The 57,671-nt window shown below is 48.2% G+C and carries 49 protein-coding genes (2 of these 49 cut by a window edge); 13 read left to right on the forward strand and 36 right to left on the reverse strand.

Annotation, left to right across the window (positions count from 1 at the left end; genetic code table 11):
* Positions 1-331, reverse strand: the 5' portion of a protein-coding gene (gene hpt / locus HGT71_RS03235; RefSeq protein ID WP_092672240.1) for a hypoxanthine phosphoribosyltransferase. It extends 200 nt beyond the left edge of the window; 331 of the gene's 531 nt are visible here — the first part of the coding sequence; the start codon lies at positions 329-331; its stop codon lies beyond the left edge, outside the window.
* 164 nt (positions 332-495) lie between these two features.
* Positions 496-2,094 carry a multicopper oxidase CueO gene (cueO, locus tag HGT71_RS03240; RefSeq protein ID WP_214216592.1) on the reverse strand — a complete coding sequence of 533 codons (1,599 nt, stop codon included), beginning with the start codon at positions 2,092-2,094 and terminating at the stop codon, positions 496-498.
* 140 nt (positions 2,095-2,234) lie between these two features.
* On the opposite strand from cueO, the gene HGT71_RS03245 reads away from it, so the two are divergent.
* The gene (locus HGT71_RS03245; protein WP_062811992.1) at positions 2,235-2,594 is read left to right on the forward strand and encodes a YacC family pilotin-like protein; all 360 of its coding nucleotides are present in this window, start codon (positions 2,235-2,237) and stop codon (positions 2,592-2,594) included.
* Here HGT71_RS03245 and HGT71_RS03250 read toward each other — a convergent pair.
* From HGT71_RS03250 to pdhR, 6 genes are all read right to left on the reverse strand, one after another.
* Complete coding sequence (locus HGT71_RS03250; RefSeq protein WP_214216595.1) at positions 2,588-2,947, reverse strand: YacL family protein; 360 nt, start codon at positions 2,945-2,947, stop codon at positions 2,588-2,590. The two genes, HGT71_RS03245 and HGT71_RS03250, sit on opposite strands and share 7 nt — an antisense overlap.
* A gap of 110 nt (positions 2,948-3,057) precedes the next feature.
* Positions 3,058-5,655, reverse strand: coding sequence for a bifunctional aconitate hydratase 2/2-methylisocitrate dehydratase (gene acnB, locus HGT71_RS03255; protein WP_214216597.1), 2,598 nt, complete (start codon positions 5,653-5,655; stop codon positions 3,058-3,060).
* Positions 5,656-6,117: 462 nt separating this feature from the next.
* Positions 6,118-7,542 carry a dihydrolipoyl dehydrogenase gene (gene lpdA, locus HGT71_RS03260; protein WP_048911529.1) on the reverse strand — a complete coding sequence of 475 codons (1,425 nt, stop codon included), beginning with the start codon at positions 7,540-7,542 and terminating at the stop codon, positions 6,118-6,120.
* A 220-nt stretch (positions 7,543-7,762) separates the two neighbouring features.
* Positions 7,763-9,652 (reverse strand): pyruvate dehydrogenase complex dihydrolipoyllysine-residue acetyltransferase, encoded by a 1,890-nt coding sequence (aceF, locus tag HGT71_RS03265; RefSeq protein WP_214216599.1) that lies wholly within the window; start codon positions 9,650-9,652, stop codon positions 7,763-7,765.
* Between the two features lie 13 nt (positions 9,653-9,665).
* Positions 9,666-12,329, reverse strand: a complete 2,664-nt coding sequence (gene aceE, locus HGT71_RS03270) for a pyruvate dehydrogenase (acetyl-transferring), homodimeric type (RefSeq protein ID WP_214216601.1) — start codon at positions 12,327-12,329, stop codon at positions 9,666-9,668.
* A 103-nt stretch (positions 12,330-12,432) separates the two neighbouring features.
* A complete protein-coding gene (gene pdhR / locus HGT71_RS03275) occupies positions 12,433-13,197 on the reverse strand; it encodes a pyruvate dehydrogenase complex transcriptional repressor PdhR (RefSeq protein ID WP_214216914.1) in 765 nt (254 codons plus the stop codon).
* 470 nt (positions 13,198-13,667) lie between these two features.
* Between pdhR and HGT71_RS03280 the strand changes: the two genes are divergently transcribed.
* Positions 13,668-15,020, forward strand: coding sequence for an amino acid permease (locus tag HGT71_RS03280; protein ID WP_214216603.1), 1,353 nt, complete (start codon positions 13,668-13,670; stop codon positions 15,018-15,020).
* A gap of 28 nt (positions 15,021-15,048) precedes the next feature.
* Here HGT71_RS03280 and ampE read toward each other — a convergent pair whose 3' ends face one another.
* Together ampE and ampD are read right to left on the reverse strand one after the other, a co-directional pair.
* Entirely contained in the window at positions 15,049-15,900 is an 852-nt protein-coding gene (gene ampE / locus HGT71_RS03285; RefSeq protein ID WP_214216605.1) for a beta-lactamase regulator AmpE, read from the reverse strand.
* 24 nt (positions 15,901-15,924) lie between these two features.
* Positions 15,925-16,470, reverse strand: coding sequence for a 1,6-anhydro-N-acetylmuramyl-L-alanine amidase AmpD (gene ampD / locus HGT71_RS03290; RefSeq protein ID WP_214216915.1), 546 nt, complete (start codon positions 16,468-16,470; stop codon positions 15,925-15,927).
* A 238-nt stretch (positions 16,471-16,708) separates the two neighbouring features.
* On the opposite strand from ampD, the gene ppdD reads away from it, so the two are divergent.
* The 6 genes from ppdD (at position 16,709) to yacG (ending at position 21,406) form a co-directional block, all read left to right on the forward strand.
* Positions 16,709-17,149 carry a prepilin peptidase-dependent pilin gene (gene ppdD / locus HGT71_RS03295; RefSeq protein WP_214216607.1) on the forward strand — a complete coding sequence of 147 codons (441 nt, stop codon included), beginning with the start codon at positions 16,709-16,711 and terminating at the stop codon, positions 17,147-17,149.
* A complete protein-coding gene (locus HGT71_RS03300; RefSeq protein WP_214216609.1) occupies positions 17,146-18,543 on the forward strand; it encodes an ATPase, T2SS/T4P/T4SS family in 1,398 nt (465 codons plus the stop codon). Before ppdD ends, HGT71_RS03300 begins: the two co-directional genes overlap by 4 nt.
* Positions 18,530-19,729, forward strand: a complete 1,200-nt coding sequence (locus HGT71_RS03305) for a type II secretion system F family protein (RefSeq protein WP_214216611.1) — start codon at positions 18,530-18,532, stop codon at positions 19,727-19,729. The genes HGT71_RS03300 and HGT71_RS03305 overlap by 14 nt, the downstream gene beginning before the upstream one ends.
* A 110-nt stretch (positions 19,730-19,839) precedes the next feature.
* Positions 19,840-20,457 (forward strand): dephospho-CoA kinase, encoded by a 618-nt coding sequence (gene coaE / locus HGT71_RS03310; protein WP_214216613.1) that lies wholly within the window; start codon positions 19,840-19,842, stop codon positions 20,455-20,457.
* A complete protein-coding gene (gene zapD, locus HGT71_RS03315) occupies positions 20,454-21,197 on the forward strand; it encodes a cell division protein ZapD (RefSeq protein ID WP_214216614.1) in 744 nt (247 codons plus the stop codon). Before coaE ends, zapD begins: the two co-directional genes overlap by 4 nt.
* An 8-nt stretch (positions 21,198-21,205) precedes the next feature.
* Positions 21,206-21,406, forward strand: coding sequence for a DNA gyrase inhibitor YacG (yacG, locus tag HGT71_RS03320; RefSeq protein ID WP_099822570.1), 201 nt, complete (start codon positions 21,206-21,208; stop codon positions 21,404-21,406).
* Positions 21,407-21,423: 17 nt separating this feature from the next.
* On the opposite strand, the gene mutT is transcribed toward yacG, so the two are convergent.
* The 22 genes from mutT to ilvI form a co-directional block, all read right to left on the reverse strand.
* Entirely contained in the window at positions 21,424-21,819 is a 396-nt protein-coding gene (mutT, locus tag HGT71_RS03325) for an 8-oxo-dGTP diphosphatase MutT (RefSeq protein ID WP_214216615.1), read from the reverse strand.
* 78 nt (positions 21,820-21,897) lie between these two features.
* Positions 21,898-24,603, reverse strand: a complete 2,706-nt coding sequence (secA, locus tag HGT71_RS03330; protein WP_214216616.1) for a preprotein translocase subunit SecA — start codon at positions 24,601-24,603, stop codon at positions 21,898-21,900.
* A gap of 60 nt (positions 24,604-24,663) precedes the next feature.
* A complete protein-coding gene (secM, locus tag HGT71_RS03335) occupies positions 24,664-25,161 on the reverse strand; it encodes a secA translation cis-regulator SecM (RefSeq protein ID WP_214216617.1) in 498 nt (165 codons plus the stop codon).
* Between the two features lie 252 nt (positions 25,162-25,413).
* A complete protein-coding gene (lpxC, locus tag HGT71_RS03340) occupies positions 25,414-26,331 on the reverse strand; it encodes a UDP-3-O-acyl-N-acetylglucosamine deacetylase (RefSeq protein ID WP_099822573.1) in 918 nt (305 codons plus the stop codon).
* Positions 26,332-26,434: 103 nt separating this feature from the next.
* The gene (ftsZ, locus tag HGT71_RS03345) at positions 26,435-27,589 is read right to left on the reverse strand and encodes a cell division protein FtsZ (protein WP_048911515.1); all 1,155 of its coding nucleotides are present in this window, start codon (positions 27,587-27,589) and stop codon (positions 26,435-26,437) included.
* Positions 27,590-27,661: 72 nt separating this feature from the next.
* Positions 27,662-28,918: a cell division protein FtsA gene (ftsA, locus tag HGT71_RS03350; RefSeq protein ID WP_048911514.1), complete on the reverse strand. Its 1,257-nt coding sequence runs from the start codon at positions 28,916-28,918 to the stop codon at positions 27,662-27,664.
* Positions 28,915-29,757 carry a cell division protein FtsQ gene (ftsQ, locus tag HGT71_RS03355; protein WP_048911513.1) on the reverse strand — a complete coding sequence of 281 codons (843 nt, stop codon included), beginning with the start codon at positions 29,755-29,757 and terminating at the stop codon, positions 28,915-28,917. The genes ftsA and ftsQ overlap by 4 nt, the downstream gene beginning before the upstream one ends.
* A 10-nt stretch (positions 29,758-29,767) precedes the next feature.
* Positions 29,768-29,914, reverse strand: coding sequence for a hypothetical protein (locus tag HGT71_RS03360; RefSeq protein ID WP_214216618.1), 147 nt, complete (start codon positions 29,912-29,914; stop codon positions 29,768-29,770).
* A 478-nt stretch (positions 29,915-30,392) separates the two neighbouring features.
* A complete protein-coding gene (gene murC / locus HGT71_RS03365) occupies positions 30,393-31,847 on the reverse strand; it encodes a UDP-N-acetylmuramate--L-alanine ligase (RefSeq protein ID WP_214216619.1) in 1,455 nt (484 codons plus the stop codon).
* A gap of 50 nt (positions 31,848-31,897) precedes the next feature.
* Entirely contained in the window at positions 31,898-32,959 is a 1,062-nt protein-coding gene (gene murG / locus HGT71_RS03370; RefSeq protein ID WP_214216620.1) for an undecaprenyldiphospho-muramoylpentapeptide beta-N-acetylglucosaminyltransferase, read from the reverse strand.
* Positions 32,956-34,182, reverse strand: coding sequence for a cell division protein FtsW (ftsW, locus tag HGT71_RS03375; protein ID WP_099822576.1), 1,227 nt, complete (start codon positions 34,180-34,182; stop codon positions 32,956-32,958). Before ftsW ends, murG begins: the two co-directional genes overlap by 4 nt.
* Positions 34,182-35,498: a UDP-N-acetylmuramoyl-L-alanine--D-glutamate ligase gene (gene murD, locus HGT71_RS03380; RefSeq protein ID WP_214216621.1), complete on the reverse strand. Its 1,317-nt coding sequence runs from the start codon at positions 35,496-35,498 to the stop codon at positions 34,182-34,184. Before murD ends, ftsW begins: the two co-directional genes overlap by 1 nt.
* 2 nt (positions 35,499-35,500) lie before the next feature.
* Entirely contained in the window at positions 35,501-36,583 is a 1,083-nt protein-coding gene (gene mraY / locus HGT71_RS03385) for a phospho-N-acetylmuramoyl-pentapeptide-transferase (protein ID WP_048911508.1), read from the reverse strand.
* Entirely contained in the window at positions 36,577-37,938 is a 1,362-nt protein-coding gene (gene murF / locus HGT71_RS03390) for a UDP-N-acetylmuramoyl-tripeptide--D-alanyl-D-alanine ligase (RefSeq protein WP_214216622.1), read from the reverse strand. Before murF ends, mraY begins: the two co-directional genes overlap by 7 nt.
* Positions 37,935-39,422, reverse strand: a complete 1,488-nt coding sequence (gene murE, locus HGT71_RS03395) for a UDP-N-acetylmuramoyl-L-alanyl-D-glutamate--2,6-diaminopimelate ligase (RefSeq protein ID WP_214216623.1) — start codon at positions 39,420-39,422, stop codon at positions 37,935-37,937. Before murE ends, murF begins: the two co-directional genes overlap by 4 nt.
* Positions 39,409-41,163 carry a peptidoglycan glycosyltransferase FtsI gene (ftsI, locus tag HGT71_RS03400; protein ID WP_048911505.1) on the reverse strand — a complete coding sequence of 585 codons (1,755 nt, stop codon included), beginning with the start codon at positions 41,161-41,163 and terminating at the stop codon, positions 39,409-39,411. The genes murE and ftsI overlap by 14 nt, the downstream gene beginning before the upstream one ends.
* Before the next feature lie 13 nt (positions 41,164-41,176).
* Positions 41,177-41,497 (reverse strand): cell division protein FtsL, encoded by a 321-nt coding sequence (gene ftsL / locus HGT71_RS03405; protein ID WP_048911504.1) that lies wholly within the window; start codon positions 41,495-41,497, stop codon positions 41,177-41,179.
* Positions 41,494-42,438 (reverse strand): 16S rRNA (cytosine(1402)-N(4))-methyltransferase RsmH, encoded by a 945-nt coding sequence (gene rsmH / locus HGT71_RS03410; protein ID WP_214216624.1) that lies wholly within the window; start codon positions 42,436-42,438, stop codon positions 41,494-41,496. The genes ftsL and rsmH overlap by 4 nt, the downstream gene beginning before the upstream one ends.
* A complete protein-coding gene (gene mraZ / locus HGT71_RS03415) occupies positions 42,438-42,896 on the reverse strand; it encodes a division/cell wall cluster transcriptional repressor MraZ (protein WP_214216625.1) in 459 nt (152 codons plus the stop codon). Before mraZ ends, rsmH begins: the two co-directional genes overlap by 1 nt.
* Positions 42,897-43,206: 310 nt before the next feature.
* Entirely contained in the window at positions 43,207-44,223 is a 1,017-nt protein-coding gene (gene cra / locus HGT71_RS03420) for a catabolite repressor/activator (protein WP_214216626.1), read from the reverse strand.
* A gap of 130 nt (positions 44,224-44,353) precedes the next feature.
* Complete coding sequence (gene ilvN, locus HGT71_RS03425) at positions 44,354-44,845, reverse strand: acetolactate synthase small subunit (protein ID WP_048911500.1); 492 nt, start codon at positions 44,843-44,845, stop codon at positions 44,354-44,356.
* Positions 44,845-46,569: an acetolactate synthase 3 large subunit gene (gene ilvI, locus HGT71_RS03430; RefSeq protein WP_214216627.1), complete on the reverse strand. Its 1,725-nt coding sequence runs from the start codon at positions 46,567-46,569 to the stop codon at positions 44,845-44,847. Before ilvI ends, ilvN begins: the two co-directional genes overlap by 1 nt.
* 759 nt (positions 46,570-47,328) lie before the next feature.
* Between ilvI and leuA the strand changes: the two genes are divergently transcribed.
* Genes leuA through leuD form a run of 4 tightly spaced genes read left to right on the forward strand, consistent with a single transcriptional unit; the run spans position 47,329 to position 52,010 of the window.
* Positions 47,329-48,894 (forward strand): 2-isopropylmalate synthase, encoded by a 1,566-nt coding sequence (gene leuA / locus HGT71_RS03435; RefSeq protein WP_214216628.1) that lies wholly within the window; start codon positions 47,329-47,331, stop codon positions 48,892-48,894.
* 2 nt (positions 48,895-48,896) lie between these two features.
* Entirely contained in the window at positions 48,897-49,988 is a 1,092-nt protein-coding gene (leuB, locus tag HGT71_RS03440; protein ID WP_214216629.1) for a 3-isopropylmalate dehydrogenase, read from the forward strand.
* Between the two features lie 4 nt (positions 49,989-49,992).
* Entirely contained in the window at positions 49,993-51,393 is a 1,401-nt protein-coding gene (leuC, locus tag HGT71_RS03445; protein WP_214216630.1) for a 3-isopropylmalate dehydratase large subunit, read from the forward strand.
* A gap of 11 nt (positions 51,394-51,404) precedes the next feature.
* Positions 51,405-52,010 carry a 3-isopropylmalate dehydratase small subunit gene (leuD, locus tag HGT71_RS03450; RefSeq protein WP_214216631.1) on the forward strand — a complete coding sequence of 202 codons (606 nt, stop codon included), beginning with the start codon at positions 51,405-51,407 and terminating at the stop codon, positions 52,008-52,010.
* A gap of 63 nt (positions 52,011-52,073) precedes the next feature.
* Here the strand turns inward: leuD and secF are convergent, their stop codons facing one another.
* The 4 genes from secF to tgt are packed head-to-tail and all read right to left on the reverse strand — an operon-like array spanning position 52,074 to position 56,403.
* Entirely contained in the window at positions 52,074-53,039 is a 966-nt protein-coding gene (secF, locus tag HGT71_RS03455) for a protein translocase subunit SecF (protein WP_099822586.1), read from the reverse strand.
* Positions 53,040-53,049: 10 nt separating this feature from the next.
* Positions 53,050-54,897 (reverse strand): protein translocase subunit SecD, encoded by a 1,848-nt coding sequence (gene secD / locus HGT71_RS03460; protein WP_099822587.1) that lies wholly within the window; start codon positions 54,895-54,897, stop codon positions 53,050-53,052.
* A 25-nt stretch (positions 54,898-54,922) separates the two neighbouring features.
* Positions 54,923-55,255, reverse strand: coding sequence for a preprotein translocase subunit YajC (yajC, locus tag HGT71_RS03465; protein WP_062811989.1), 333 nt, complete (start codon positions 55,253-55,255; stop codon positions 54,923-54,925).
* Positions 55,256-55,278: 23 nt separating this feature from the next.
* Positions 55,279-56,403 (reverse strand): tRNA guanosine(34) transglycosylase Tgt, encoded by a 1,125-nt coding sequence (gene tgt, locus HGT71_RS03470; RefSeq protein WP_214216632.1) that lies wholly within the window; start codon positions 56,401-56,403, stop codon positions 55,279-55,281.
* Positions 56,404-57,061: 658 nt separating this feature from the next.
* Between tgt and fhuE the strand changes: the two genes are divergently transcribed.
* Positions 57,062-57,671, forward strand: the 5' end (the start) of a protein-coding gene (gene fhuE, locus HGT71_RS03475; RefSeq protein ID WP_214216916.1) for a ferric-rhodotorulic acid/ferric-coprogen receptor FhuE. 1,565 nt of this gene lie beyond the right edge of the window; 610 of the gene's 2,175 nt are visible here — the first part of the coding sequence; it begins with the start codon at positions 57,062-57,064; its stop codon lies beyond the right edge, outside the window.

Genomic DNA, 57,671 nt, shown 5'->3' on the forward strand with positions numbered 1-57,671 from the left:
CTTTGCTTAAGGTATTACCTGAATCGATAATATCTTCGACGATCAAGACATCTTTTCCGCGGATATCTTCATCTAAATCTTTCAGTATTTTCACATCTCGCGTTGAAGACATGCCATTTCCGTAACTTGAGGCAGTGATAAAATCAACTTCGTGAGAAACGTCAATCGCTCGACAAAGGTCCGCCATAAACATAAATGAACCGCGCAGCAAGCCGACTAACACCATCTCTCTACCACGATCTTGGTAAGCGGTGGTGATCTGTTGCCCTAATTCTGTAACACGGTTCTTTATTTCCTGCTCGGAAATCATCACTTCAACGGTATGTTTCATAATCTCTATCTCACTGAGAGTACTCAGTTTTCATTGTGCGGCCAAGCGTAAATATCCTGTAGGAATGAGGACATCACCCCAGATATTTACAGCTTAAATTCAGGGGGTGCAGTATAACAGGGAATTTAATCGAGATAAAAACCCTGTGTGGGGCTTAATGCAGCTTACTTACCGACAGTGAAACTCATCATCATACCGGTATCTTCGTGTTCTAATAGGTGACAGTGGGCCATGTACGGGGCCTGTTTATCGGCTAGGTGGGGGAATGAGACCAGAACTTGACTCACGCCGCCCTCAACACGAACAGTGTCTTTCAAACCTTGGCGATGCGCCGCGACAGGCTGATCATTTTCACTCAGAATCCGGTACTGCGTACCGTGGATATGGAAAGGATGTAACATCATGTCACCTTCGCCACTAACTTCCCAAATCTCATGCTGACCCTGAGGGCTTTGCCAAGCAATATCGCCAATTTGGTAAGCCTTACCATTGATCTTATTGCCCTGATGGAAATCATAGCCTTTTGCGGTTTTCGACATTCCCGGCCTCGTTGACATCGCGTGGTCATGTTGCTGAGAGGCACTGTGGTTATTATCCGCCATCGCCATAGAAGAATGCATCGGCATTCCCGCCATGGCTTGATGACCGTAGCGCTTCATCAATTGCTGCATCCCTAGGGTATCCAGCTGTTTATCCATCGACAGCCCGATACGACGACGGGTCAGCCCATCGGTACTAGGCAATGAAGGTAACGTGGCGAGATGATCGGGCAATTCTGCCGCACCGCCAATACGTAGAGGGAGAATTTTTAATAGCGGCAAAGGTTGGTCAAAAGGAGGAAGGGTCATTCCCATTTGCGTGACCGGTAGCGTCACCAGGTCAAACGGCTTGGTGTCGGTTAACTCTATCATCACCTCAAAACGCTCGCCGGGTAACATCGCGAGTTGCTCAACCTTAACCGGCTCAGCCAATAACCCCCCATCACTGGCAATCACATAAAAGGGGCGGTTGTGGCTCAGTGCCAAATTCATCGAGCGAGCATTACAGCCATTAAGTAACCGTAAACGCACCCAGCCATTCGGCAACGCAACTTGCGGATATTGACTGCCATTAGTCAACATCATGTCGCCAAACCATCCTACCGCAGCATGCATAATATCAAGCTGGTAATCGATATCCGTGCCCGTATCCGTCAATTTTTTGTCTTGAAATACTAAGGGAATGTCGTCAACGCCCCATTGCGAGGGAATGCGTAATGTTTTGATATGTTCATCTTCTATGACCAACATACCAGCAAGCCCTTTGGCCACCTGAAAACCCGAGGTCATATGCGGATGAGGGTGGTACCAGCAGGTTGCTGCAGGTTGATCTGGGGTGAAGGTGACCTCTCGCTGTGCTCCCGCGCGGATCACCTCTTGTGGCCCGCCATCAACCTCACCGCCTACCACAAGTCCATGCCAGTGTACCGTCGTATCAACCGGAAGATGATTATGAACACGGAGGGAAACGGGCTGATTGCGTCGCAGTTTAATCGCCGGCCCTAAATAGCTTCCATTGTAACCCCAGGTCGATACCGAATGATTATTCCACGTACTAGTACCAGCCATCGCGGTTAAATCGATGCGCTGATGCAAGTCGGCTTCAAGTAACGTCGGGGTGGTAAGAAGTGGTCGCTGTTCTGACAGGGCCTCTCGGCTCCATGCAGGCAGTGCACCTGCACCAAGCAATAAAGAGCTGAGCTTAATAAAATCTCGACGTTGCATACGGATCCCCTCTAATGATTTAACCTCTGACGGTACGCTATCCCCTTATGGGAAGGTCAAGCGTTCTCTGCGTAAACCTGTCGTCTTTCTTCCCTATTCTGTGCTAACGTTGATTGATACTTGCAGTGATGAGAATTTTCATGAAAACCTTAGTCAAAATACTCTTTATTCCACTATTTCTACTGCTATCGAGTAATTGCTATGCCTTAGACGATTCGCAAGCGGACGATATGGCCGACCTTACCGCCGTCTTTATCTATCTTAAAAACGATTGCGGCTATCAAGACTTACCCGATCCACAAATCCGTAATGCACTCATCTATTTTGCGCGCAACAATGGCTGGAATTTGAGTAATTATAATAGCTTCAATATGCAACAGCGTGGTGAAAGTAGCTATGAGGACCTACGCGGTATCCGGGTTGATAGCAAACAAAAATGCCATCTGTTAGCAGAGAAAACCTTAGGGCTATTAGCTTTTGTGAATAAACAATCTCACTGACCACGAAATTGGCGATAGGCGTCAACTAACGCAAAGAAATCCTCGAAACCGCAAAACGCGAGGGATTCTTGGTCGTAGTAACTCATTCCTTCATCCAGTTCGTCGACACTTATCGCCAGTAAGTTTGCTTGGATCATGATTTCATCGTCGCTCAATCCAATCGTGTATTCACGCCCTACATGTTGCCATTGTTGCTCTGTGCCTTTGATCCGCGTTGCGACCGTCATCACCGTATCAAGGAGCGTCGGATCGGCAGTGACTTCTTCGTTAAACCATTGCCCGATAACTTCATGATCCATCGACATCTGCACACGGACGCCGCCCTCTATATCTTTAACAAACTGATAATCCATAATGATTTCTCTCTTCGTCTGGATTGGGGGATGCCATCCCTACAACGATAAAAAGGGGAGCCAATGGCTCCCCTTTTCGGTTGGATTATTATTTCATAGCCGGGAATTAATTACACCGCGCTTTGAAAAATAACTTCATCCGCTTTCGATGTATATTGGTTGAGGCGGTCAAAATTGAGATAACGATAAGTATCATCGGCACTCTTATCCACTTCATTCATATACGCTTGGTACTCATCTGCCGTCGGTAATTTACCCAATAGTGCCGATACCGCTGCAAGCTCAGCCGAAGCTAAGAATACATTAGCCCCTTGACCTAGACGGTTAGGGAAGTTACGGGTCGATGTTGACACGACGGTAGCGCCTTCCGCGACGCGCGCTTGGTTACCCATACAGAGTGAACAACCTGGGATCTCAACTCGCGCTCCGCTCTTACCAAAGATGCTGTAATAACCCTCTTCTGTAAGTTGTGCCGCATCCATTTTAGTAGGAGGCGCGACCCACAGACGCGTTGGCAGTTGTCCTTTAAACTTATCCAGCAGTTTACCTGCCGCACGGAAGTGACCAATGTTAGTCATACAAGAGCCGATAAAGACTTCATCAATCTTCTCCCCCTGAACATCAGAGAGCGAGCGTGCATCATCAGGATCGTTCGGTGCACAAAGAATCGGTTCTTTGATCTCAGACAGGTCAATCTCAATGATTGCCGCATACTCAGCATCAGCATCGCCTTCCATCAATTGTGGATCAGCCAGCCATTTCTCCATGTTCTGGATACGACGCTCGATCGTACGGCGATCACCGTAACCCTCAGCGATCATCCACTTGAGCAGTACGACGTTCGAGTTTAGGTACTCAATGATCGGGGCTTGATCTAACTTGATCGTACAGCCAGCAGCCGAACGCTCAGCTGAAGCATCTGAAAGTTCGAAAGCTTGCTCAACTTTTAAATCAGGTAACCCTTCGATTTCTAAGATACGTCCAGAGAAAACGTTCTTCTTACCCTTCTTCTCAACGGTAAGTAAGCCCTGCTTAATCGCATAAAGCGGAATGGCATGTACCAAATCACGTAGTGTAATACCGGGTTGGCGTTCACCTTTAAAGCGTACCAGAACCGACTCCGGCATATCGAGAGGCATCACACCTGTTGCGGCCGCGAAAGCGACAAGGCCAGATCCCGCAGGGAAAGAAATACCGATAGGGAAACGTGTATGTGAATCCCCCCCCGTTCCGACTGTGTCCGGTAACAGCATACGGTTTAACCAGCTGTGGATAATCCCATCGCCTGGACGTAGTGAGACTCCGCCACGGTTCATAATGAAATCCGGTAGCGTATGGTGGGTCTGTACATCGACGGGCTTAGGATAAGCTGCAGTATGGCAGAAGGATTGCATCACGAGGTCGGCGGAGAAACCTAAACATGCGAGGTCTTTAAGTTCATCACGCGTCATCGGTCCAGTGGTATCTTGAGAACCTACCGAGGTCATTTTCGGTTCGCAATATTCTCCTGGACGAATACCGTCAACGCCGCATGCACGACCGACCATTTTTTGTGCTAGAGAGTAGCCACGAGTACTGGTCTCTACAGGTTTAGCACTACGGAACACGTCGCTAACCGGTAAATCGAGCGACTCGCGAGCTTTGGTTGTCAATCCACGGCCAATGATCAATGGAATACGCCCACCAGCACGGACTTCGTCCAATAATACTTCTGTTTTCAGTTCGAAACGAACGAGGACATCGTCCGTGTCGTGGCGACAAATTTCGCCCTTGTAAGGGTAGATATCAATCACATCGCCCATATTCAGGTCGCTAACATCGACCTCAATCGGCAATGCGCCCGCATCTTCCATAGTATTGAAGAAAATCGGCGCGATTTTACTCCCTAATACTACCCCACCGCCCTTCTTATTCGGTACATGGGGGATGTCGTCACCCATAAACCACAGGACAGAGTTTGTCGCAGATTTACGAGACGAACCGGTTCCCACAACATCCCCAACATAGGCAAGAGGGTAGCCTTGGGTTGCGAGTTGCTCAATTTGTTTTATTGGACCGACATTCCCAGGCTCATCCGGCACTATCCCTTCCCGTTCGTTTTTCAACATCGCCAGAGCGTGTAAAGGAATATCAGGGCGGGACCAAGCATCTGGAGCAGGTGACAGGTCATCCGTATTCGTTTCGCCCGTCACTTTAAAGACGGTTACGGTAATTTTTTCTGCTAATTGAGGGCGCGCTTTAAACCATTCAGCTTCCGCCCACGATTTAAGGATCTGCTCGGCGTACGCGTTACCTGCTTTCGCTTTTTCCTCAACGTCGTAGAAATTATCAAACATTAGCAGGGTATGGGATAAGGCTTTGGCAGCAAGAGGGGCCAGAGAGTCATCGTCCAACAGCTCGATTAACGGATGGATGTTATAGCCACCTTGCATCGTTCCTAACAGTTCCGTCGCTTTTTCACGAGAAACTAATGGCGATGCCGTTTCGCCTTTTGCTACAGCTGCAAGAAAACCAGCTTTAACATAGGCCGCTTCATCAACACCCGGCGGAATTCGATTCACTAATAAGTCGACCAGAAACTCTTCTTCACCTTGAGGTGGATTTTTGAGTAATTCTACTAGGCCAGCCATTTGGGTCGCATCTAAAGGCTTAGGTACGATCCCTTGGGCAGCACGTTCAGCAACGTGCTCACGGTATTCTTCTAGCACGACGTTCTCCTCGCTCACATTGTTATAGCTTTTCAACCCTCTACTACCGATAAATTATCATCTTTTTATAGGTTTTTGATGGTCGGTTTAGCCCACTGAGAATAGCAGTATTTTTATTCTTTGTTAATCTGTTTACAAAAACACAACATAATCACTACTAAATTAAACGCAGTGCCATGATAAAAATAACCTTTTGTACCAAGGTGTTAGCGAATCATGCTACCGAGTTGTTTACGCGAATCCCTCAATGTAGCCCTTAACGATAACAGTAATACTAGGTTTATCTCATGGCGTTAATCACATTTCTAACATCGATGAGCTGACATCTTTATCTTACCTAACGCCTATTTTCGAACGCTGTCGAGCATTTTAATTAAGCTTCGCCCTGCTCGTTCCATCGCTTAAGCAAAAAAAAACCGCGATAGTAATCGCGGTTTGTAGCAAAGCTTCGTTAACTAACGCTTACTTTTTCTTCGCTTTAGGGTTAGGTAAATCGGTAATGCTTCCTTCGAAGATTTCCGCTGCCAGACCGATTGACTCGTGTAACGTTGGGTGAGCATGGATGGTCAACGCAATATCTTCTGCATCACAACCCATCTCAATCGCTAGACCAATTTCGCCTAACAGTTCACCACCGTTGGTGCCAACGATGGCACCACCGATTACACGGTGTGTCTCTTTATCAAAGATCAGCTTCGTCATACCCTCTGCACAATCTGAAGCGATTGCACGGCCTGACGCTGCCCAAGGGAATGTCGCAGTTTCGTAACTGATCCCTTGTTCTTTAGCTTCTTTCTCGGTTAAACCGACCCAAGCGACTTCTGGCTCAGTGTAGGCAATAGATGGGATCACTTTCGGATCGAAGTAATGTTTTTTACCCGCGATAACTTCAGCGGCAACATGGCCTTCATGTACGCCTTTATGGGCCAGCATCGGTTGGCCGACAATATCACCAATGGCGTAGATATTCGGTACGTTGGTACGCAGTTGCTTATCAACACGGATAAAGCCACGTTCATCAACGTTCACCCCTGCTTTCTCAGCATCAAGGTTTTTACCATTTGGCACACGACCAATTGCCACTAACACTGCATCGTAACGTTGCGGTTCAGAAGGCGCTTTTTTACCTTCCATCGTCACATAGATACCGTCTTCCTTCGCTTCAACTGCGGTCACTTTCGTTTCAAGCATTAGGTTAAATTGCTTACTGATACGCTTAGTGAAGACTTTGATGACATCTTTATCCGCGGCAGGAATCACTTGGTCAAACATCTCGACCACATCAATCGATGAGCCTAGGGCATGGTAAACAGTCCCCATCTCTAGACCGATGATCCCGCCTCCCATAACTAATAGGCGCTCAGGTACGGTAGTCAGGGCAAGTGCGTCCGTTGAGTCCCAAACACGCGGATCATCGTGTGGGATAAAAGGTAAAGTAATGGGACGAGAACCCGCCGCAATGATCGCGTTATCAAAGTTAACGGTGGTGGTTCCGTTTTCGCCTTCAACCGCCAGCGTATTCGCACCGGTAAATTTACCCAGTCCATTGACTACGGTAACTTTGCGGCCTTTGGCCATTCCCGCAAGACCGCCGGTTAATTGACCAATAACTTTATCTTTCCACGCGCGAACTTTATCGATATCAGTTTCAGGTTTGCCGAAAACAATTCCGTGTGCTTCCAATGCTTTCGCTTCTTCGATCACTTTTGCGACGTGTAATAATGCTTTAGATGGAATACAACCGACATTCAAACAGACTCCACCTAGAGTGCTGTAACGCTCAACCAGTACGGTTTCTAAGCCTAAATCGGCGCAGCGAAATGCTGCAGAATAACCTGCAGGACCGGCTCCAAGTACCACAACTTGGGCTTTAATCTCTGTACTCATCATGACCTCTTATTCGATTCTCCGGGGTAATAGTGCAATCACCATTTATACACCTATTTTCCCGGAACCTATGTAATGCAAGAGTTTACATAATTGTTAAAATTGTGCAAACGAGATTGCGTAAAGGTGTGTTGTTTTGGGGATTAGCGCATTATTTCTCAATGAAACCCTGTCCGAATCCCAAATAAGATTGAGGCCGGCAAATGCCGACCTCAAGATATTACATAACGAGACGACGAATATCGCCCAGTACCTGACCCAGGTAGGAGATAAAACGTGCACCTTCTGCGCCATCAATCACTCGGTGGTCAAACGAGAGTGACAGTGGCAACATCAGACGTGGCGCAAACTCTTTACCATTCCAAACAGGTTTCATCGTCGACTTAGATACACCTAAAATCGCCACCTCAGGGGCGTTAACGATTGGCGTGAACGAGGTCGTTCCTAAACCGCCTAAGCTTGAAATCGTGAAGCAGCCGCCTTGCATATCGGAGGCTGTCAGTTTACCTGCACGAGCCTTCTTGGAGATTTCCATCAGTTCACGAGAAAGTTCGATAATCCCTTTCTTATTCACATCACGGAATACCGGTACGACTAGCCCGTTTGGCGTATCGACCGCAACACCAATGTTGATGTATTTCTTCAAGGTTAAGCGCTGTGCATCCTCTGATAAAGAACTATTGAAACGAGGGTAAGCTTCCAGCGCCTTCGCCACCGCTTTCATAATAAACACGACTGGCGTAATTTTAACGTCCAGTTTTTGTTTATCGGCTTCAACATTCTGTTGCTTACGGAAGGCTTCCAGTTCAGTAATATCGGACTCATCGAAGTGAGTTACGTGTGGAATGACCATCCAGTTACGGCTGAGGTTAGCACCAGAGATTTTCTGAATGCGACCCAGCTCGACTTCTTCCACTTCACCAAACTTACTGAAATCGACTTTCGGCCAAGGCAGCATTCCTGGAAGGCCACTCGCCGCCGCAGGAGCCGCGTCGGCACGTTTTAATGCCTCTTTAATATACGCTTGGACGTCTTCTTTAACGATACGCCCTTTACGGCCTGTCGCTTTCACTTTAGCTAAGTTCACACCAAATTCGCGAGCAAGACGACGAATAACCGGCGTCGCATGCACATAAGCGCTATTTTCTGCAAACTCATCCTTCGCCGTCGGGGCAGCGGAAGGCGCAGCCGCGGGTGCGGCCTTCGCTGGGGCTGGAGCAGCTGGTTTCTCTGGCGCAGGTGCAGGCGCTTTTTCAGCGGCTGGCGCATCGCTGCTGAAGACCATGATGGCAGAACCAGTACTGATTTTGTCGCCTACAGCAACTTGGATCTCAGTAACCGTACCGGCGAAAGGTGCTGGAACTTCCATTGAGGCTTTATCGCCTTCAACGGTAATCAATGACTGTTCCAGTGAGACCTTGTCACCGACTTTCACGAGAATTTCCGTGACTTCGACTTCGTCACCACCGATATCAGGCACATTAACGACTTGGTTGGCTGAAGCTTTGGACGCCGCCGCTGGCGCTGGCTCTTCTTGCGCAGAAGGGGCATTAGCAGGAGCTGCCGCGTCACCCGCGACCTCAAACGTCATAATCAATGAACCGGTATTTACTTTATCGCCGGTATTCACTTTGATCTCTTTCACTTTTCCAGCAAAAGGCGCAGGCACTTCCATGGACGCTTTATCGCCTTCAACGGTGAGTAGTGACTGTTCAAGTTCAACGGTATCGCCGACCTTAACCAAGATCTCGGTGACCTCCACTTCATCACCACCGATATCTGGCACCATCACGTCTTTTGCCGAAGCAGAAGCCGCCGCCGCAGCGGGAGCTTTTTCTGCGGCAGGTTGAGCAGCCTCTGGGGCTGCTGCTGCGTTTTCTTCCTCTTCGAAGATCATAATCAGTGATCCCGTCTCGACTTTATCGCCGGTCGCAACGCTGATCGCTTTCACCACGCCTGCTTGAGGTGAAGGTACTTCCATTGAGGCTTTATCGCCTTCAACAGTAAGCAGAGACTGTTCGACTTCAACCTTGTCTCCGACCTTAACCAAGATCTCGGTGACTTCAACTTCGTCTGAACCGATATCCGGAACTTTGATCTCAATTGACATCTACATTTACCTCTTACGCCAGACGTGGATTGACTTTGTCTGCGTCAATATTGAATTTCTTAATCGCGTCGACAACCACTTGTTTGTCAACTTCACCACGTTTTGCTAGTTCACCCAGTGCCGCGACGACGACATAGGATGCATCAACTTCGAAGTGATGACGTAAGTTTTCACGGCTATCCGAACGACCAAAGCCATCAGTACCCAATACGCGATAGTCGCTGGCAGGTACATAGGTACGTACTTGTTCAGCAAATAGCTTCATATAATCGGTTGATGCAACCGCTGGCGCATCACTCAGAACTTGAGAGATGTACGGTACGCGAGGCTCTTCCGCTGGGTGTAACATATTCCAACGCTCACAATCTTGACCGTCACGCGCCAACTCGGTAAAGGATGTCACGCTAAACACATCAGAACCGACGCCATAGTCTTCAGACAAGATTTTCGCCGCTTCACGCACATGGCGAAGGATTGCGCCTGAACCCAGTAACTGAACTTTACCTTTATTCCCTTCCAGCGCATCGAGCTTGTAGATACCTTTACGGATACCTTCTTCAGCCCCTTCTGGCATGGCTGGCATATGGTAGTTTTCGTTCAGGGTCGTGATGTAGTAATACACGTTCTCTTGTGATTGGCCATACATACGTTCTAAGCCGTCTTGCATAATGACTGCGACTTCATAAGCATAAGCAGGATCATAAGAGATACAGTTAGGAATTGTCAGCGATTGAATATGGCTATGGCCATCTTCGTGCTGTAAACCTTCACCGTTCAACGTCGTACGACCTGATGTTCCGCCGATTAAGAAACCACGTGCCTGTTGGTCACCTGCCGCCCAGCAAAGGTCGCCGATACGTTGGAAGCCAAACATTGAGTAGTAAATATAGAACGGAATCATCGGTAAGTTGTTGGTGCTATAAGAGGTCGCTGCAGCTAACCACGATGCGCCCGCACCCAACTCGTTGATACCTTCTTGCAGGATCTGTCCTTTTTCGTCTTCTTTGTAATACGCCACTTGCTCACGGTCTTGCGGAGTATATTGTTGACCATTCGGACTGTAGATACCAATCTGACGGAAGAGGCCTTCCATACCAAAAGTACGCGCTTCATCTGCAAGAATCGGCACAAGACGTTCTTTGATCGATTTATTTTTCAACATCACGTTTAACGCACGAACGAAGGCGATAGTGGTTGAAATCTCTTTATTCTGCTCTTCCAACAAGGATTGGAATTCGCTTAAGGCTGGCATCTGCAGCGATTCAGTAAACTCTGCTTGGCGTGTTGGTAGATAACCGCCTAAGTTTTCACGCTGTTTATGCAGGTATTTGTACTCTTCAGAGTCTTCAGAGAACGTCACATAAGGAAGCTTTTCCAAGTTCTCATCGGTGACAGGAACATTGAAGCGGTCACGGATGTAACGCACGCCTTCCATGTTCATTTTCTTCACTTGGTGAGCAATGTTTTTACCTTCAGCTGTTTCACCCATCCCATAACCTTTTACGGTATGAGCAAGGATCACAACAGGCTTGTCTTTGGTATCTTGCGCTTTCTTGAAGGCTGCATAGATTTTCTTCGGATCGTGGCCACCACGGTTTAGAGACCAGATCTCTTCATCCGACATATCTTTTACTAGTGCAGCGGTTTCTGGATAACGACCAAAGAAGTGCTCGCGGACATATGCGCCATCACGAGATTTAAAGGTTTGGTAATCGCCATCGACGGTTTCGTTCATCAGTTGGATCAACTTACCGCTAGTATCTTTACGCAGCAGTTCATCCCAACGACCGCCCCAGATTACCTTGATCACTTCCCAGCCTGCGCCGCCGAAGATCCCTTCTAATTCATTGATGATCTTACCGTTACCTGTAACCGGCCCATCAAGACGCTGTAAGTTACAGTTAATCACAAAGACTAAGTTATCTAACTTTTCGCGAGTCGCGATGGTGATTGCACCTTTAGATTCAGGTTCATCCATCTCGCCATCACCTAAGAAGGCATATACGGTTTGCGCTGAGGTCTCTTTTAAGCCGCGGTGTTCAAGATATTTTAAGAACTTAGCTTGATAGATCGCGCCTAGCGGTCCCAGACCCATTGATACCGTTGGGAACTGCCAGAAATCAGGCATTAATTTAGGGTGCGGGTAGGAAGAAAGACCTTTACCGTCAACTTCTTGACGGAAATTGTTCATTTGCTCTTCGGTCAGACGACCTTCTAGGAAGGCGCGAGCATAGACACCCGGAGAGATGTGTCCTTGGAAGTAAACTAAGTCACCGCCATCTTTTTCGGTACGCGCACGGAAGAAGTGGTTGAAGCAGACTTCATAAATGGTGGCGGAGGATTGGAATGAGGCCATGTGTCCACCCAATTCCAAATCTTTCTTAGACGCGCGTAGTACGGTCATGATCGCATTCCAGCGAATCGCTGAACGGATACGGCGTTCTAAACTCGTATTCCCTGGATAGGTAGGCTCTTCTTCCGTTGGGATAGTGTTAATGTAGTCTTTGATTGCGGAACCAGAAGCTACGTTTACACCACCATTGCGAGCCGCATTCAATACTTGATCAATCAAATATTGCGCGCGTTCAACACCTTCTTCACGGATGACCGATTCAATCGCCTGTAGCCAGTCGCGAGTTTCAATCGGATCCACGTCATTATGTAGACGGTCTGACATGGGGTATTCCTTATCTGTGTCTGTACATTGAAATTGATAACGTTGCTGAGTAAAGGTCATGACGCATCATGATGCCGATCTCCGCTCTTTATAACTAGGTGACTCAATCTTTTCGTTGCTGTAAGCGTCGTAATGAACGCTCACGGCGGGATTGCTCCCGGTTTCTCTCCAATAAAATCTCTTCAAGAAAAGCCAAGTGCGAGTTAGATTCTTCACGGGCTTTTTCTGGCTGTCGTGCAATAATTGCTTCATAAATCCTTGCACGATGCGCACTTACTTTCGCCAGCATATCGCGGCGGGAGTAAAGTAATTCAAAGTTTGAACGCACATTTTGCTTGAGTATTGGCCCCATTGCTCGGACTAAATGCAGCAGAACCACATTATGCGCCGCTTCAGTGACGGTAATTTGATAATCAATTACCGCATCGGCTTCTACGTCTAAATCACCGCTATCTTGCGCCTTTTGGATCGCCAAGTGATAGCGGTTGATTCTTAATAGGTCGTCTTCCGTTCCACGCAGTGCTGCATAATACGCTGCAATACCTTCCAATGCATGGCGCATTTCGAGTAAATCGAACTGGGACTCGCCGTGCTGTGCCAATAAGCCTATTAAGGGATCGCTAACGCTCTGCCAAAGGCAATCTTGAACGTAGGTGCCTCCTCCATGGCGGCGGTGCAATAATCCCTTTGCTTCCAAACGCAAAATAGCCTCTCGCACCGAAGGACGAGAGACATCAAATTGTCGAGCAAGTTCGCGTTCTGGTGGAAGCTTCTCACCAGGCCGGAGTGTCCCTTCCATAATGAGGGACTCTAGCTGTTGCTCTATTACATCAGAAAGCTTGGGCTGCCTGATTTTACTGTAAGCCATCATACTCGTAGTCATTGCTGCTCTTTTAAATTGGTCATACCAATTTCCCACAAGATGGGCTAAGCTAACAAAACATTTACCTACTGTCTATATTGCGTTCACCAAAGTAGGCTTTAGATCAAAAATTTTCTTCGCTATTTTTGCCAGATGCTTCCGTTTATCCATGGGGAAAAAATCATTATTCTTCTCCTCCCGCCCCCTTATCAAATCGCTCCTGATGAAGATTGGATAAAATAACCCACCATAAATTAATCTTCTGGCACGATATTATCCATATTAAGCGGCCAAAATGAAGAATATTGTAACCCTGTAATCTGCTGATTCTCCAAGACTGCCTCACAAATATCTGATATTTCCTCACATTCAGCGTAGTAATTCACTGCCATAACCCCGTAAAATAAATGACACAGTCTGTCACATTCTCCTTACAGCCTGAAATAAGGGTCGAGAACACTACGCGAGAGGAATTTATGAGCGAGCAACAAACAGGTTCGTTGAAACGGGGGCTGAAAAATAGGCATATTCAGTTAATCGCCCTAGGAGGAGCCGTCGGAACTGGACTCTTTTTGGGGTTAGCACAGACCATCAAAATGGCAGGCCCTTCTGTACTGTTGGGATATGCCATCGGCGGTTTTATCGCCTTTATGATTATGCGTCAGTTAGGTGAAATGATTGTTGAAGAGCCGGTAGCGGGTTCTTTTAGCCACTTCGCCTACAAATATTGGGGAAGCTTCGCCGGCTTTGCATCAGGCTGGAACTATTGGGTACTGTATGTCTTAGTCGCAATGGCTGAGCTTTCTGCTGTGGGTCTTTATATTCAATACTGGTGGCCAGAAATCCCTACATGGGTTTCCGCTGCAGTATTTTTTGTGCTGATCAATGCTATCAATCTTGCCAATGTGAAGATTTACGGTGAACTGGAATTCTGGTTCTCGATTATTAAAGTTACAGCAGTCATCGGAATGATTGCTTTCGGCGCTTGGTTACTCTTCAGTGGACACGGCGGTCCTCAAGCCTCAGTCACCAACATTTGGGCACAAGGTGGTTTCTTCCCACACGGTGCTGGCGGCTTAATTACGGCAATGGTCATCATCATGTTCTCATTTGGGGGATTAGAACTGGTCGGTATTACCGCTGCTGAAGCCGCAGACCCGCAACAAAGTATTCCTAAAGCGACCAACCAAGTTATCTATCGTATCTTGATCTTTTATATGGGATCCCTCGCGATACTCCTGTCACTTTATCCTTGGACGAAAGTCATTGAGGGGACTAGCCCCTTCGTACTGATTTTCCATGAGTTGGGGGATAAATTAGTCGCGAATACATTGAATGTCGTCATCCTCACCGCCGCGTTATCCGTCTATAACAGCTGTGTGTATTCAAATAGCCGTATGTTATATGGTTTAGCAAAACAAGGTAATGGCCCTAAAGCGTTACTGAATGTCGATAAGCGTGGTGTACCCTATGTTGCGTTAGGCTTTTCAGCACTGGCGACGGCTTTGGTTGTCTTGCTCAACTATCTTATGCCTGGTGAGGCCTTTGGTTTACTGATGGCATTAGTTGTTTCGGCACTGGTCATCAACTGGGCAATGATCAGTATGGCGCATATGCGTTTTCGTAAAGCCAAGATCAAACAAGGCGTCACGCCACGTTTTCCTGCTCTATTTTATCCACTCGGTAACTGGGTTTGCCTGCTATTTATGATTGCCATTTTGGGCATTATGCTGACCATTCCAGGAATGGCCATTTCTGTATGGCTCATCCCCGTCTGGGTAGCGATTCTAGGGATTGGCTACCTAGTCAAAAATAAAGCAGCACGCTAAAACTAAGGGGGACAATGTCCCCCTTTTTTTACAAAATAACGCCTGCCAGTGTCAGGACTGCGGTGATGAGAACAATAACTAAAGTAATCCTTTTCGCTAGCGCTACCGCAATCCGTGGCATTTCAACCTTATCCTGACAGGGATCACGTTCCAATGAGAATTGCGCTAACACCGATAATACATGATAGGGCTTATGCCTGAAGTCGGTCATAAAACGCCACCACGCAGGTAATGCTTTTTCACCATGCCCCAAGAATGCATAAGCTAAGCCAACAATTCTGACTGGGATCCAATCAATCCAGAATAATAAGATATCGACCCCAGATTGTTCACGATGCTGACGATTCTGCTTAGCCAACCATCCCTGCCACGCGCGAAGAAAAGCATAACCCAATAAGAAGACCGGCCCATAGTGCGCCCCGACGACAAACCAAAACAAAGGGGCTAGATAGAAGCGGTAATTAATCCATAACAGTGCATTTTGTAGCTCACGCAAATAGAGCTTATCGCTAATGTTATTGGACATTGGGTGTATCACACTCAGCTCTTCCGCCATTGCTTGGTGGCCGGTCACATCCTGCTGATTCGCAGAATGTAAGTAGTCACGGTAATGCTGGCGACTTTGACCTGCACCAATACAAAGAACGCCGACGAGGATCCACACCACCAGCGATACAACACCGAAGAGAAGTCCTTCGATAGCATGAAGAATTAAGGTAAAAATCAGCATCACAAGCACCACTAACCCTACTGTACGAGTAAGCGAAAAGTGATGTTGCTTACCAAACAGGGGAACAAGTCGATGTTCAAGCTGCCAATGCTCCCCCCACTTGAATAACCGCTCGCAAATGAGAACGAGTAATAGCGTAAATAACGTCATGACTTAACTCTACTCCCTAGATGATCAGTGTGCTGCAATAAGTGAATGATAATAATCCCAATCGAAAGAGGGTCCTGGATCTGTTTTACGACCTGGCGCGATATCACTGTGCCCAGTAATATCTTCTTCCGCTAAAGCATAAGCCTTTATAAGCGATAGAGTAATGGCGGATAAAGCCTGGTATTGCTGCTCGGTATAAGGGAGTTGGTCAGTCCCTTCAAGCTCTATCCCGATAGAAAAATCATTACAGTTTTCAATACCTTGGTAACTCGATTGGCCAGCATGCCAGGCTCGCTTATCGAAAGGAACGTATTGCACTATCTCACCTTCTCGGCGAATGAGGCAATGCGCCGCGACACGTAAGTCTGCAATCTGAGCAAAATATGGATGTTCTTGGGCGCACAATGTTCCGGTAAAGAGTTGATCAATATAGGGGCCACCGAACTCACCAGGAGGTAAGCTAATATTATGCACCACCAGTAAACGCGGCACCTCCCCTTCAGGACGTTCATTGTAATGCGTCGAAGGGACTCGGCGCGCATCGGCCAACCAATGATCTTTTATCGTCAACATATCAGTGTCATTACCACTTATCTAAGCGGTCCTTGTGATTAAACGAGGGTGCCCGACAATAAGCCAGACTTTATTCAAGATTACCATAGGCATTCCGCGATACCTCACAAGCTTTAAGAAACTGCCTGAGAAAGAATATAAACATTGTGCAGCTAAATCCTAGACTGATCATACATCCTTCCTAACCACGTAATTCCGCTTTAAAAAGGCATTTTTACTGCGAAGGAAGGATATTATGGAACAAGGATTTACATTGATCGAATTAATGATCGTTATCGCGATCATCGCTATTTTAAGCTCCTTAGGTATCCCGGCTTATCAAGGGTATCTGCAAAAAGCCGCGCTGACCGATCTACTCCAAGTCTTACAGCCCTATAAAACCGCAGTAGAGCTCTGCGCACTTGAAAAGGGAGAGCTTAACACTTGCCACAGTGGCCAAGAAGGCATCCCCCTTCCCCGGACGACTCGCTACACCACCGAATTAACTGTCAATAACGGCGTTATACGTGCGCAGGGAGCTAACACCTTAACTGGGCTTACGGCAGAACTTATCCCTACGCTACAACCAGAAATTGGAGCGTTAAGTTGGCAACGCCGGTGTACTGCGGCTAATCAGACCTTAAAGGATAACTGCGAACGTCAACTTCGCTATGACGATGTGGGGAATAAACCATGAGTGCAGGAACCACACAGCTTAAAGTATTTTGCGAAAACCATCCGGCACTTATTCTGTATGAAGATAAAGAGTCGCTGTGCTTAGTCGTCATGTCTCCTCCCTCGCCGGAGGATATAAATCAACTCACCTTTACCTGCCAAAAAAAAATCGCCATCAAATCGGTGTCCAGAGAAGAATTCCTGACCTCTCAGCAAGCTGCCACAATACCACACCCTTTACAGACCGAATATAAAGGGGAGGATAACCCGACGACGATAGACTACTGCCAAACTATTCTCCGCCATGCGGTACAACAAAAGGCCTCTGATATTCATATTGACCCTCATGCCCAAGGCGCAAAAATTCGTCTAAGAGTGGACGGCGTATTATATATTTACGGTGAACTCACGTCCGTCGAAACCACTGCCATCAGTAGCCGATTTAAATTACTCGCCGGTGTCGATATTGCCGAAAATCGCCGCCCGCAAGATGGTCAACTCAGCCTCCTAGACCAGGAGATAAACTATTCTTTCCGCCTCGCGACCCTCCCCACCAAATTTGGTGAAAAAGTCGTTTTACGACTGCTCGAAACATTTAGGGGGGATCTACAACTGGAAAATCTTGGTATGCCTCCGGCGCAGTTAGCTATTTTTAAGACAGCATTAGCGGCTCCCCAAGGATTGATTATTGTTACAGGCCCGACTGGCAGTGGTAAAACCGCTACGCTGTATAGCGCCCTCAACTCGCTGAATAGGGAGGAACGTAACCTCTGCAGTGTAGAAGATCCGATTGAATTGGTGATTCCGGGGATTAATCAAACCCAAATTAACCTTAAAGCCGGTCTCGATTTTCCAACGATCCTACGCGCATTACTCCGTCAAGATCCCGATATCTTGATGATTGGTGAAATTAGAGATAACCAAACAGCGGATATTGCGATTAAAGCAGCGCAAACCGGCCATTTAGTCCTCAGTACATTACACACTAACTCTCCTCTCGACACGCTGAGCCGCTTAACACAAATGGGCGTTGCCGAATACCTCACTGCCAGCGCAGTAAAACTTATTGTTGCTCAACGCCTCGTAAGACGTTTATGCCAGCAGTGTCGACTCTCGTCCCCCGATCCCTTACCTGCACACTTAGCGTTACCCTCACATCAACATTGGCTGGCGGTAGGCTGCCAATATTGCCTTTATGGCTATACTGGCCGTCATGCCCTCTTTGAATTACTCCCTGTCGATGCAGCGATCAAAGAGGCCATCATCAAAAAGACCTCTACGCAAAATATTCGTGCACGGTTACAAGAAAACAACCTAGACACGCTCTTTAAGGCGGGTCTGTACGCGGTGATAAAAGGGATCACCACTTATCAAGAACTGCTCCGTGTAGTAGGAACGGATAATGAAGCCGCTTAGACTCTATTCTTGGCAGGGTGTCTCGTTTAAGGGGGACAATTGTTCCGGTTATCAACTCTGTACTCATCGAGAGCAAGGCGAGCAACAATTGATGGCCGAGGGAATTATTGCTTACCATTTTACGCTGAAACACCGTCGCTTAATGCAGAGCTGGCAACTCAACACGCTCATCGTCTTCTTTCAACAATTGGAATCTATGCTCAATGCGGGGCTCACCTTATCGGTAAGCCTCAATTTATTGAAGAGTAACCAGCCTTCGCTACCTTGGCGAATCGTTATTGAGTTATTACTGAAAAAAATTTCCGCTGGGGAAAAGCTCTCGGCAGCGCTCAGCCAATGGCCGCAAATTTTTCCCCCTACGCTTTCCGCACTCATCAGCGCTGGAGAACTTACCGGCCATTTGCCCAATAGTTGCTTACAGGTGGTGAAGCTATTAGAGCAGCGAAAGGCCATGCGAGAGGAACTCGTTGCTGCATTACGCTACCCTTGCATCACCCTATTTTTTTTAGTGTTCACTACTGCTGGGCTGCTCGCTTTTGTGCTGCCAGAGTTTGCATTGATGTATCAATCGTTAAATGCACCCTTGCCCTACCTTACGCAATTATTGATTAGCGCCTCACAGTCTATCAATGCCATATTGCCCTTACTCTGCGTACTCACCGCACTGATACTGCCCATTCTCCACTATGGCGATCGGCGTTATCCAAGGTGGAAACTGATACGCCACCGACTGTTACTGACTACACCACTCGTGGGAGAAGTCTGGCGGAGTAGGCAGCTCTCATTACTCTTCTCAACCCTTGCCAGCACGCAACAATCAGGGCTCACTCTGCTGAATGGACTACAACTTGTCGCCAGTATTTTCACCTCACCGTTGTGGAAACAAAGTATCGAAACGGTTTATCAACGGCTCCATACTGGAGAAAAACTGTCGCAAGCGCTGGCCTATGAGGATCACTATCCTTCATTACCCTTACTCCTTATTCGATCAGCAGAAGAAACCGGACAGCTTGATAATGCCTTTTCTCAATTAGCCACTTGGTATTCCGACCAAGCCTCAACCCTTAGTCGACGTCTTGCCCAACGCATTGAACCGTTGATGCTTGCAGTCAGCGGAGGGTTGGTGGGTGGTGTGGTCATCGCCCTGTACTTACCCATATTCTATTTAGGAGAGGCATTAGGTTAGCGATTCCGTAATTGACAAGGTTTACAGCCCAGCCTATCCGCTTCATACTGACTCCATGACTGAGAATAGTACGCAAAAGCGATACTAAAGAGTGAGGTTGGGTTAACACTATGGCTTATATCGTGGCGCTTACTGGTGGCATTGCGAGTGGTAAATCAACCGTTGCCGAACTCTTTGCGGCGAGTCACATAGAGATTATCGACGCAGACCTGATCGCTCGGGAGGTCGTTGAACCTGGCCAGCCCGCCTTAGCGACGATGGTAGACTACTTTGGTCAGCACATTCTGTTGGATAACGGGCAACTCGACCGAAAAAAATTACGCGAGATTATTTTTTCTACCCCTGAGCACAAACAATGGCTGAATAACTTATTACACCCATTGATCCAACAAAGAACCCAGCAAAAAATCGTGCAATGTTCCGGACAATGGTGCCTCTGGGTTGTGCCGCTTTTAGTTGAAAACCAGTTACAGCATCTTGCCCAGCGAGTGATTGTGGTGGACAGCGATGAAGAGAAACAAATTAAGCGAGTCTGTGAACGAGACAGTATTCCGCGCTCCCAGGCTTTGGCTATCATTCACGCTCAGGCCACACGGCAACAGCGGCTAGCCATCGCCGATGATGTCATCGATAATAACTTGTCGAAAAGCGCTTTAGCCGAGAAAGTCTCTCAGCTTATTTTGACCTACAATCAATTAGCATCAGAATATAAGGGGCGCGATCAATGACCCAGTCACCCATCATCTTCGAATACCCACTTAACGAAAAAATGCGGAGCTGGTTGCGCGTTGAATATTTACTGCAGCAACTGACAGCCTCGAACAATGCCGACTCACCTGAGGCTTGCTTACTTTATTTACGTACTCTGACAGAGCTTCTTGATATCTTCGAGCGTAGTGAGTTACGCGCCGACTTGCTAAAAGAGTTAGAAAAGCAGCAAGGGAAGCTACATCAATGGCTAGCAGTGCCGGATATCGACGTACAAGCCGTCAATCAATTGATAAGTGAACTTAGCGCTCATAGCCATGCTATCAATACAGCGCCCAAGTTTGGTACGACGTTTAAAGAAGATCGTTTTATCGGACAATTGCGTCAACGCCTGTCGATCCCTGGCGGCTATTGTAACTTTGACACGCCGACCTTACATCTCTGGCTACATCTACCTTTGGAAAAGCGTCAAGCTCAGCTCGATCAATGGTATTCAGGTTTGGCCGCACTACACCTCAGTTTACAGGCCATTCTCCATTTAATCAGACAGAGTGGACGGTTTATCGAGGCTGAAACTCACCAAGGTTTTTACCAAAATTCGGCGGAAGATAAAGATCTTATTCGGATCCAATTAGCGAGCGAAGATGAAATTTACCCACAAGTTTCGGGTCACAAAGCGCGATTTTCAATTCGCTTTTTTCCATTGGAAAACGATGGTAGAGTCCCAGAAAATTTATTGTTCCAACTCGCTTGCTGCTAAGAGGCCTTATGCAACCCGAACCTACTACTGTTAACTGCCCACAATGCCAAAAAGAGGTCATTTGGGATGAGTTGAGCGCTTGGCGCCCCTTCTGCTCTAAGCGTTGCCAAATGATTGACCTTGGCGAATGGGCAGCAGAGGAGAAATCTATTCCAGGTCAACCCACGCACTTTGACCATGAGGCATGGAGCGAGAAAGACCCGGAATAACGCAACAAGATTGGCGACTACAGTTCGCCTTTCACTAAGCGTTCAACCATCTCACTATTCGCTGGCGGGAACTCATCAGCCTGTAAGTCAGCTTGCGCGACCCAACGTTGCGGTTGCCCTTCTTTCCCCCAAGGTTGGCCCAGCCACTGTTCCACCAAGAAGAAATGCAGTGTAACGCTCACCTCCTGATAGGTATGGCTTGCAGTACCAATAGGCTGAGCTTCGGTAACAGTGATCCCCGTTTCTTCCATCAGTTCGCGAGTTAAGCCTTCCAACGCTGTCTCGTCCGTTTCGATTTTCCCCCCTGGGAACTCCCACTTATTTGCCATATGAGAGGTCGATGCGCGTTGAGTCAGAAAGATTTCTTTCTCAGCGTTACGAATAATACCGACTGCAACCTGTAAATTTTTCATTATTGATGCCCCACTAGACAGTAAAAAGGCCCATGTTTCCATGGACCTTTCCTGATATCAGCTACTTACCAGAACGAGTTATGCTAAACGTCCATGGCAATGTTTATATTTTTTACCGGAACCGCATGGGCATAAATCGTTACGACCGACTTTACGCTCCGCTGCTTGGTTAGCCATTTCATTCCCTGCCGCAGTGTCGTCATCGACATGGCTAAGCTGTTGCTGTTCCGCTAAACGCTCAGCTTCGTCACGGAACTGCTGCTCCATGGCCTCAACCTCTTCAGGCATACGAACTTGGACTTTACTTAAGGTGCTGACAACTTCATATTTCAGCCCTTCAAGCATACTGGCGAACATTGAGAAGGATTCACGCTTATACTCTTGCTTTGGATCTTTCTGAGCGTAACCACGTAAATGGATACCCTGACGTAAGTAATCCATCGCAGCAAGGTGCTCTTTCCATAGTGTATCCAGCGTCTGCAGCATGATCCCTTTTTCAAAGCTGCGCATGGTGTCTACACCCACCGCGGCTTCTTTATCGGCATACTGTTGCAGCGAGTGCTGCAGAATACGTTCACGTAAAACTTCTTCGTGTAATTCTGGCTCTTTATCCAACCACTCGGTAAGCGGAAGATGAAGCTCGAAATCTGTACGTAAGCGCTCTTCTAAACCGGCCACATCCCACATCTCTTCAAGAGATTGCGGTGGAATAAATTGACTGATGGTCGAGGTCAAGACATCTTCACGAATACTGTTAATAGTTTCGCTCACGTCCGACACGTCCAGTAACTCATTACGCTGCGAGTAGATGGCTTTCCGTTGATCGTTTGCCACGTCATCGTATTCGAGCAATTGCTTACGGATATCGAAGTTACGGCTCTCAACTTTACGCTGCGCATTGGCAATGGCTTTGGTCACCCATGGGTGCTCGATCGCTTCACCAGGTTTCATCCCCAGTTTACGCATCATGCCTGACACGCGGTCTGAGGCGAAAATACGCATCAAGGCATCTTCCATTGAAAGATAGAAGCGTGATGACCCTTTGTCGCCCTGACGGCCGGCACGACCACGAAGCTGGTTATCAATACGACGTGATTCATGGCGCTCTGTACCGATAATATGTAGACCACCGGCTTCAAGTACCGCATCGTGGCGCACTTGCCATGCTTCTTTAATCGCTGCAATCTCTGCCTCAGTCGGCTCGGTCAAGGCTTCAACTTCGGCGTGCCAGCTTCCGCCTAACATAATGTCCGTACCACGTCCGGCCATGTTAGTCGCAATGGTGACGGCACCAGGCTGTCCTGCCTGCGCAATAATATCCGCTTCACTGGCGTGGAACTTAGCATTCAGTACGCTATGCTTGATACCCGCGCGAGCTAACGCATCCGCAACGACTTCGGATTTTTCAATCGAGATAGTACCGACCAACACGGGTTGTCCGCGAGAAGTACAGTCTTTAATATCTTCAATGATTGCATCAATTTTTTCTTTCTCGGTCATATAGACCAAGTCAGCATTATCTTTACGTACCATCGGACGGTTAGTCGGTACGACAATGGTATCTAACTTATAGATACTGCTGAATTCGAAGGCTTCGGTATCGGCAGTACCGGTCATCCCCGCAAGCTTTTCGTAGATACGGAAGTAGTTTTGGAAAGTGATGGAAGCCAGCGTTTGGTTCTCATTCTGAATTTCAACGCCTTCTTTTGCTTCAACCGCTTGGTGCAGACCCTCGGACCAGCGACGGCCTTGCATGGTACGGCCTGTATGTTCATCGACGATGATCACTTCACCGTCTTTAACGATGTAATCAACATCGCGCGTGAACAGTGCATGCGCACGTAAGGCTGCCGTGACATGGTGCATCAGCATAATATTAGTCGGTGAGTAAAGTGACTCACCTTCTTCCATAATATTCTGTGCCACCAGTAACTGCTCAATTTTTACTAAGCCGCGTTCGGTTAAATGTACCTGACGCGCTTTTTCATCCACCGAGAAGTCACCTTCACCTTGGAAAGTGTCGGAGTCTTCTTTATCTTGGCGAACCAAATGCGGGATGATTTTATTGACTTGAATATAGAGCTCAGAACTGTCTTCTGCAGGCCCTGAAATAATTAACGGCGTACGCGCTTCATCGATCAGAATGGAGTCAACTTCATCGACTAACGCATAATGCAGTTTACGCTGAACACGCTCTTCAGGGCTGAACGCCATGTTATCGCGTAAGTAGTCAAATCCATATTCGTTATTGGTGCCGTAGGTGATATCTGCTGCATAAGCTTCACGCTTAGCAGGGGCTTGCATACCAGGTAAGTTGATACCGATGGTTAAGCCTAAAAACTCAAATAATGGGCGGTTATTTTCAGCATCACGTTGCGCAAGATAATCGTTTACGGTTACGACGTGAACGCCTTTACCACTTAACGCATTAAGGTAGGCGGGAAGTGTTGCCGTTAAGGTTTTACCTTCACCAGTACGCATTTCTGCGATGCAGCGCTCGTTGAGCACCATACCACCTAATAATTGCACATCAAAATGGCGCATATTAAACACACGTTTACTGGCTTCGCGCACGGTAGCAAAAGCTTCTGGAATAAGGCTTTCTAGACTTTCACCTTTTTCCAAACGCTGACGAAACTCACCGGTTTTCGCCTTTAATTGCTCATCACTGAGCGCGACGTAGTCCGGTTCCATGTTATTGATGACATCAACCACTTTACGCATACGGCGCAACGTACGGTCATTACTGCTACCAAAAATCTTTGTTAATAACTTCATTACCATGATTATAAATTCTCTTTATTGACAACAAATTCACGAGTTGTGACGACATAATAGTTATAGTTAATCGTGAAGCGGCCCGGCCCGTATCCCTTGAACTTGAGCAACCCAGCGGCCGGTTGAAAACACCATAGGTGTTCGACTCACTGGTCGCTGACGAATAAGACGGCGAGCTTTTAATGCCGCAGCCGACGTCAAAAGGGTAATTAATGAATAGAGGGCAACGAGGCTTTTAACCGTCAACTGTGAATAAGCAGGCTCTCGACTCTGAGTTCTGGGTAACGAAAAAGAGAGGTGACGAATAACCGTGCGTAGCGTTTGTTGATGCCAAAAATTTTGTACGTAGGTAGGACGTAATACGCGTTCGTGCAAACGTATAAGGTGGTAGATACGTGCTTGGGGAGAAGTAGAAAGCTTATTGGATAACGCTGTATCGTTAGTATTGGTTAACAGACCGTTGGTGAAAGGCAACCCTAGACCTGCCGCGACTATCCCTAATAAGAGATGCGGCCATAGATAGCGTCTACCTAGTTGTCCCCAGCGCGAAATCAAACCAATCACAATTCATCCATTAATATTGAAAAATAGCATCTATTATCGTTATAGAGGATAGGTGAAGTCTTTCCTGATTGTCCTGCCTACCGAATAACGTTGATAGTAGCATCAATCGCCCCATGCCACACTAATGATTACGCTGTGTCACTGAAAAAGCCATCAACCGCATAGATTTCATACAAAAAAAAACGAGCCAGCTGAACGGAGAGTAATCAGCATGGCCCGTCTGTTATTACGGCGTTAGCCGTAATAATAATATTACGCGAGAACGAAGTTTTTCAGTCTAAATGCCTGAGGGATCTCAGCTTCATTTTCAAAGGTCGCCCATTCGTAAGCTTCCTGATTAGCTAAGACCGCTTGCAGCAGTTGATTGTTTAAGCCGTGACCCGATTTGTATGCAGAGAATGCACCAATCATATTGTGACCACACATAAACAAGTCGCCGATTGCGTCTAACATTTTATGACGAACGAACTCGTCATCAAAACGTAAACCTTCTTCGTTCAAGACACGGAAGTCGTCTAATCCAATCGCACAGTCAAGACTTCCACCCAGGCACAGGCCACGAGACTGTAATTGTTCGATATCACGCATAAACCCAAAGGTCCGCGCGCGACTAATCTGACGGATAAACGCTTCTGTCGAGAAATTTAAGCGATAGTTCTGAGAACTTGCGTCAATCGCTGGATGCTTAAAGTCGATAGTAAAGTCCAGAGAGAAACCATTATAAGGCTTCACTTCGGCCCACTTGTCGCCATCTTCGACGCGTACGGTTTGCTTAACGCGCAGGAACTTCTTCGCGCTGTTGAGCTCTTCAACCCCAGCATCTAACAGAAGATAGACGAAAGGTGCTGCGCTGCCATCCATAATAGGGATCTCAGGCGCATCAACTTCGACAATGATGTTATCAATCCCTAATCCAGCAAGCGCTGAGTTAAGGTGTTCGACCGTAGAGATACGGATACCTTGGTCGTTGATAAGGCAAGTACTTAGCATCGTGTCGCGCACAAATTTAGCATCTGCCGGGAAATCAACCGGTGGATTTAAGTCAGTGCGGCGATAGATGACCCCAGTATTTGCTGGTGCAGGCCGCAGGTTCAACGTCACTTTCTTGCCGGTATGTAAACCGACACCAGTGGCCTGAACAATACGTTTTAATGTCCTTTGTTTGATCATCGTATCAATCTCGCAAAATTACTGTTTCCAGACGGGAATATAACCCATAAAAGGACGCACACTTTAGCACAAAAAGCGATTGCCGACAATTTTCAGTAATATCTTAATCTGCTTGCTTACGTAAGAACGCAGGAATATCGAGATAATCTGGCTCTTTATTCGGCTGTGAACTTGGTTCGTTAACCACTTTCGCCGCAGGTTTGTTCTCTTGAGGTAACGGCGTCAACCCATGTTGCTGATAGCGATGATCGACCACAGGCTGAGAGGTATTTTTATTGGTGACTAGCGTAATTTCAGGGCGCTTGTCCATGCCAATACCCGTAGCAACAACGGTTACACGCAGCTCATCATTCATTTCAGGGTCAAGAGACGTACCAATTACCACGGTTGCGTTATCTGAAGCAAACGCACGAATGGTGTTACCGACCGTTTCAAACTCATCTAAACGCAGATCGAAGCCAGCTGTAATGTTGACCAAGACGCCACGCGCACCAGAAAGATCGATATCTTCTAACAGTGGGCTAGAAATCGCCATTTCGGCAGCTTCTTCAGCACGGTCTTCACCGCAAGCAATCCCAGATCCCATCATGGCGTAGCCCATTTCGGACATTACAGTACGCACGTCAGCAAAGTCGACGTTCATCAAGCCTGGGCGAGTAATCAGCTCAGCGATACCCTGTACCGCACCTTTCAGTACGTCGTTAGCAGCACCGAAAGCGTCTAGAAGGGAGATACCACGGCCTAGGACTTTAAGTAGCTTGTCGTTTGGAATGGTGATGAGAGAATCAACATGCTTGGAGAGTTCAGCGATACCTTGCTCAGCAAAAGCCATACGCTTTTTGCCTTCAAAGTTAAAAGGCTTAGTGACCACGGCAACCGTTAAGATACCCAGATCTTTTGCCACTTCCGCGACAACAGGGGCTGCACCCGTACCTGTACCGCCGCCCATACCGGCTGCGATAAATACCATATCAGCGCCATCCAGTGCTGCACGTAATGCTTCGCGATCTTCTTCTGCTGAATTACGTCCAACTTCTGGGTTCGCGCCCGCCCCTAATCCTTTAGTAATGTTATTACCAATTTGGATTGTTTGGCCGACTGCTGTTTTACGTAATGCTTGCGCATCCGTGTTCACTGCGAAGAACTCAACACCTTCGATACGCTCACGTACCATGTGTTCGACAGCATTACCACCGCCACCCCCGACGCCGATGACTTTAATCACCGCATCGTTGGTTAATTCCATAGGTTCAAACATGATTACTCTCCGTTATGTGCCTGTTGCCAGAGGATCACTCAGTAGGCTTAGGATGATCCTCTTTAATCAAAATTAAAACTCTTTTTTTAACCAACTGTTAAATTTTTTGAACCACGTACTGACAGGTGAGTGTTTTGACGACTCAGCTTCGTCTCCCAAATGGGATTCTTTACCATAATGTAAGAGGCCCACCACCGTAGAGTAATACGCTTCTTGCGCGTAGTCCGTTAATCCAGTGATGTTTAACGGCTGGCCAATTCTTACTTGAGTATGGAACACTCGTTGTGCACACGCGGCCAAACCTTCGATTTGCGCCGCACCGCCAGTCAGTACGATTCCCGCCGCTAGATGGTGCTTAACCCCTTGCTGGCGTAATTGTTCTTGTAACTCTAGAATCTCGTCGTTGACCAGATTCAGTAATTCCGTATAACGCGGCTCAATCACTTCGGCTAATGTCTGACGTTGTAAGCTACGAGGCGGTCTTCCCCCAACACTCGGGACTTCTACATTTTCATCTTTACCGACGATAGATCCTAAAGCGCAACCGTGACGAACTTTAATCGCTTCGGCATCGGTTGGTGGCGTACCAAAAGCGTAAGCAATATCGCTGGTGACCACGTTCCCTGCATAAGGTATCACTTTAGTATGACGTAACGCACCGCCAGTATAGACCGCCATATCCATAGTGCCACCGCCAATGTCGACGACACAGACGCCAAGCTCGCGTTCGTCTTCAGTGAGCACGGCATAACTTGAAGCCAAACCGGCGAAAATCAGTTGGTCTACTTTCAGCCCACAGCGCTCCACCGCTTTAACAATATTTTTTGCCATATCGTTATGGCAAGTGATGAGGTGCACTTTAGCATGCATCCTCACCCCAGATAAACCGACAGGGTTCTTAATCCCTTCTTGGTAATCGATGGCATATTCTTGCGGGATAACGTGCAGTATGCGATGTTCGTCTCGAACCCGTACCGACTTCGCAGTATGGACGACGTTTTCAACATCATCCTGTGTTACTTCTTCTTCCGAAATCGGAACCATCCCGATTTCGTTCTGGCAACTAATATGTTTGCCGGATAATGAAAGGTAAACAGATGAGATCTGGCAATCTGCCATCAACTCAGCTTGGTCAATTGCGCGTTGAACGCATTTTACAACTGACTCAAGATCATTAACACCGCCCTTATCCATTCCACGAGAAGGACAGCTACCAACCCCAATAATATTGACCATACCATCGGGCAGAATTTCCCCTACCAGGGCAGCAACCTTGGCGGTGCCAATCTCTAGTCCTACTACCAGTTTTCTGTCCGTTGCCTTGATCATTGTTGTTTAGCCTGTGCCTGATTTTGTTGCTGATTACCTGTTTGCGTGTCTACGGGTGCGGGGCCCCATCCAACTGCGGCGCCCGAATCGTAACGAAGATCAACATAGCTGATAGTTTTATTATCCGCTTGTGCCTGTTTAACGAGTTCTGGATAAAGAGTAATAAAACGCTGTAAACGTTTATCATCCTCCCCTCTTCCTAACTCAATTCTCATACCATCACTTGTAATAAGCTGCCAAGAGTGACGCGCGGTCATCGCAGTGGCTTTCAACGTTAAGTGTACCGTATGCAATTTTGTTGCCATTTGGTAGAAAGCCGCCATCACCTCTTTTTCACTTCCTTCGGGACCGTAAAGTAAGGGCATATCTTGTTTAGGCGCGCCTTGGTGGAAAGGCAGTGTAAATGAAACCCCTGACGCATCGACGACATGCTGCTCATTCCACCTTGCTACGGGTACATATTCAACCAGATGAATCTTTAATTCGTCTGGCCATTGTTTCCGTACACTTACTTGTTTAATCCAAGGTAACCTTTCAAGTTGTTGCTGAATAATGTCGACATTTTGCGACATAAAGGTTCCTGGCGGCCCCAACGAGAGTATCGCTTGGCGTACATCATCATTCGAGGTATAGCGTTTCTCTCCAGTCACCACGAGCTTCGAAAGCGGTAACCGCGAGACATCATCCATCCAATTTACGACCGCTATCCCACCAAACACGATGGTACCGACAACCATCAGAAGAAAAACCACGCCAAAAAGACGAGTGCCATTACTCCGACCAGAGCGTAAACGTTTTTGCGTTTCTTTATTTTTCGTATTCAGTGCAGCCTGAGACATATCAGTCTGTTTACTCCAGAATCTGTTGGACAAGCAGCGTGATCTGATTTTCTGCTTGCTTAGCTGCCAATGGGATTAAGTTGTACTCGTTTAAAATAAGTACAGTTTCCCCTTCATCCAGCTGAAATTGACCTTTGCTATTGCGCTGAGTAGTCATATTTACCTTCCTTGGCAGCCTAGGGCTGGTCAGTCTGACCATGCATAATGACGCTAATTGTACACTTCACCAACAATCTACTGTGAAGGAAAAAATATCGTTTCTCATCAGAAAGATATTTTGCATTATAATCATAAAATTCATTAATAGTCTGAATCTGTATTGATGGCAATATTTTGTCACTAATTATTGCAACCAAGCTTCATTGCCGCCTAAAAAACCACCAAATATTGATTAATCATCTTTCCGCTGTCGAAAACGATGAATCACGTTAATCATTAGCCGATAAGTTGTCGCTTTCTTCATAAACGGCATTAATCAATAAACACCTGAATCCCGATCAGCTAAACCTAGGGTCATAATGTGCTCGGTATCGATTCCAGCATAACAACTCACCACTAGAGGTCGTGTATTGCTTTCTAGGAGGCCACAAAGTCAGATAAGGCCTCCTAAATGTTCGATCCGGTTAGCCCTTAGCCTATTCCGCCGGCACTTCCCAGTTTTCCGCCAACTGACGGGCAATACGCCCCACAGTACCAGCACCTTGTAAAAGCACAAGATCATTACCGCTTAGGGTCGGTGCCAAGAATTCCAGTAACGCGTCTTGATCCGTCACCAAAATTGGATCGACTTTTCCGCGAGAGCGAACTGAACGACACAGTGCTCGACTATCCGCCCCAGCAATCGGCGACTCGCCGGCAGAATAAACATCCAGCATCAACAATACATCAACATTCGAGAGAACATTGGCAAAATCGTCAAATAAGTCGCGAGTTCGGGTGTAACGATGGGGTTGAAACACCATCACTAATTTCTTATCTGGCCAGCCTGCTCGTGCAGCTTTGATTGTGGCATCCACTTCTGTTGGATGGTGCCCATAATCATCCACCAGCATAGCGCTACCGCTGATCTCGCTGACCTTATCGGTGGCATAATCGCCCAACACATCAAAGCGGCGCCCAGTGCCTTGGAAGCTCTCCAAGGCGGCTAAGATATCGCAGTCCTCAATCCCCTCTTCCGTGGCTACCGCAATGGCGGCAGCGGCGTTAAGGGCATTATGGCGTCCCGGGGCATTTAACGTCACGACCATCTCAGGCTTATCCTGACGATAGACGGTAAAACGTCCTGTCGCACCCTGCTGCTGATAGTCTGCTAGGCGAACATCTGCATCATCACTGAAGCCATAAGTCGTCACTTGGCGGCCGACATCAGGCAGTAATTCACGGACCACTTCATCGTCAACACATAACACAGCACGGCCATAGAAAGGCAGATTGTGTAAGAAGTTAATGAAGGTCTGTTTTAAATTTTCGAAGTCACCTTGGTAAGTATCCATATGGTCGGCTTCAATATTCGTCACTATCGCGACCATCGGTTGGAGATGCAAGAAAGAGGCATCGCTCTCATCCGCTTCGGCAATCAAATAGCGACTACTTCCTAAACGCGCATGCGTTCCGGCTGCTTTCACTAAGCCACCGTTTACAAACGTCGGATCCAATCCGCCTTCAGCGTAAATACTGGAAACCATGGCGGTCGTTGTCGTTTTACCGTGTGTCCCAGCAATCGCGATGCCATGACGAAAACGCATCAATTCCGCAAGCATCTCCGCACGACGGATAACCGGAATACGGGAATCTCTTGCCGCCACTAACTCTGGGTTATCTTCAGCAATCGCGCTTGATACCACAACCACACTGACCCCTTGAATATTTTCTGGGCTATGGTTGAAGTAGATCGTCGCGCCAAGGCCTGTCAGGTGTTTCGTTACCGCGTTAGGTGCCAAATCAGAACCACTAATTTGATACCCTTCATTGGCCAACACTTCAGCAATACCGCCCATACCTGCGCCACCAATACCTACAAAATGGATGTGCTTTACACGTCTCATTTCCGGCACGATAGAGCGTAACTTTGCTAATTGTTGAGTATTCATGAATAACTTCTTACCTATACCTTACGAGGGATGAAAACTTCACCCCTAAATTAATGAGCAACGATATCTTTAATGGCTTGTGCGACACGCTGGGTTGAGTCCGGAACAGCTGTCTTCTGTGCGTTTTCGGCGTAACCCAGTAGCGTTTCACGATCCCACTTTTGCAAGCACTCTATAACCGCTTGAGCGGTAAACTGCGGCTGCTCTAAAATGACAGCTGCCCCCGCTTTCTCAAGCGATAACGCATTCCAATACTGTTGGCGGTCTTTATGCGGGAAAGGCACAAAGATTGCCGCGACCCCCGCTGACGCAATTTCACTGACCGTTAACGCACCGGAACGGCACACCACCACATCCGCCCAAGCATAGGCCTCAGCCACATCATCGATAAATTCTGTAATGTTATGATGACCGACACCGCGCTGACGATAATCTTGTTCAACCTCTGCTTGGTTACCCTTACCGGTCTGGTGCCAAATCGTTACTTTTTCCCCTAGCGCTTGTGCGACTTCGGGCAATTGCTGATTCAGGATACGCGCGCCTTGGCTCCCCCCCATCACCAGCACTCTGAGTGGCCCTTCCCTTTCTTGGAATCGGCGATCCGGTGCAGGCAGTGCCAAAACATCTTTACGCACTGGGTTACCCACCACCTCCGCATTGGGGAACGCCCCAGGGAAGGCTTGCATAACCTTGCGAGCAATTTTAGACAGCCATTGGTTTGTAAGGCCTGCTATTCCGTTTTGCTCGTGCAGAACAACAGGTACACCACAACTCCACGCGGCTAACCCGCCGGGGCCGGAAACATAGCCACCCATCCCTAACACAATATCAGGCTGCCACTGGTTAATAATTTTTCTCGCTTGACGCCAAGCTGAGAAGATACGCCAGGGGGCTTGTAAAAGCGCTTTAACACCTTTACCACGCAATCCATTAATTTTGATGAAGTCGATCGCAATGCCATGCTTAGGCACTAAATCAGCTTCCATCCTGTCAGCGGTGCCGAGCCAACGGACTTCCCACCCTTCTTCCATCAATTGATGGGCCACTGCTAAGCCAGGGAAAACATGTCCTCCGGTTCCGCCCGCCATGACCATCAGTTTTTTACTACTCATCGATTACCTCGGGTTACCGCATGGGCTTTCGCTAAGCGCGTTTCAAAATCTATACGCAGCAGCAGGACTATCGCTGTGGACATAATAATTAAGCTCGATCCACCGTAGCTAATAAGCGGTAAGGTCAGACCTTTGGTCGGTAGCATACCCGCTGCCGCACCAACGTTAACTAAGGCTTGGAAACTGAACCAAACACCAATGGCACAGGCTAAAAAGCCAGCGAAACGCTGATCAAGTTCTAGCGCCCTGCGTCCTATCGACATCGCACGAAATGCCACAAAGAATACCATCAATAGCGCGAGAACCACACCAAAATAGCCAAGTTCTTCACCGATGATCGCAAAGATAAAGTCGGTATGCGCCTCAGGCAGGTATTCCAATTTCTGTACGGAGTTACCAAGCCCTTGTCCCCAGAACTCACCGCGGCCAAATGCCATTAAAGATTGCGTTAACTGGTAACCGCTTCCAAAAGGATCGGCCCAAGGGTTCCAGAAAGAAGTGACGCGTCGCATCCGGTATGGCTCAACCATGATCAGCAAGACAACTGAGAACAATCCACAGCCGATAATCGCCAAGAACTGCCACAGCTTAGCGCCAGCTAGAAATAACATCGCCAAGGTTGTCACGAACAGTACGATAACCGTCCCTAAATCCGGCTGTGCCAAGAGCAGTACCGCGAGAATGACCATTACCCCCATGGGTTTTAAAAAGCCCCATAGGTTGCTTCGTACTTCGTCCACCTTTCTGACCAAATAACTGGCGAGGTAACAAAAGAGCGAGAGTTTAGAAAATTCTGCAGGCTGAATACGTAATGGTCCTAAGGCAATCCACCGCGAAGCACCGTTTACCGAGCTTCCCACCACTAAGACCACTAACAACATGACAACAGAAAGGAGCAGCATTACATTGCTGTATTTCTGCCAGAACGACATGGGCAAACGTAAAGTAATCAGTGAAATGGCGAAACCTAGCCCCAGATAGAAGGCGTCGCGTTTAGCGAAATAGAACGGGTCATCGTTCATCCGCTGCCCGACCGGAACTGATGCCGAGGTCACCATCACAAAACCGATGATCGCTAACCCAAAGGTTAACCATAACAACGTCCGGTCATACAGCACCACAGAAGACGTATCACTCTCCCGTGATCCCATTACCCAATCTTGTATCCGTTCTGAAAGCGCAGCAACACCGCGCCCTAAGAGCCTCAGACCCGGGATATGCATTAGCCCAACTCCTTCGCTAGCGCCGCAAATCGTTCGCCACGCTGTTCATAGTTTTTAAATTGATCGAGACTGGCGCAGGCGGGTGAAAGTAACACAACATCCCCTTTTTTCACCTGCTGACTGATCGCGTGCATAGCATCCTCAAGCGTGTCGACGTGGACAGAAATTTCAGGACGTAGCGCGTACAACAATTCCGCATCTCGGCCAAAACAGTAAACCTTTATATTGTTACCTTGTATTAACCGCTCTAAAGGTGAAAAGTCAGCAGACTTACCATCGCCCCCAAGAAGTAACCATAATGTGCCTTGGCACTGGAGGCCCTTAAGAGCCGCCTCGGTACTGCCAACGTTGGTCGCTTTCGAGTCGTTGATCCACTCAACACCCGCATTTCGATGGATCAACTGGTAGCGATGCGGCAATCCCGTAAAGGTCGTTAAGGCTTTCAAACAGCTCGCACGCGGTACGCCAACTGCTTCCGCCAGCGCTAACGCGGCTAACGCGTTAGTGAGGTTATGCTGGCCAGTCAGGTGCATTTCATCGCTATTAAGGACTTTCTCGCCCTTGGCGCGCAACCAGGTCTGACCTTGTTGCTGATTAAGGTGGTAGTCGCCAAAGGTTACACCGAAGCTGATACAACGCCGATCGACGCCACGGACCGGCATCGTCATCGCATCGTCAACATTGACGATACAGTGCTTAGCCTGCTCGTAAATACGCAGCTTCGCCGCACGATATTGTTGGAAACCAAGTGGATAGCGATCCATATGGTCTTCTGTCACATTTAAAATAGTGGCTGCGCTAGCTTGTAGACTTTGAGTGGTCTCCAATTGAAAACTGGATAACTCAAGGACATAGAGCTGAACCTGAGGATTCAATAAGGAGAGTGCAGGAAGACCAATATTTCCGCCGACGGCGGTTTGCCATCCTGCCGCACGAGACATTTCACCCACTAAGCTAGTGACTGTGCTTTTTCCATTCGAGCCGGTGATCGCCACGATAGGGGCCTGCGCTTCGCGACAGAATAATTCGATATCCCCCACAATCTCGATCCCTTCTGCCGCAGCGTCGCTAATAGCGGGATGTGACAGCGCTATACCGGGACTGAGTACGATGAGGTCAGCCTCGACTAACCACTGTTTATTTATGTCGCCTACCCAACGCTCAACCTTTTCAGGCAGTTTATCGATACCAGGAGGATTGCTACGCGAATCGATCACCTTGGGCACTACGCCGCGCGCCAAGAAAAACTCAACACAAGACAGGCCAGTAATGCCTAAGCCGACGATAACAATCTTTCTACCTTGGTAATCTGCCATAATTAACGTACCTTCAGGGTGGCGAGACCGATCAACACTAACATTAATGAAATGATCCAGAAACGCACAATGACGCGCGGCTCAGGCCAGCCTTTTAACTCGTAATGGTGGTGGATAGGTGCCATACGGAAGATACGCTGCCCACGTAATTTGAACGAGCCTACCTGTAAAATTACCGACAGCGTCTCGACTACGAATACGCCGCCCATAATGACCAGTAAGAACTCTTGACGCAGTAAGACGGCAATGGTGCCTAATGCACCACCGAGCGCCAATGAACCGACATCACCCATAAACACTTGTGCTGGGTAAGTGTTAAACCATAAGAAGCCGAGTCCCGCACCGACAATCGCCGTACAGACAATCACTAACTCGCCTGCATGACGCAGATAAGGGATATGCAGATAGTCCGCAAAGTTCACGTTACCCGTTGCCCATGCGACTAGCCCAAATCCGGCTGCGACAAATACGGTTGGCATAATCGCTAAGCCGTCCAGTCCATCGGTCAAATTGACGGCATTACTGGTGCCAACGATCACAAAGTAGGTCAGGAATAGATAGAGCAGACCTAACTGCGGCATAATATCTTTGAAGAAAGGAACCACTAATTGTGTCGCGGGCGTATCTTTGCCAATTGCGTAAAGGGCAAAAGCCACCCCCAGAGCAATCACTGATTGCCAGAAATACTTCCAACGGGCGATCAGGCCTTTGGTATCTTTACGGACAACTTTACGATAATCATCGACAAAGCCCACGATGCCGTAGCCAATGAGTACCACGAGCACACACCATACGTAGGGGTTAGAAGGGTACGCCCATAACAGCACCGAAATGGTAATGGAGGTCAGGATCATTATCCCCCCCATGGTCGGCGTCCCACGCTTACTGAAGTGTGACTCGGGTCCATCGTTACGAACGACTTGGCCGATCTGTAATTTCTGCAGCCAAGCAATGAGCCGTGGCCCCATCCATAACGAGATAAATAAAGCCGTTAATAAACTGACAATGGCGCGAAACGTCAAATACGAGAAGACGTTAAATCCTGAATAAAATTTAGCCAGATGCTCGGCTAGCCAAACTAACATGCGTCTTTCTCCTGTAATGACATAACGATTTCTTCCATTGCAGCACTGCGTGATCCTTTCACTAATAGCGTTACAACCTGATGTTCCTGAATTAATTCACGCGCCCGCTCTGTTAGCGCCAACTTGCTGGCGAAGATTTCTCCGACTTGGCTCTCTTGCGCGATCCACTGGCTATATTGCCCCACGGTGAACACTTTATCGACGCCAGCGTCATGCAGTGCTTTACCGACTTGACGGTGACAGGATTCGGTATCACTCCCTAGTTCCCCCATATCTCCCGCAATCATGATCCGGTAGCCCGGCATCGAGGCCAACACCTGCGCCGCTGCAGTCATTGATCCCACGTTTGCGTTATAGGAGTCATCGAGTAACAGTACCGATTGCGATAATTTGATCGGATAAAGACGACCAGGCACGGCGGTTAATGTCGCAAGGCCCTGTTTGATTGCGTCCAACGATGCACCGACGGATTGCGACAGTGCCGCAGCAGCGAGTGCGTTAGCAATATTGTGCTGCCCAGGGAGCGGCAGAAGCACCTGACAATCGCCCTCAGGTGTATGTAAACAAAAGCGGGTTCCCTCAACCGTAAAGGTGACGTCTGTGGCGTAATAATCATCCCTCCCCTGCTCTGCAGCAGAAAAGGTAAGAACGCGTTTGTCCGCCAAGACGGGTTGCCAATTATCGCGGTCATTACTCTCTGCATTGAGAATCGCAATACCTTGCGGTGCTAAGCCTTGGAAAATTTCACCTTTGGCTTTCGCCACACCTTCTATTGATCCGAAACCTTCTAAGTGTGCGGCAGCAAGGTTATTGACTAGCGCTACCTCTGGCTTCACTAAATGCGTGGTGTAGGCAATTTCCCCTTGATGGTTTGCCCCCATCTCGATTACCGCAAAGCGGTGCTCCGGCGTGAGGCGCAAAAGGGTCATCGGTACACCGAAATCATTATTAAGATTTCCTGCGGTGTAGAGCGTTTCGCCACACTGTTTCAAGATCGCGGCGGTCATCTCTTTCACCGACGTTTTCCCGGATGAGCCGGTCAGACCAACGACTCTCGCCGAGACGTTTTCACGTACCCAGCCACCGATTTTACCGAAGGCGATTCGTGTATCCTCTACCACGATTTGCGTAGCGGCAATATCTAATCGACGGCTTACCAGAAGCGCACTGGCTCCCGCGTTGATGGCTTGCTCCGCAAACTGGTGTGCATCAAATCGTTCACCGATTAATGCCACGAATAAGCTACCTTCGACAATCTCACGCGTATCGGTGGTGATATGACTCAGCGTAACGTCTCTACCCACCTGCTCACCTGCAGTGATCAGCGCGAGTTGTTCACTCGTTACTGGGATCATGCCATCGTTCCTAATAAAGTTGCGACCGTTGCACGGTCTGAGTAATCAAGTCGCTGATGACCAATAATCTGATAATCTTCATGGCCTTTTCCAGCAATCAATACGATGTCTTGTTCTGTAGCCTGTTGAAAGACGTTGGCGATGGCCTGAGCACGGCCGGCAATCACTTGTGCATGGCTCGCGTCTATCAGTCCAGATAGAATGTCTTGAGTGATCGCGGCAGGATTTTCGCTGCGTGGATTATCATCGGTAATGACGACACGGTCGGCGAATTCTTCTGCGATCGCGCCCATCAGTGGGCGTTTGCCTCGGTCCCGGTCTCCGCCGCAACCGAAGATGCACCAAAGTTGGCCTTGGCAGTGGCGGCGTGCCGCTTCTAAGGCCTTTTGTAGGGCATCGGGGGTATGAGCATAATCCACTACGGCAACAGCATGTCCAGGCTGTTTAAACACTTCCATCCGCCCGCAGACCGGTGACAGTCGAGACGCCGTGGCAAGTAATTGCGCTAAGGGATATCCCAATGCCAACAGCGTAGCCAAGGCTAATAATACATTACTGACATTGAACTCACCGATTAACGCACTGACACATTCGCCCGAGCCCCATGCGGAGTCGAATTGAATCGCTACACCCTCTTCATGATAGGTGATTGCCGTGGCGGTTAGCCACAGACCATGGCGTTGCGATAGGCTGAGTCCACGCGCACTCACGGCAACCGCATCCGTCAGCTGAGTTAGCCATTGCTGGCCTATCTCATCATCCGCATTAATAACGCTGACGCCAACCTGATGCTCCGTAAAGAGCGATAATTTTGCGGCTGCGTAGCTTTCCATATCGCCGTGGTAATCAAGATGATCACGACTTAGGTTAGTGAAGATTGCTGCGGAAAAAGGTAGCGCCGCAACACGATGCTGCACTAAGCCATGAGATGAAATTTCCATCGCGGTTAAGTTGACGTGCTGCGCGGAAAATTCTGCCAGCGTTCTCTGTATATCGATCGCCGAACCAGTGGTATTTTCGCTCTCGACCAGCTGCCCATACAGGCCATTTCCGACGGTTCCCATTACCGCGCTGGATTCACCCAGTAAGGTTACCCACTGTGCCAGCAGCTGCGTAATAGTGGTTTTACCATTCGTTCCCGTCACGCCAACAATTCGCATCGCGTCGACAGGTCGACAATAAAAGCGCCCCGCTAGCGCGGATAAGCGCTCCGATAATTGAGCGAGATAGATAACCGGAACTCCCTCGACTTCACGGATTTCGCCATCTTTCGCAACATCTTGTGCATCGGCGACCACCGCTGCAGCGCCTTGTGCAATGGCTTGGGAAATATATTTTCGTCCATCCACACTGTGACCGACGACAGCGACAAAAAGGTCGCTAGCCGTAACATGACGACTATCAAGCGTCATCGCCTTAAGCATTAGTGCAGGAGCGTTAGGTACCCAAGGTGCTAACACCTCTTGTAGGTTACGATCGGTCACTTGATCCCTCGCTGGTCAATTCTTTATTTTCTGTTGCCAGGGCATCTGGCTCAACATTCATTGTGCGTAATACCCCTCCCATAATGGCACCGAATACCGGTGCCGAGACAGCCCCGCCATAATATTTTCCACCTTGTGGATCGTTAATGACCACGACTAAGGCGAATCGAGGGCGGCTGGCGGGAGCAACCCCGGCGGTATACGCAATATACTTGTTCACATAATGGCCATCTGGGCCAACTTTTTTGGCGGTACCGGTCTTAATCGCAATCCGATAGCCTTTAATCGCTGCTTTGACGCCACCGCCACCGGGGAGCGCCACACTTTCCATCATATGAACCACTGTCTTAACCGTCGCCTCATCGAAGGCACGTGTTCCGGCAACGGGAGGGGAAACTTTGGTAATCGATAGCGGGCGAGCAATACCATAACTGCCGATAGTGGCATAGACGCGAGCCAGTTGTAGCGGCGTCACCATCAACCCATAGCCGAAGGAGAACGTCGCACGTTCGATATCAGACCAACGCTGTTTATGCGGATAAATACCTTTACTTTCGCCCACTAATCCAAGATTGGTCGGCTGCCCTAATCCGAAATGGGAATAGGTTTCGACCAGTGCAGACGATGGCATGGCCAAGGCTAAACGGGATACCCCAACGTTACTCGACTTCTGTAGCACACCCGTCAAGGTTAATTCATTATAACGAGCGACATCTTTGATTTCATGGCCATTAATCCGATAGGGTACAGTATTTAATACACTGCTAGGATGCACCACTCCCCGCTTGAGGGCTGTCATCACTACCATCGGTTTTACGGTTGATCCTGGCTCAAAAATATCGGTGATCGCACGGTTACGAATGGTTTCACGCGGGGTATTACTGAGATTATTCGGGTTGTAGGCTGGGCTGTTCGCCATTGCGAGCACTTCCCCCGTGTTTACGTCGACCAGAACAGCCGTTCCTGATTCCGCTTTGTTAAACGCTACGGCATTGTTCAGCTCGCGATAAACTTGCGCCTGCAGTCGCTCATCAATACTCAGGGTCAGATTATGCGCCACACGGCTATCGGTCGACGAGATATCTTCAATCACTCGACCTTGGCGATCTTTGCGCACAATACGTGCGCCAGGTGTACCCGTTAGCCATTTATCAAAGCTTTTTTCGACGCCTTCGATCCCTTGACCATCAATATTGGTAAAGCCAATCAAATGCGCAGCCACCTGCCCTGCTGGATAGTAGCGGCGGGACTCCTCACGTAAGTTAATCCCCGGTAACTTCAATTTCTGAATATAGCTACTGACCGCTGGATTCACTTGTCGAGCAAGGTACACAAAGCGGCCTTTCGGGTTAGCATTTATCCGTGAGGAAAGTTGGTCAAGAGACAGCGACAAGGCATCAGCCAACGCTTTCCAGCGATTATCGTAACCAATACCGCCGTGGGCATTAACCTCTTTTGGATCGGCCCAAATTGCACTGACGGGTACACTCACCGCGAGCGGTCGACCATTACGGTCGCTGATCATGCCGCGTGAGCTCGGAACAGATTGCACGCGCAACGAGCGCATATCGCCCTCTTTCACCAAGCGCTCAGGTTTCACCACTTGCAGCCAGGCGACACGAGAAAGCAGGCCGACCAACGCCAGCAGTATTCCGCCGCATAACAATGCAAAACGCCAACGAATAAAGTTGGCTTTGATTTCTTGCTTTTTTGTTTTCAGCGTTTTCTTTGCGCCGGCCATCAGTTTTCTATCCCTATGGTTGAACCACTATATGTTCCTGAGAAGGGTCAACATGCTGCATATGCAGTTTTTCGACTGCTAAACGCTCGACACGGCTGTGATCCCCTAAGGCATTCTCTTCAAGGATCAAATTTCGCCATTCGATATCTAGCGAGTCTTTCTCTAACACCATCTGTTCGCGTTGTGCCGTCAGTAGACGTGTTTTTTGTGTCGTAATCACCACCATAATGGAGGTCACTAACACGGCGACAAGAAGGATAATGGGGAGTTTTCCATGCCGTAACAGATCCCCGCCAATAACGGCGGGTAAGCTATGACGCTCATTATTAATCACGCTTCACTCCTTTCTGCGATGCGTAAAACCGAGCTACGTGCACGAGGGTTTTCGGCCACTTCTGCCGGGCCTGGTACCGATTTACCCAGCGAGCGAAGTTCCCTTCCCCCCAGCGCCTGTATTTGCGCCTCAGTCATGGGTACACCTGCTGGCACTTGTACGCCGCGGCTATGGGTACGCATAAAGCGCTTCACCAAACGGTCTTCAAGAGAGTGGAAACTGATGATCGACAGTCGCCCTTTTGGGGCTAGCGCTTTGATAGAAGAAGCTAAGGCTCGCTCTATCTCTTCTAACTCGCTATTAATCCAGATGCGTATCGCTTGGAAACTTCGGGTTGCAGGATGCTTATGCTTGTCTTTAACCGGCATCGCCGCCGCAATGACCTCGGCTAACTCTTTGGTCCGCGTCATCGGCGCTAAGCGATTACGCTCGACGATAGCGCGCGCAATACGTTTACCGAATTTCTCTTCACCATAGGTTTTGATCACAAAGGCAATATCGTCTTCGGCGGCACGCATCAGCCACTGTGCCGCAGATTCCCCCTGTGAAGGGTCCATCCGCATATCCAGCGGCCCATCGCGCATAAAGGAAAATCCCCGTTCCGCATCATCAAGTTGCGGAGAAGAAACGCCGAGATCAAGCAAAATCCCATCGATTTTTCCCACCAGCCCTAAAGACTCTACGTAGTCACCCAACTGCGAGAAAGGACCGTGAATAATAGAGAAGCGTGGGTCGTCGATTTGCTCGGCTGCCGCGATGGCTTGTGGATCGCGATCGATAGCGATCAAACGCCCCTTTTCACCCAGCTGAGAAAGGATTAATCGGGAGTGTCCTCCACGACCAAAGGTACCATCAATATAGATACCTTCTGGCTGAATATTTAACCCGCTGACGGCATCGTCGAGCAGTACGGTAGTATGTTTAAAGTTGTCAGACGTCATTATAACGATAAGTCCTGCAAACGCTCAGATAATACACCCTGAGCATGTTGCTCAGCCTCAATGTCTTGCTTGACTTGGTCATACCAAGTCTGTTCGTCCCAAAGCTCAAATTTATTGTATTGGCCGACCAACATAATGTGTTTGGTTAATGTGGCGTGAGTGCGTAAGGGAGCGGTCAATAGTAACCGTCCCGCAGCATCAAGCTGCCCTTCTGTCGCATGCCCCAGCAGTAAGCGCTGTATACGTCGTTCGGCTGGATTCATCGAAGAGAGATTCGCTAATTTACGCTCAATCCGTTCCCATTCCGGTAAGGGATAAAGCAGTAAACAAGGTTGATGAATATCAATCGTGCAGACCATATTCCCTTCAGACAATTCATAAAGTTGCTCACGATAGCGCACGGGCATCGCGAAGCGTCCTTTACTGTCTAGATTTACAGGGTTGGCCCCACGGAACATGATAAGCCCTTATATTTGGAAAAAAACACCACTTTGCCCCACATTTTCCCACAAAGCGAGTTTACGGAGCGGAGGAAAAGCTTGTCAAGCGGCTTTGACTGTTGCCACGGAATATTTCCTGTTATCTCTGGCTTTTTTTGTAGTGAAAAATCGTATTTCTAGGCAGGGATTCAGCTAACTCAATGATTTATAGCGTAAGACACATCAATGATACGGAATAATCCATATTTGAAGAGATGCTTTGTAAAAACTAAGTTCTCAGCCACTTCGGCCGATGATTATACAATAATTTTTACCAATATACTGGGGTTCACTGTGAATGCGTCGTACGGACCAATGCTCCTCGAGCATGCAGATGCCGAGAAATGGTGGTAATTCCTAATTCTCGATCCTCATTCTGTTCAAGAGTTTTTAAGACCAATGCTAGTACGCACTCAGCAATATCTTGATGACGCTGCCCTGCAGACAGCACAGGGCAAGCAAGAAAGTCTAAAAGCTCATGATCACCGAAGGTAGCGATTGAGAGAGTCGAGGGAAGCTCGCCAAGTGTCGATAAGCAGGCATCCATAACGCCTTGGAGTAACGCAAACGATGTGGTGAAGATCGCGGCGGGTAAGCGATGTTGTTGCAGATAGGTGGTAAATTGTTGTGCTGCACGTTGACGGTCAAAGCTATCACTGTACAAGAATTGCGGTTGGCGAGCGTCCTCTTTCCACGCCTCACGGAAACCCTGCTCCCGTAGAAAACTCACCGATAGCTCGGGAAGCGCACCAAAGAAAAGAATATTATCAATCGATTGCTGACGTTGCGCTTGGGCTAAGGCAAAGGCGTCTTCACGATCTGCGCCAACCACACTACTAAATAACCGCTGATCTAAAGGCCGGTCTAACGCAATGACCGGTAATTGGCGTTCAGCGCAACGTTGATAAAAGGGATGCTGGGCAGGGAGCGACGTTGAGACAATAAGAGCATCGATCTTGCGTTGTAGAAGATGTTCAATACAGCGCATCTCGTTGTCCGGTTGATCCTCCGAACAGGCGATAAGCAATTGGTAGCCTTGTTGACGAGCGTGACGTTCAAGATGTTTCGCAATACGCGTGTAACTGGTGTTTTCAAGATCAGGAATGACCAGCCCGATGGAGCGTGTTTTTCCTGCTCGCAGGCCGGCAGCCACCGCATTGGGATGATAGTTATGCTCCCGCACAACCGCCATGACTTTTTCAACGGTCTTATCGCTAACGCGATACTGTTTAGCCTTACCATTAATAACGTAACTCGCGGTGGTTCTAGAAACCCCCGCCAGTCGTGCAATTTCGTCTAGTTTCACCCTACCCTCGCTCTTCACTACCGACTTAGGAGACTCGTATTAAGGCCCTAAGACTATATACCTTATCCAGTTGGTAACAGGCAACAGGTGTGACAGGGAAAGACCTTATCAGTCTTTCCCTTAACGAGGATTAATTGAGGGTTTTATCACCGCGTGAAATACCGATAACGCCCGAACGGACAACTTCTGCAATCTCGGTCACCGCGCGTACCGCAGTTAGGAATGCATCCAGTTTTTCTGCACTCCCTACTAGCTGTACGGTATAGAAACGCGGGCTGACATCGACAATTTGGCCACGGAAAATATCGGCACAACGTTTGATCTCTTCACGCGCAGCACCTTCCGCGATAATTTTGACCAGCATAACTTCACGCTCGACGAACGCTGACTGACCCAGCTCGTTGACCCGTAACACATCAACCAGTTTATGGAGTTGTTTCTCGATCTGCTCCAACACTTTCTCATCGCCGATGGTTTGGATCGTAATGCGCGATAGCGTTGGATCTTCAGTAGGTGCCACGGCTAAGCTTTCGATGTTATAGCCGCGTTGAGAGAAAAGGCCGACCACTCTCGATAACGCCCCAGACTCATTTTCAAGTAACACTGACAATATCCGGCGCATTATTCACTCCTTTCCGTCTTGCTTAACCACATCTCGTTCATTCCAGCGCCACGAACCAACATCGGGTACACGTGCTCACTGCCATCCACCATCACATCAACAAACACCAAACGGCCTTTTGCTACCAAGTCCAAAGCTTGTTGCAGCTTAGCTTCCAGCTCATCCGGAGAGTTAATCGCGATCCCTACATGGCCATATGCTTCGGCAATTTTGACGAAGTTCGGTAAAGATTCCATGTAAGAGTGTGAGTGACGCCCGGAGTAGATCATATCCTGCCACTGCTTAACCATGCCCAAGTAACGGTTATTCAGGTTCAGGACTAAAATAGGTAATTCATACTGTAACGCGGTAGACAACTCCTGGATATTCATCTGAATACTGCCATCCCCCGTCACACAAACGACCGTCTCATCGGGTAAGCATAACTTCACACCCAATGCTGCAGGTAGGCCAAAGCCCATCGTGCCAAGGCCGCCGGAATTGATCCAACGCCGTGAGTGGTCGAACGGATAATGTAATGCGGTAAACATCTGGTGTTGACCCACATCCGACGCGACGTAGGCTTGCCCTTTGGTCAACTTCCATAAGGTGCGAATAGCCGCTTGCGGTTTGATTTTTTCGCCTTCCGTGGAGTAAGCGAGACAATCACGCGCACGCCACTGATCGATCTTCGCCCACCATTCAGCACTCAGTGTGGCAGAAGGAGGCGGTGTTTTATCGAGTAATTCGACCATCTGTTCCAGTACTTGACGGGCATCGCCGACAACAGGAACGTCCGCATTAACGGTTTTCGAAATCGATGCTGGATCGATATCGATATGGATCACCGTGGCATCCGGACAATACTTGGCAATATTATTGGTCGTCCGGTCATCGAAACGCACACCTACCGCAAAGATAACGTCTGCATTGTGCATAGTCATATTTGCCTCATAGGTCCCATGCATTCCCAACATGCCGACACTTTGCGGGTGTGTTCCAGGGAAACAGCCTAATCCCATTAGGGTCGTAGTGACCGGTAAATGTAATGTTTCCGCCAGCGTTTTTAACGCCGATTCTGCGTGAGCGGTAATCACCCCGCCACCAGCATAAATCACGGCCTGCTTCGCCGCCAGCAGCGTGCTTAGCACACGTTTAATCTGCCCTTTATGCCCTTGTACCGTAGGATTATAAGAGCGTAGGCTTACGCTTTCTGGCCAGTGATAAGGGAGTTTCACCGCAGGATTCAAGATATCTTTAGGGAGATCGATGACCACCGGTCCCGGACGCCCGGTTGAGGCTAACCAGAACGCTTTCTTAATCATCTCAGGAATATCTTCGGTACGTTTGACTAGGAAGCTGTGTTTAACGATCGGTCTTGAGATACCAATCATGTCGCACTCTTGAAACGCATCGCTGCCGATTAAGGAGGACGCAACTTGTCCGGAGAGGACAACCATCGGAATGGAGTCCATATAGGCCGTCGCAATTCCGGTAATAGCATTGGTTGCGCCAGGGCCAGATGTGACGAGTACCACCCCAGGTTCGCCTGTTGCACGCGCCACGGCATCAGCCATATGCACCGCAGCTTGCTCATGACGCACTAATATATGGTCGACGCCACCCACTGTTTGAATCGCATCATAAATATCCAGTACCGCTCCACCGGGATAACCGAACACCTGTTTTACGCCTTGATCAATCAGTGACTGAATGACCATTTCTGCTCCTGACAACATCTGCATTACTGCCTCCGGCTTCACACTCATACAACTGATTACTGTCACAGTGATAAGAAAATATACGCTTGCCACTTCCACTCCCCAGAAGGGTCGATCATTTTATTTTTTACTGAGTGGAAGCTTTCTTACGTTAACATACCGCTTAAATTCCCGGCAGGGAAAATAAGTGAAAAAAATTTACCCGCGAAATGAATAGAGAATTATTCTAGGATTTTCGTTATCGACCTAATAAAAAAACTAAACAATTAATCAGATGGAGTTTGATACACGCCACTCAGCGAAAAATAAAGAAAATATCTCAACAGAGAAATCTTCAAATACCTTAAGTCAGCTATATCGCATAAGATTATTACAGCAAACTAAATCCCCACATATGAACATTAACGCAGAATAATCATCTATCATAAAATCGTTTATATGGATTTAATGTATAAAAATCATAAGCTTAAAATTGCAGATGAAAGATTGATATTCCGCTAACTTAACGGTGACTTGCCTATTCGCGACCAAGTTAATTTTTCGTTGACATGCCCCGCCAATTCACGTACCAATATAAGGACACACAGATTCTATAGGCTTTAATAATGATTCGTTTCACTGCACTCACAGAACTCCTCCTCCTCGCTAAATATCAGCGCGGTTGTTCTGTGGGCGAAAACGAATAAAGATTAAAGCCTGAACGAACTGAAAAACCCGCGCCGAACAGCGCGGGTTTTTTTATGCGCTAAGGCCATCAAATATAAGAATTTAAGGAAGCAAATTATGAGCCAGCAAGTCATTATCTTCGACACAACATTACGCGACGGTGAGCAAGCATTACAGGCGAGTTTAAGCGTTAAAGATAAATTACAGATCGCGCTGGCTTTAGAGCGGATGAAAATCGACGTAATGGAAGTCGGTTTCCCTGTCTCCTCTCCCGGTGACTTCGAATCGGTCCAAACCATTGCCCGTACCATCAAAAATAGCCGTGTTTGCGCCTTAGCCCGTTGTGTCGAGAAAGACATCGACGCGGCATACGAATCCTTAAAAGTGGCTGACGCTTTCCGTATTCACACCTTTTTAGCCACCTCTCCGATGCACATTGAAACCAAATTGCGCTCGACCCTGCCAGAGGTGATTGAGCGTGCGGAATACATGATTCGCCGTGCACGCAACTATACTGATGATGTCGAGTTTTCCTGTGAAGACGGTGGCCGTACCCCAATTGACGATTTATGTCGCGTCGTCGAAGCCGCAATCAATGCCGGTGCCCGCACCATTAATATTCCTGATACCGTCGGCTACACCCTGCCGCACGAATACGCCAACATCATCTCTTCATTAATCCAACGTGTCCCGAACATCGATAAGGCGATCTTATCTGTTCATACTCACGATGACTTAGGTATGGCCGTCGGCAACGCGATGGCCGCCGTAACGGCTGGTGCGCGTCAGGTTGAAGGGACCTTAAATGGCTTAGGCGAACGTGCAGGTAACTGTGCCTTAGAAGAAGTGATTATGGCGATTAAAACGCGTCATGCCATGATGAACGTCCAAACCGGCATTAATCACCAAGAAATTTACCGTACCAGCCAAATTGTTAGCCAGATTTGTAATATGCCTATCCCTGCGAATAAAGCCGTGGTGGGTAGCAACGCCTTTGCTCACTCCTCAGGGATCCACCAAGATGGCGTGTTGAAAAACCGTGAAAACTACGAAATCTTAACGCCAGAATCGATCGGCTTACACCAAGTTCAATTGAACCTGACTTCACGTTCTGGCCGCGCGGCAGTAAAACACCGTATGGCTGAAATGGGTTATCAAGAACAAGATTACAATTTAGACTCCTTATATGAGGCATTCTTAAAATTAGCCGATAAGAAAGGCCAAGTATTCGATTACGATTTGGAGGCGTTAGCTTTCATTAATAATCAAGCCGATGAGAGCGATCACTTCGTACTGCATGACTTCACGGTACAGTCTGGGGCAAGTATCACGGCGACCGCATCAGTAAAATTAGCGATAGGCGCTGAAATCAAAGAAGAAGCTGCCACCGGTAATGGCCCTGTCGATGCGGTTTACCAAGCAATCAACCGCATCTCGGGATTAGAGATCGAGTTAGTTAATTATAAATTAACCGCCAAAGGCCAAGGTGAGAATGCGCTGGGCCAAGTGGACATCGTCGTGAAATATAACGACCGTAAATTCCATGGCGTTGGCTTAGCTACCGATATCGTCGAGTCTTCCGCGAAGGCGATGGTGAATGCATTAAACACGATTTGGCGTGCACGTCAGGTCGAGCAAGAATTAAAGCGTAAGTCTCAGACTGAAATTAAGGAAACAGTGTAATTATGTCGACTCAGTATAATGTTGCGGTTTTACCCGGTGATGGAATCGGTCCTGAAGTGATGGCCCAGGCTGAAAAAGTCTTGGCTGCGGTCAGCCAGCGTTTTGGCTTTCAGATCAACACTCAGCATTTTGATGTCGGCGGTATTGCCATCGATAACCATGGTTCTCCGCTTCCTGCTGCAACCGTAGCAGGCTGCGAACAAGCAGATGCCATCCTGTTTGGTTCTGTCGGAGGGCCTAAATGGGAACACTTGCCGCCGAGCGATCAACCTGAACGTGGTGCCCTGCTTCCTTTACGTAAACACTTTAAACTGTTCAGTAACTTGCGCCCTGCAGCCCTGTATAAGGGGTTAGAGGCTTATTGCCCTCTGCGCAGCGATATTGCCGCACGGGGATTCGATATTTTATGTGTCCGTGAATTAACAGGTGGTATCTACTTCGGTCAACCGAAAGGCCGTGAAGGCAGCGGCGATCAGCTGCGCGCTTACGATACCGAAATTTATCACCGCTATGAGATCGAGCGTATCGCTCGCTTAGCGTTCGAGTCAGCGCGCAAACGTCGCCATAAAGTCACCTCCGTCGACAAAGCGAACGTACTGCAATCGTCGATTTTATGGCGTGAAACGGTCACTGAAATTGCGAAAGAGTATCCAGACGTCGAGTTATCACACATCTATATCGATAACGCCACGATGCAGCTGATTAAGGATCCTTCTCAATTCGACGTACTGTTATGTTCCAACTTATTCGGCGATATCCTGTCTGATGAGTGTGCGATGATTACCGGTTCGATGGGTATGCTGCCTTCTGCCAGTCTGAATGAAGAAGGGTTCGGACTATACGAACCCGCAGGCGGATCGGCCCCTGATATCGCCGGAAAAAATATCGCTAACCCGATTGCACAAATTTTATCACTAGCATTGTTACTGCGTTATAGCTTACAACAAGGTGACGCGGCAGAAGCGATCGAAAACGCGATCAGCAAGGCGCTGGCTGCGGGACACCGTACTCATGACTTAGCCGGTGACGGTCAAGCAGTCAGTACTGATGAGATGGGTAACATCATTGCCCGGTATATTGCCGAGGAAAAATAATAAAATGAGCAAAACCTTATACCAGAAGTTATTTGATGCACATGTCGTTTACGAGGCGCCACAAGAGACGCCTATCCTGTACATTGACCGTCACTTAGTTCACGAAGTGACCTCACCACAAGCCTTTGACGGGCTACGCGCTCACGGCCGTCAATTGCGTCAGCCATCAAAAACTTTCGCGACGATGGACCATAACGTCTCGACAGAAACACGTGATATTAACGCGTCCGGTGAGATGGCACGTATCCAGATGCAAGAGCTGATCAAGAACTGTGCCGAGTTTGGGGTCAGTCTGTACGACTTAAATCACCCCTTCCAAGGTATCGTTCACGTTATCGGCCCAGAACAAGGAATTACCTTACCGGGGATGACCATTGTCTGCGGTGACTCGCATACCGCCACCCACGGAGCCTTTGGTGCTTTAGCATTCGGTATTGGTACATCAGAAGTTGAGCACGTGATGGCGACCCAAACCTTGAAACAAGGTCGGGCAAAAACGATGAAGATCGAAGTCACGGGTTCTGCCATTGGCGGTATCTCAGCGAAAGACATCGTACTAGCCATTATCGGCAAAACCGGCAGCGCCGGAGGCACCGGTTATGTTGTGGAATTCTGTGGTGCAGCGATCGAAGCGCTAAGCATGGAAGGTCGTATGACGCTGTGTAATATGGCCATTGAGTTAGGGGCTAAAGCGGGCTTGGTCGCGCCGGATGAGACAACCTTTGAATACTTAAAAGGCCGTCAGTTTGCGCCGAAAGGCGAGCAATGGGATGAAGCCGTTGCTTACTGGAAAACCTTAAAATCTGATGATAACGCCAAGTTTGACGCTGTCGTCACCTTGGATGCGGCAGAGATCGCTCCACAAGTCACTTGGGGAACCAACCCAGGGCAAGTTATCGCTGTTGATCAGCCTATCCCACGTCCAGAAGAGTTCAGTGACCCGGTCGAACGCGCTTCAGCGGAGAAAGCGTTAGCCTATATGGGCCTTGAGGGAGGCGTCCGCTTAACGGATGTCGCAATCGACAAAGTCTTTATCGGTTCTTGTACTAACTCGCGAATCGAAGACTTACGCGCCGCGGCTGCGATTGCCAAAGGGCGTAAAGTGGCACCGGGTATCGTTGCTATGGTGGTCCCAGGCTCTGGACCGGTTAAAGCGCAGGCTGAAGAAGAAGGCTTAGATAAAATCTTCCTAGAAGCGGGATTTGAATGGCGTTTACCGGGCTGTTCAATGTGTTTAGCCATGAACAACGACCGCCTGAATGCAGGAGAACGTTGTGCATCAACCAGTAACCGTAACTTTGAAGGGCGTCAAGGACGTGGTGGACGGACTCACTTAGTCAGTCCCGCCATGGCAGCCGCAGCCGCCGTTACCGGTCGCTTCACTGACATCCGTACCTTGAACTGAGGATCTGCATCATGGCAATTAAATTTACTCAACATACCGGACTGGTTGCGCCTTTAGATGCGGCCAATGTCGATACGGATGCGATCATTCCAAAACAGTTTCTACAGAAAGTTACCCGCACAGGTTTTGGTCAGCATCTGTTTAATGATTGGCGCTTTATCGATGATTCGGGCAAAATCCCTAATCCAGATTTCGTCCTGAATAAGCCTCTGTATAAGGGGACCAGTATTTTACTGACCCGTGAAAACTTCGGCTGTGGCTCGTCGCGTGAGCATGCGCCGTGGGCCTTAACCGACTTCGGTTTTCGTGTGGTGATCGCGCCCTCTTTCGCTGATATTTTCTACAGCAATAGCTTTAATAACCAACTGCTTTTGGTCAAATTAAGCGAAGCACAGATTGACGAGCTGTTCCAACTTGTTGAGCAACATCCTGGTATTAATTTTACCGTTGATTTAGAAGCGATGACGATTCAGGTAGGCGATAAGGTTTATACTTTCGAACTGGATAGCTTCCGTCGTCACTGCATGTTAAACGGTTTGGACAGTATTGGCCTTACGCTGCAGCATGAAGCATCGATAGGGGATTACGAAGCAAAGCAGCCTGCTTTTCTGCAGTAATTCATTTAGCGTTTAGCATAAAAAAAGGGACATTTTCATGTCCCTTTTTTATTGCCGCGATTTCTACTGAATGCGTGGCTGGTCTGCCCCTTCTTTCTCGACTTTCTGCACTAACATATGTTCGCGCTTCATACCGAGTTTCAACGCCAACGCTGACGCGACGTAGATAGAAGAGATAGTACCGATGGCGACACCAATTAACATCGTCAGTGAGAAGCCACGTAACAGCTCACCACCAAAGATAAACAGCATCAACACCACCACCAAGGTGGTCGCCGAGGTCATCAATGTCCGGCTCAATGTCTGAGTCAGAGAAATATTGACGATATCGTAAGGCGAGCCACGACGGATCTTACGGAAGTTTTCACGGATCCGGTCAGAAACAACGATGCTATCATTTAACGAGTAACCAATCACTGACATCAATGACGCGATGATCGTTAAATCGACCTCAATATGGAACAGTGATAATACACCCATCGTAATGACAACATCGTGCGCCAAGGCTAATACTGCCCCCAGTGCAAGACGCCATTCAAAACGAAAGCCCACATAGATCAAGATACAGATCAAAGCAGCCAGCAGTGCGAGTGCGCCGGCCTGTGCCAGGTCACTACCAACGCTCGGTCCAACGAATTCAATACGTTTAACCACTGCGGTCTGCTGGGTCGCTTGGTTGATCTCGCTAACAACTTTGGTTCCCAGCTCTTGTCCTGCATTACCATCATGCGGGGATAAGCGCACCATCACGTCACGGCTGCTACCGAAGTTTTGGACTTGAGGATCGCTGAAGCCGGCATGTTGTAAGGCTGAACGCATTACATCCAATTCACCAGGTTTTTCTAGCGTAATCTCAATGACCGTCCCGCCGGTAAAATCCAGTCCCCAGTTAAAGCCACGCACACCAATAATGATGGCAGAAGCAATCAACAGTAGCGCTGACAGGGTAAAAGCTAACTTGTCCCAGCGCATGAAGTCATGCACCTTACGGCCATAGTTAAGTTGTTCAATACTATATTCTTGTGCCACAACAGGCTCCTTAGATCGACAACTTGTTGATACGTTTGCCGCCGTAAAGCAGGTTCACAATCGCTCGTGTTCCTACAATGGCCGTAAACATGGAGGTTGCCACCCCAATCGCTGTCGTAATCGCAAACCCTTTAATAGAGCCAGTACCCACAGCATAGAGAATGATAGCCGTAATAAGCGTTGTCACGTTAGCATCGACAATACTGGAGAACGCGCCACGATAACCTTCGTGAATCGCCTGTTGTACTGTCCGCCCGTTACGTAGCTCTTCCTTAATCCGTTCGTTAATCAACACGTTGGCATCAACCGCTACGGCTAGGGTCAAGACAATCCCGGCAATACCCGGCATAGTCAAGGTCGCACCCGGCAACAGAGACATGATCCCGATGATTAAGATTAAGTTTGCAATCAGCGCTGTGGTCGCAATGACACCGAATTTCTTATAGAACACCAGCATAAACAGAATCGACACCGCAACACCCCACAAGCATGCATGCAAGCCTTGTTGGATATTCTGTTGCCCCATGGTTGGACCAATGGTGCGTTCTTCAACAATCTGAATCGGCGCGATTAGTGCGCCAGCGCGTAATAGCAGAGAGAGCTGATGCGCTTCATTTGGATTGTTGATGCCAGTGATACGGAAGCTATTAGCAAGACGAGATTGAATGTTCGCCACGTTAATGACTTCTTCTTGTTTCGCTAGAATCGCACGACCGTTGGCATCTTTTTTACCGCTGTCTTTATATTCAACAAACAATGTCGCCATGGGTTTGCCGATATTATTCCGAGTAAAATCAGACATCGTGTTACCCCCCGCACTGTCTAGCGAGATGTTAACTTGTGGCTGGTTATACTCATCCATCGTAGAGGTCGAGTCGGTAATGTGATCGCCGGTTAAGACAACACGCTTGTAAAGAACAACAGGTTGTCCATCACGCATGCTCTTCACTTCGGAATCCCCTGGGACGCGTCCTGCGGCAATAGCAGCGGGATCGACCGTGGTATTCACTAAGCGGAATTCCAGTGTCGCGGTTGCGCCCAGAATCTCTTTAGCCCGTGCGGTATCTTGAATTCCCGGTAATTCGACCACAATACGGTCCGAACCTTGACGCTGAACCAGTGGCTCAGAAACGCCTAATTGGTTAACACGATTACGGAGAATAGTGATGTTTTGCTGTACTGCGTATTCACGGGCTTCGCTTAAGCGCGCATCGGTCATGGCCGCGGTAAGTTGGTTACTGCCACGGCTTCTAATCACCAGGTCACGATGGCGCGGGCTTAAGTAGCTTACGGCCGCATCACGTGCTTGGGCATTAGGGAACTGGATCTGAATACCGTAATTATCGATTTTACCGACAGAGGTATAACCGAGTTTCGCGGTACGCAGGTCTCCCCGTAGCGTTTCAGCATTTTGCTCTTGTAGCTTGCCTAAAGCCGTGTCCATGTCCACTTCCATTAAGAAGTGCACACCACCACGCAGGTCTAAACCAAGTTTCATCGGCTCGGCCGAAAGTGCGGCTAACCAACGCGGGGTCGCAGGAGCAAGGTTTAACGCCACCACGTAATTGTTGCCTAACGCGTTAACCAGTGCTTCACGCGCACGCAACTGAATATCGGTATTAGCGAAACGCGCCATGATTGCGCCATTTTCTAATGCGATAGAGCGGGTATCGATATGTTGTTGTTTAAGTACTGTCTGGATCTGATCCATTGTCTGCTCACTGGCAGCGGCGCCCCGCTCACCAGTGATTTGAACAGCCGGATCCTCACCATAGAGGTTTGGAAGTGCATACAACAGGCCGACCAGTAATACGACGATCAGCATGATGTACTTCCATAAAGGATAACGATTTAGCACGGCAGTTCCCTAAGGAAGAGTTCAATTATAATGCTTTCATTGTGCCTTTAGGCAGAACGGCAGCGACGAAATCACGCTTAACAACGACTTCATTGGTTTCATTCAGCGCGATAGCAACATAACCCGTTTCAGAGATTTTAGTTACACGACCGACGAAACCTGAAGTGGTCATCACTTCATCCCCTTTCGCGATAGATTCCATCAGTTTCTTATGCTCTTTCGCACGTTTTTGCTGTGGACGCAAAATCATAAAGAAAAAGATCAGGCCGAACACGACCAACATGATGACCATAGAAAAACTGCTATTTTGTGCTGGTGCGCCAGCCGCTGCCGCGGCATCAGAAATGAAAAAGCTCATAAACTATCCCTCATTAATTAAAATCAAAATGGTAAAGCTGGCACTTCTTTGCCAATCTTCGTATAAAAGTCAGCAACGAATTCTTCTAACCGATCGTCTTCAATCGCTTGGCGTAATCCTGCCATTAAACGCTGATAATAGCGTAAGTTATGGATGGTATTGAGCCGCGCGCCTAAGATCTCATTACAACGGTCTAAATGATACAGGTAGGCACGAGTGTAGTGCTTACAGGTGTAACAATCACATTCAGCGTCTAACGGTGAGGTATCACTTTTATGCTTAGCATTACGGATTTTTACTACACCGTCGGTCACAAATAAATGCCCGTTACGCGCGTTTCGTGTTGGCATCACACAGTCGAACATATCGATGCCGCGACGGACGCCTTCCACTAAATCTTCGGGTTTCCCCACCCCCATTAAATAGCGAGGTTTCTCTTCAGGTAGCTGCGGGCAGACATGCTCAAGAATACGATGCATATCGGCTTTAGGTTCCCCAACTGCTAGGCCGCCGACAGCGTACCCATCAAAACCAATCTCTACCAGTCCTTTGACGGAGATATCACGTAAATCTTCGTAAACACCACCCTGTACAATACCGAATAGCGCATTCTTATTGCCTAGCTCATCAAAGCGGTCACGGCTGCGCTGCGCCCAGCGTAAGGACATCTCCATCGAACGTTTGGCATAATCCCATTCCGCTGGGTAAGGCGTACATTCGTCGAAAATCATCACGATGTCCGACCCGAGATCATGCTGGATCTCCATCGATTTTTCAGGATCGAGGAAAATGGGGTCACCGTTGATAGGATTTCGGAAATGAACACCTTTTTCGGTAATTTTACGGATGTCTCCCAAGCTGAATACTTGGAATCCACCAGAGTCCGTTAAGATAGGGCCTTGCCATTGCATAAAATCATGCAAATCGCCATGCAATTTCATGACTTCTTGACCTGGGCGTAACCAGAGGTGGAAAGTGTTACCGAGCAAGATTTGTGCGCCGGTCTCTTTCACTTCTTCGGGGGTCATCCCTTTTACGGTGCCATAGGTGCCAACGGGCATAAAGGCAGGTGTTTCGACGACTCCGCGATCAAACACTAAGCGACCACGGCGCGCGCGACCATCGCGCTTAATATATTCAAATTTCACAAAACTTCTCCATCAGAGAAACAGTCTGATTAGATGCAACGAGTTACACACCAGAAATCGACGGGACGTGAGTCCATTCGTCCGTGTTAATCTTTGCAATGTTGTGCCGGTTTAGTCCTTGTTCAAGACTAAATTTCGACACAGTTAATTTCCGCGCTAGGATGCTACCATAAAGTTGATGATTTCCCTATCCCACCGCCTACTGTCAATCCCCCTTGAGCATTGCGTTCAGTCGTTTTTATTTATCCCGCTGACATCACTGAACGACTCACGGTAAAAATTCTGCTTGTTAAGCAATTTCTTTTATCTTTATTCCACTGCGCTGAATTAAAGATAAATAATACTTCACTGAATTATTTATCCCCCTCCCTCCTAATGAGTTCAAATCAACGTACTTACACCATAAACCCTGACTAAATATAGGGTTTCCCTGCATTGTTAAGACTATTACAAATTAAAGAAAATAATCATTTCCTACAGTAAAGCTAATGATTATGATTAGCCTTCTCATTTACACGCATTGCCATTAATTGTTGTCTTCTCTGCCATCACATAACAATAAAGGCACACAGCATCTAAATCTTTTTGATTTATAGGGATAACTATGTCTGCTTCTTGCAGAAGGCCAGCCCGTTTTATTGCACAGCACACACCACCGATGAATAGGTTATTCACGCTCTCGCTGCTAGCGCTCTCTATCCATTCACTTGTTGCACTTCCTGAAGCACAGGCTGCCGACACAACCGGTTCAGCGACCAATGCGTCGCCACAAGATGTGGTGGTCTACGGCGCAACGACCGACAACACTGACGACCAGACTAAACAGGACTATCAGGTTAAAACCACGCGAGCCGGTACAAAATTACTGCTGACTCCGCGCGATGTCCCGCAATCGTTGAGCGTGATCACGCAACAGCGGATGCAGGATCAACAGCTACAAACCCTCAACGATGTCCTTAACAACACAACGGGTATTACCAGTGAACAGGACGATAGCGAAAGGGCCTATTACTATTCCCGCGGTTTTAAGATCAATAACTTCACCTTTGACGGTATTCCTACCGCGATGGGAGATACGTGGAACTACGGCGATACCGCATCGGATACCTCGATTTATGATCGGATCGAAGTGGTTCGAGGGGCGACGGGCCTCATGACCGGAGCGGGTAGCCCTGCTGCCTCGGTGAATATGGTGCGCAAGCACGCTGACAGTAAGACGGCTACCGGTAGTTTACAAGCCAGTTATGGCAGTTGGCAGAAGCAACGGT

The sequence above is a fragment of the Rosenbergiella epipactidis genome (assembly GCF_018494055.1).
In the GTDB taxonomy this organism is placed as follows: Bacteria; Pseudomonadota; Gammaproteobacteria; order Enterobacterales; family Enterobacteriaceae; genus Rosenbergiella; species Rosenbergiella epipactidis.

Bases quoted from the DNA above. Each gene is read 5' to 3' on its own strand.
- cueO (WP_214216592.1), bottom strand. From the start codon at position 2,094: ATGCAACGTCGAGATTTTATTAAGCTCAGCTCTTTATTGCTTGGTGCA.
- HGT71_RS03245 (WP_062811992.1), top strand. From the start codon at position 2,235: ATGAAAACCTTAGTCAAAATACTCTTTATTCCACTATTTCTACTGCTA.
- HGT71_RS03250 (WP_214216595.1), bottom strand. From the start codon at position 2,947: ATGGATTATCAGTTTGTTAAAGATATAGAGGGCGGCGTCCGTGTGCAG.
- lpdA (WP_048911529.1), bottom strand. From the start codon at position 7,542: ATGAGTACAGAGATTAAAGCCCAAGTTGTGGTACTTGGAGCCGGTCCT.
- aceF (WP_214216599.1), bottom strand. From the start codon at position 9,652: ATGTCAATTGAGATCAAAGTTCCGGATATCGGTTCAGACGAAGTTGAA.
- aceE (WP_214216601.1), bottom strand. From the start codon at position 12,329: ATGTCAGACCGTCTACATAATGACGTGGATCCGATTGAAACTCGCGAC.
- pdhR (WP_214216914.1), bottom strand. From the start codon at position 13,197: ATGGCTTACAGTAAAATCAGGCAGCCCAAGCTTTCTGATGTAATAGAG.
- HGT71_RS03280 (WP_214216603.1), top strand. From the start codon at position 13,668: ATGAGCGAGCAACAAACAGGTTCGTTGAAACGGGGGCTGAAAAATAGG.
- ampE (WP_214216605.1), bottom strand. From the start codon at position 15,900: ATGACGTTATTTACGCTATTACTCGTTCTCATTTGCGAGCGGTTATTC.
- ppdD (WP_214216607.1), top strand. From the start codon at position 16,709: ATGGAACAAGGATTTACATTGATCGAATTAATGATCGTTATCGCGATC.
- HGT71_RS03300 (WP_214216609.1), top strand. From the start codon at position 17,146: ATGAGTGCAGGAACCACACAGCTTAAAGTATTTTGCGAAAACCATCCG.
- HGT71_RS03305 (WP_214216611.1), top strand. From the start codon at position 18,530: ATGAAGCCGCTTAGACTCTATTCTTGGCAGGGTGTCTCGTTTAAGGGG.
- coaE (WP_214216613.1), top strand. From the start codon at position 19,840: ATGGCTTATATCGTGGCGCTTACTGGTGGCATTGCGAGTGGTAAATCA.
- zapD (WP_214216614.1), top strand. From the start codon at position 20,454: ATGACCCAGTCACCCATCATCTTCGAATACCCACTTAACGAAAAAATG.
- yacG (WP_099822570.1), top strand. From the start codon at position 21,206: ATGCAACCCGAACCTACTACTGTTAACTGCCCACAATGCCAAAAAGAG.
- mutT (WP_214216615.1), bottom strand. From the start codon at position 21,819: ATGAAAAATTTACAGGTTGCAGTCGGTATTATTCGTAACGCTGAGAAA.
- secA (WP_214216616.1), bottom strand. From the start codon at position 24,603: ATGGTAATGAAGTTATTAACAAAGATTTTTGGTAGCAGTAATGACCGT.
- lpxC (WP_099822573.1), bottom strand. From the start codon at position 26,331: ATGATCAAACAAAGGACATTAAAACGTATTGTTCAGGCCACTGGTGTC.
- ftsZ (WP_048911515.1), bottom strand. From the start codon at position 27,589: ATGTTTGAACCTATGGAATTAACCAACGATGCGGTGATTAAAGTCATC.
- ftsA (WP_048911514.1), bottom strand. From the start codon at position 28,918: ATGATCAAGGCAACGGACAGAAAACTGGTAGTAGGACTAGAGATTGGC.
- ftsQ (WP_048911513.1), bottom strand. From the start codon at position 29,757: ATGTCTCAGGCTGCACTGAATACGAAAAATAAAGAAACGCAAAAACGT.
- HGT71_RS03360 (WP_214216618.1), bottom strand. From the start codon at position 29,914: ATGACTACTCAGCGCAATAGCAAAGGTCAATTTCAGCTGGATGAAGGG.
- murC (WP_214216619.1), bottom strand. From the start codon at position 31,847: ATGAATACTCAACAATTAGCAAAGTTACGCTCTATCGTGCCGGAAATG.
- murG (WP_214216620.1), bottom strand. From the start codon at position 32,959: ATGAGTAGTAAAAAACTGATGGTCATGGCGGGCGGAACCGGAGGACAT.
- ftsW (WP_099822576.1), bottom strand. From the start codon at position 34,182: ATGCATATCCCGGGTCTGAGGCTCTTAGGGCGCGGTGTTGCTGCGCTT.
- murD (WP_214216621.1), bottom strand. From the start codon at position 35,498: ATGGCAGATTACCAAGGTAGAAAGATTGTTATCGTCGGCTTAGGCATT.
- mraY (WP_048911508.1), bottom strand. From the start codon at position 36,583: ATGTTAGTTTGGCTAGCCGAGCATCTGGCTAAATTTTATTCAGGATTT.
- murF (WP_214216622.1), bottom strand. From the start codon at position 37,938: ATGATCCCAGTAACGAGTGAACAACTCGCGCTGATCACTGCAGGTGAG.
- ftsI (WP_048911505.1), bottom strand. From the start codon at position 41,163: ATGGCCGGCGCAAAGAAAACGCTGAAAACAAAAAAGCAAGAAATCAAA.
- rsmH (WP_214216624.1), bottom strand. From the start codon at position 42,438: ATGACGTCTGACAACTTTAAACATACTACCGTACTGCTCGACGATGCC.
- mraZ (WP_214216625.1), bottom strand. From the start codon at position 42,896: ATGTTCCGTGGGGCCAACCCTGTAAATCTAGACAGTAAAGGACGCTTC.
- ilvN (WP_048911500.1), bottom strand. From the start codon at position 44,845: ATGCGCCGGATATTGTCAGTGTTACTTGAAAATGAGTCTGGGGCGTTA.
- ilvI (WP_214216627.1), bottom strand. From the start codon at position 46,569: ATGCAGATGTTGTCAGGAGCAGAAATGGTCATTCAGTCACTGATTGAT.
- leuA (WP_214216628.1), top strand. From the start codon at position 47,329: ATGAGCCAGCAAGTCATTATCTTCGACACAACATTACGCGACGGTGAG.
- leuB (WP_214216629.1), top strand. From the start codon at position 48,897: ATGTCGACTCAGTATAATGTTGCGGTTTTACCCGGTGATGGAATCGGT.
- leuC (WP_214216630.1), top strand. From the start codon at position 49,993: ATGAGCAAAACCTTATACCAGAAGTTATTTGATGCACATGTCGTTTAC.
- leuD (WP_214216631.1), top strand. From the start codon at position 51,405: ATGGCAATTAAATTTACTCAACATACCGGACTGGTTGCGCCTTTAGAT.
- yajC (WP_062811989.1), bottom strand. From the start codon at position 55,255: ATGAGCTTTTTCATTTCTGATGCCGCGGCAGCGGCTGGCGCACCAGCA.